The organism is Streptomyces sp. NPDC048192, from assembly GCF_043202415.1.
Lineage (GTDB): Bacteria > Actinomycetota > Actinomycetes > Streptomycetales > Streptomycetaceae > Streptomyces.
On record NZ_JBIDAL010000019.1, the window covers coordinates 110,613 to 159,142 of the forward strand.

At 71.2% G+C, this 48,530-nt stretch carries 44 protein-coding genes and 1 riboswitch (1 of these 45 only partly in view); of the genes, 27 read left to right on the forward strand and 17 right to left on the reverse strand.

What is annotated here, in order from left to right; genetic code table 11:
• Both ACGFZN_RS33425 and ACGFZN_RS33430 read left to right on the forward strand, forming a co-directional pair.
• A protein-coding gene (locus tag ACGFZN_RS33425; protein WP_393862208.1) for an acyltransferase crosses the window boundary here: on the forward strand, positions 1–30 show its end. Its footprint begins 1,065 nt before the window's first position; only the last 30 of its 1,095 coding nucleotides appear in the window; the start codon falls outside the window, past its left edge; it ends in the stop codon at positions 28–30.
• A 23-nt stretch (positions 31–53) separates the two neighbouring features.
• Positions 54–749 (forward strand): demethylmenaquinone methyltransferase, encoded by a 696-nt coding sequence (locus ACGFZN_RS33430; protein ID WP_330338415.1) that lies wholly within the window; start codon positions 54–56, stop codon positions 747–749.
• A 16-nt stretch (positions 750–765) separates the two neighbouring features.
• Here the strand turns inward: ACGFZN_RS33430 and ACGFZN_RS33435 are convergent, their stop codons facing one another.
• Positions 766–1,074, reverse strand: coding sequence for a PASTA domain-containing protein (locus tag ACGFZN_RS33435; RefSeq protein WP_393862209.1), 309 nt, complete (start codon positions 1,072–1,074; stop codon positions 766–768).
• A gap of 109 nt (positions 1,075–1,183) precedes the next feature.
• Positions 1,184–1,702: a GNAT family N-acetyltransferase gene (locus tag ACGFZN_RS33440; protein ID WP_393862210.1), complete on the reverse strand. Its 519-nt coding sequence runs from the start codon at positions 1,700–1,702 to the stop codon at positions 1,184–1,186.
• 97 nt (positions 1,703–1,799) lie between these two features.
• Here ACGFZN_RS33440 and ACGFZN_RS33445 point away from each other — a divergent pair, with 97 nt between their 5' ends.
• Positions 1,800–3,092 (forward strand): geranylgeranyl reductase family protein, encoded by a 1,293-nt coding sequence (locus ACGFZN_RS33445; RefSeq protein ID WP_393862211.1) that lies wholly within the window; start codon positions 1,800–1,802, stop codon positions 3,090–3,092.
• 57 nt (positions 3,093–3,149) lie between these two features.
• Here ACGFZN_RS33445 and def read toward each other — a convergent pair whose 3' ends face one another.
• Both def and ACGFZN_RS33455 read right to left on the reverse strand, forming a co-directional pair.
• The gene (gene def / locus ACGFZN_RS33450) at positions 3,150–3,773 is read right to left on the reverse strand and encodes a peptide deformylase (RefSeq protein ID WP_393862212.1); all 624 of its coding nucleotides are present in this window, start codon (positions 3,771–3,773) and stop codon (positions 3,150–3,152) included.
• 151 nt (positions 3,774–3,924) lie between these two features.
• Positions 3,925–4,731 carry a C40 family peptidase gene (locus tag ACGFZN_RS33455; RefSeq protein ID WP_393862213.1) on the reverse strand — a complete coding sequence of 269 codons (807 nt, stop codon included), beginning with the start codon at positions 4,729–4,731 and terminating at the stop codon, positions 3,925–3,927.
• Between the two features lie 754 nt (positions 4,732–5,485).
• Here ACGFZN_RS33455 and ACGFZN_RS33460 point away from each other — a divergent pair.
• The 15 genes from ACGFZN_RS33460 to recQ all read left to right on the forward strand — a co-directional run bounded on the left by ACGFZN_RS33460 (position 5,486) and on the right by recQ (position 23,676).
• The gene (locus ACGFZN_RS33460) at positions 5,486–5,845 is read left to right on the forward strand and encodes an NADH-quinone oxidoreductase subunit A (protein ID WP_003992243.1); all 360 of its coding nucleotides are present in this window, start codon (positions 5,486–5,488) and stop codon (positions 5,843–5,845) included.
• 13 nt (positions 5,846–5,858) lie between these two features.
• A complete protein-coding gene (locus ACGFZN_RS33465) occupies positions 5,859–6,413 on the forward strand; it encodes an NADH-quinone oxidoreductase subunit B family protein (RefSeq protein WP_007383964.1) in 555 nt (184 codons plus the stop codon).
• Positions 6,410–7,180, forward strand: coding sequence for an NADH-quinone oxidoreductase subunit C (locus ACGFZN_RS33470; protein ID WP_393862214.1), 771 nt, complete (start codon positions 6,410–6,412; stop codon positions 7,178–7,180). The genes ACGFZN_RS33465 and ACGFZN_RS33470 overlap by 4 nt, the downstream gene beginning before the upstream one ends.
• Positions 7,177–8,502, forward strand: a complete 1,326-nt coding sequence (locus tag ACGFZN_RS33475) for an NADH-quinone oxidoreductase subunit D (RefSeq protein WP_330338408.1) — start codon at positions 7,177–7,179, stop codon at positions 8,500–8,502. Before ACGFZN_RS33470 ends, ACGFZN_RS33475 begins: the two co-directional genes overlap by 4 nt.
• Positions 8,499–9,365, forward strand: a complete 867-nt coding sequence (nuoE, locus tag ACGFZN_RS33480) for an NADH-quinone oxidoreductase subunit NuoE (RefSeq protein ID WP_393862215.1) — start codon at positions 8,499–8,501, stop codon at positions 9,363–9,365. The genes ACGFZN_RS33475 and nuoE overlap by 4 nt, the downstream gene beginning before the upstream one ends.
• On the forward strand, positions 9,365–10,711 hold the full coding sequence (gene nuoF, locus ACGFZN_RS33485; protein ID WP_393862216.1) for an NADH-quinone oxidoreductase subunit NuoF: 1,347 nt from the start codon (positions 9,365–9,367) through the stop codon (positions 10,709–10,711). Before nuoE ends, nuoF begins: the two co-directional genes overlap by 1 nt.
• Positions 10,708–13,212, forward strand: a complete 2,505-nt coding sequence (locus tag ACGFZN_RS33490) for an NADH-quinone oxidoreductase subunit G (RefSeq protein WP_393862217.1) — start codon at positions 10,708–10,710, stop codon at positions 13,210–13,212. Before nuoF ends, ACGFZN_RS33490 begins: the two co-directional genes overlap by 4 nt.
• Entirely contained in the window at positions 13,209–14,573 is a 1,365-nt protein-coding gene (nuoH, locus tag ACGFZN_RS33495) for an NADH-quinone oxidoreductase subunit NuoH (RefSeq protein WP_393862218.1), read from the forward strand. The genes ACGFZN_RS33490 and nuoH overlap by 4 nt, the downstream gene beginning before the upstream one ends.
• Complete coding sequence (nuoI, locus tag ACGFZN_RS33500) at positions 14,566–15,207, forward strand: NADH-quinone oxidoreductase subunit NuoI (protein ID WP_393862219.1); 642 nt, start codon at positions 14,566–14,568, stop codon at positions 15,205–15,207. The genes nuoH and nuoI overlap by 8 nt, the downstream gene beginning before the upstream one ends.
• Positions 15,204–16,046: an NADH-quinone oxidoreductase subunit J gene (locus ACGFZN_RS33505; protein WP_393862220.1), complete on the forward strand. Its 843-nt coding sequence runs from the start codon at positions 15,204–15,206 to the stop codon at positions 16,044–16,046. Before nuoI ends, ACGFZN_RS33505 begins: the two co-directional genes overlap by 4 nt.
• Positions 16,043–16,342, forward strand: coding sequence for an NADH-quinone oxidoreductase subunit NuoK (nuoK, locus tag ACGFZN_RS33510; RefSeq protein WP_023547474.1), 300 nt, complete (start codon positions 16,043–16,045; stop codon positions 16,340–16,342). The genes ACGFZN_RS33505 and nuoK overlap by 4 nt, the downstream gene beginning before the upstream one ends.
• A 15-nt stretch (positions 16,343–16,357) precedes the next feature.
• Complete coding sequence (gene nuoL, locus ACGFZN_RS33515; protein WP_393862221.1) at positions 16,358–18,304, forward strand: NADH-quinone oxidoreductase subunit L; 1,947 nt, start codon at positions 16,358–16,360, stop codon at positions 18,302–18,304.
• 5 nt (positions 18,305–18,309) lie between these two features.
• Complete coding sequence (locus ACGFZN_RS33520; protein ID WP_393862222.1) at positions 18,310–19,881, forward strand: NADH-quinone oxidoreductase subunit M; 1,572 nt, start codon at positions 18,310–18,312, stop codon at positions 19,879–19,881.
• Positions 19,878–21,527, forward strand: coding sequence for an NADH-quinone oxidoreductase subunit NuoN (nuoN, locus tag ACGFZN_RS33525; protein WP_393862223.1), 1,650 nt, complete (start codon positions 19,878–19,880; stop codon positions 21,525–21,527). Before ACGFZN_RS33520 ends, nuoN begins: the two co-directional genes overlap by 4 nt.
• 169 nt (positions 21,528–21,696) lie before the next feature.
• On the forward strand, positions 21,697–23,676 hold the full coding sequence (gene recQ, locus ACGFZN_RS33530; protein ID WP_393862224.1) for a DNA helicase RecQ: 1,980 nt from the start codon (positions 21,697–21,699) through the stop codon (positions 23,674–23,676).
• A 30-nt stretch (positions 23,677–23,706) separates the two neighbouring features.
• Here recQ and ACGFZN_RS33535 read toward each other — a convergent pair whose 3' ends face one another.
• The 8 genes from ACGFZN_RS33535 to fahA all read right to left on the reverse strand — a co-directional run bounded on the left by ACGFZN_RS33535 (position 23,707) and on the right by fahA (position 33,104).
• Positions 23,707–26,472 carry a fumarate reductase/succinate dehydrogenase flavoprotein subunit gene (locus ACGFZN_RS33535; protein WP_393862225.1) on the reverse strand — a complete coding sequence of 922 codons (2,766 nt, stop codon included), beginning with the start codon at positions 26,470–26,472 and terminating at the stop codon, positions 23,707–23,709.
• Between the two features lie 11 nt (positions 26,473–26,483).
• A complete protein-coding gene (locus ACGFZN_RS33540) occupies positions 26,484–27,275 on the reverse strand; it encodes an ABC transporter ATP-binding protein (protein WP_393862226.1) in 792 nt (263 codons plus the stop codon).
• Positions 27,259–28,179, reverse strand: coding sequence for an ABC transporter permease (locus tag ACGFZN_RS33545; RefSeq protein WP_393862227.1), 921 nt, complete (start codon positions 28,177–28,179; stop codon positions 27,259–27,261). Before ACGFZN_RS33545 ends, ACGFZN_RS33540 begins: the two co-directional genes overlap by 17 nt.
• On the reverse strand, positions 28,176–29,519 hold the full coding sequence (locus ACGFZN_RS33550; RefSeq protein ID WP_393862228.1) for an ABC transporter substrate-binding protein: 1,344 nt from the start codon (positions 29,517–29,519) through the stop codon (positions 28,176–28,178). The genes ACGFZN_RS33545 and ACGFZN_RS33550 overlap by 4 nt, the downstream gene beginning before the upstream one ends.
• Before the next feature lie 14 nt (positions 29,520–29,533).
• Positions 29,534–29,761: a ferredoxin family protein gene (locus ACGFZN_RS33555; RefSeq protein ID WP_067119265.1), complete on the reverse strand. Its 228-nt coding sequence runs from the start codon at positions 29,759–29,761 to the stop codon at positions 29,534–29,536.
• A 47-nt stretch (positions 29,762–29,808) separates the two neighbouring features.
• Positions 29,809–30,597: a GntR family transcriptional regulator gene (locus ACGFZN_RS33560; protein WP_393862229.1), complete on the reverse strand. Its 789-nt coding sequence runs from the start codon at positions 30,595–30,597 to the stop codon at positions 29,809–29,811.
• A 133-nt stretch (positions 30,598–30,730) separates the two neighbouring features.
• Positions 30,731–31,669: a M56 family metallopeptidase gene (locus ACGFZN_RS33565; RefSeq protein WP_393862230.1), complete on the reverse strand. Its 939-nt coding sequence runs from the start codon at positions 31,667–31,669 to the stop codon at positions 30,731–30,733.
• Between the two features lie 217 nt (positions 31,670–31,886).
• On the reverse strand, positions 31,887–33,104 hold the full coding sequence (gene fahA / locus ACGFZN_RS33570) for a fumarylacetoacetase (protein ID WP_393862231.1): 1,218 nt from the start codon (positions 33,102–33,104) through the stop codon (positions 31,887–31,889).
• Between the two features lie 316 nt (positions 33,105–33,420).
• On the opposite strand from fahA, the gene ACGFZN_RS33575 reads away from it, so the two are divergent.
• From ACGFZN_RS33575 to ACGFZN_RS33585, 3 genes are all read left to right on the forward strand, one after another.
• Positions 33,421–34,665: an ATP-grasp domain-containing protein gene (locus ACGFZN_RS33575; RefSeq protein ID WP_393862251.1), complete on the forward strand. Its 1,245-nt coding sequence runs from the start codon at positions 33,421–33,423 to the stop codon at positions 34,663–34,665.
• Positions 34,666–34,710: 45 nt separating this feature from the next.
• A complete protein-coding gene (locus ACGFZN_RS33580) occupies positions 34,711–35,913 on the forward strand; it encodes an FAD-dependent oxidoreductase (RefSeq protein ID WP_393862232.1) in 1,203 nt (400 codons plus the stop codon).
• Positions 35,914–36,082: 169 nt separating this feature from the next.
• Positions 36,083–36,895 (forward strand): HAD family hydrolase, encoded by an 813-nt coding sequence (locus ACGFZN_RS33585; RefSeq protein ID WP_393862233.1) that lies wholly within the window; start codon positions 36,083–36,085, stop codon positions 36,893–36,895.
• Positions 36,896–37,167: 272 nt separating this feature from the next.
• Here the strand turns inward: ACGFZN_RS33585 and ACGFZN_RS33590 are convergent, their stop codons facing one another.
• Positions 37,168–37,656, reverse strand: coding sequence for a transglycosylase SLT domain-containing protein (locus tag ACGFZN_RS33590; protein ID WP_393862234.1), 489 nt, complete (start codon positions 37,654–37,656; stop codon positions 37,168–37,170).
• A 2-nt stretch (positions 37,657–37,658) separates the two neighbouring features.
• A riboswitch (cyclic di-AMP (ydaO/yuaA leader) is annotated at positions 37,659–37,865 on the reverse strand.
• A 581-nt stretch (positions 37,866–38,446) separates the two neighbouring features.
• Between ACGFZN_RS33590 and ACGFZN_RS33595 the strand changes: the two genes are divergently transcribed.
• The 4 genes from ACGFZN_RS33595 (at position 38,447) to ACGFZN_RS33610 (ending at position 43,179) form a co-directional block, all read left to right on the forward strand.
• Positions 38,447–39,457: a polyprenyl synthetase family protein gene (locus ACGFZN_RS33595; RefSeq protein ID WP_393862235.1), complete on the forward strand. Its 1,011-nt coding sequence runs from the start codon at positions 38,447–38,449 to the stop codon at positions 39,455–39,457.
• Between the two features lie 366 nt (positions 39,458–39,823).
• Positions 39,824–41,038, forward strand: coding sequence for an outer membrane lipoprotein carrier protein LolA (locus ACGFZN_RS33600; protein WP_393862236.1), 1,215 nt, complete (start codon positions 39,824–39,826; stop codon positions 41,036–41,038).
• Positions 41,039–41,108: 70 nt separating this feature from the next.
• Positions 41,109–42,131, forward strand: coding sequence for an ABC transporter ATP-binding protein (locus ACGFZN_RS33605; protein WP_393862237.1), 1,023 nt, complete (start codon positions 41,109–41,111; stop codon positions 42,129–42,131).
• Positions 42,132–42,297: 166 nt separating this feature from the next.
• Positions 42,298–43,179, forward strand: a complete 882-nt coding sequence (locus ACGFZN_RS33610) for an ABC transporter permease (RefSeq protein ID WP_393862252.1) — start codon at positions 42,298–42,300, stop codon at positions 43,177–43,179.
• A gap of 24 nt (positions 43,180–43,203) precedes the next feature.
• Here ACGFZN_RS33610 and ACGFZN_RS33615 read toward each other — a convergent pair whose 3' ends face one another.
• Complete coding sequence (locus tag ACGFZN_RS33615) at positions 43,204–43,791, reverse strand: flavodoxin family protein (RefSeq protein WP_393862238.1); 588 nt, start codon at positions 43,789–43,791, stop codon at positions 43,204–43,206.
• 316 nt (positions 43,792–44,107) lie between these two features.
• On the opposite strand from ACGFZN_RS33615, the gene ACGFZN_RS33620 reads away from it, so the two are divergent.
• Positions 44,108–45,190, forward strand: a complete 1,083-nt coding sequence (locus tag ACGFZN_RS33620; protein ID WP_393862253.1) for a hypothetical protein — start codon at positions 44,108–44,110, stop codon at positions 45,188–45,190.
• A gap of 43 nt (positions 45,191–45,233) precedes the next feature.
• Here the strand turns inward: ACGFZN_RS33620 and ACGFZN_RS33625 are convergent, their stop codons facing one another.
• From ACGFZN_RS33625 to ACGFZN_RS33635, 3 genes are all read right to left on the reverse strand, one after another.
• The gene (locus ACGFZN_RS33625) at positions 45,234–45,719 is read right to left on the reverse strand and encodes a VOC family protein (RefSeq protein ID WP_393862239.1); all 486 of its coding nucleotides are present in this window, start codon (positions 45,717–45,719) and stop codon (positions 45,234–45,236) included.
• Between the two features lie 158 nt (positions 45,720–45,877).
• Positions 45,878–46,936 carry an EamA family transporter RarD gene (gene rarD / locus ACGFZN_RS33630; protein WP_393862240.1) on the reverse strand — a complete coding sequence of 353 codons (1,059 nt, stop codon included), beginning with the start codon at positions 46,934–46,936 and terminating at the stop codon, positions 45,878–45,880.
• Between the two features lie 132 nt (positions 46,937–47,068).
• On the reverse strand, positions 47,069–47,923 hold the full coding sequence (locus ACGFZN_RS33635; protein ID WP_393862241.1) for an SDR family oxidoreductase: 855 nt from the start codon (positions 47,921–47,923) through the stop codon (positions 47,069–47,071).
• 91 nt (positions 47,924–48,014) lie between these two features.
• Here ACGFZN_RS33635 and ACGFZN_RS33640 point away from each other — a divergent pair, with 91 nt between their 5' ends.
• On the forward strand, positions 48,015–48,419 hold the full coding sequence (locus tag ACGFZN_RS33640) for a winged helix-turn-helix transcriptional regulator (protein WP_393862242.1): 405 nt from the start codon (positions 48,015–48,017) through the stop codon (positions 48,417–48,419).
• The last annotated feature ends 111 nt before the right edge of the window (positions 48,420–48,530 follow it).

Here is a 48,530-nt window from a genome sequence, read left to right on the forward strand (position 1 = left end):
GCACGCAGGAAGCCGAGGCTCCTGCCGTGACGGGGGGCTGCAACAATGGGCGGGTGACCCGCGCTTCCCTGAACAAGCAGCCGCACGAAGTCGCCTCGATGTTCGACGACGTGGCGGAACGGTACGACCTGACGAACGACGTGCTGTCGCTCGGCCAGGACCGGCGCTGGCGCAAGGAGGTGGCGAAGGCGGTCGACGCACGCCCCGCGCAGAAGGTCCTCGACCTCGCCGCCGGCACGGCGACCTCGTCGCTGCCCTTCGCGCGCACGGGCGCCTACGTGGTCCCCTGCGACTTCTCGCTGGGGATGCTCCAGGTCGGCAAGAAGCGGCACACCTGGCTGCCCTTCACGGCCGGCGACGCCACGCGGCTGCCGTTCAAGGACGACACCTTCGACGCCGTGACGATCTCCTTCGGGCTGCGCAACGTGCAGGACACGGACGCGGCCCTCGCGGAGATGCACCGGGTGACCCGGCCCGGCGGACGCGTGGTGATCTGCGAGTTCTCGCACCCCACCTGGGCGCCCTTCCGCACCGTCTACACCGAGTACCTGATGCGGGCCCTGCCGCCGGTCGCGCGCGCCGTCTCCTCCAACCCGGACGCCTACGTCTACCTCGCCGAGTCCATCCGCGCCTGGCCCGACCAGCCCGCCCTCGCCGAGCGGCTGCGGAAGGCGGGCTGGTCGAAGGTGGCATGGCGCAACCTCACCGGCGGTGTGGTCGCGCTGCACCGGGGGTTCAAGGAGAGCTGAGGCCCGCCGCCGGGTCTCAGCGGTCGATCATCTCGAAGGCGTCTCCGGGCTCGCCGAGTTCGCGTTGCAGCCCTCCGGCCGGCGGCCGCGGAACGCGCGGCTCGCGCACACCCCCGCCGCCCTCGCCCTCACCGAAGTCGAACCACACGTACACCATCGAGTCCCGCGGCACCTCGGCGCCGGGCTGCGGGTACTGGCGTACGACGTAGTCGACGACCGCGCGGTGGAAGTCCGGGCGGTCCGGCGCATTGATGAACAGGCCCTGCGCCTGGGCCGTCTCGCGCGCGTCCACGGCCATCAGTCCGACCAGCCGCGGCACGCGCACTTCGGGTGTTTTGGGTGTTATGCGCACAGATGTCACCCCCAGCGGTACTCGAAGGGTAACTCCCGCGCGGCCCACCCGGAAGGGATCGGTGTCTTTCCGTAACAGACGACTACTGTCCGTCATGGAGACGGAGCCGGAAGCAGAGGGCGTCCTCGTCCAGCGTGGGATGCGGATAGGTCCCGGCCGGCTTCATGCCGAGCCGGCGGGTCACCGCGATCGACCGCTCGTTGCCCGGCCGGACCATCGCCACCACCTCCGGCACCCCGGCCGCCCGCAGCCGCCGCAGCGTCTCCTGCGCGGCCGCGGTGACGTACCCCTTGCCCCAGTGCGCGCGCCCGAGCCGCCAGCCGATCTCTATGTCGCCGACCGGTCCCCAGTCGGGCCGCCAGGGCTGCGCTCCGGTGAACCCGACGACCTCGCCGGAGGCGTCCAGCACAGTCCACAGGCAGAAGCCGAGTTCGGCGTCGTGCCGCCGCTGCCGCGCGGTGAGTTCCTCGTAGACCGACAGGGCCGCCGGCTTGCCGCCGTAGAACTCCATGACCTCGGGGTCGCCGAAGACCCGGTGCCAGGCGATCGCGTCCTCGTGGGTGGGAACACGCAGCCGTACCGCGGGGAGAGGTCGGTTCACAGGGCAGCCCTTCAGCCGGGTGATCAATTCTGCTGAATAGACTGCCCCTGTCCAGTGCCGGTCGGCACGCAGATTTCGAACTTGGGGAGATCCCGCCGTGACCGTCGTGAAGGAGCCCCTCTCCGAGAACACCGCCGACGTCATCGTCGTCGGCGCGGGGCCGGCCGGCTCCACGACCGCGTACCACCTCGCCAGGGCCGGTCTCGACGTCCTGCTGCTGGAGAAGACCGAGTTCCCGCGCGAGAAGGTGTGCGGCGACGGCCTCACCCCGCGCGCGGTCAAGCAGCTCGTCGCCATGGGCATCGACATCTCCGAGGAGGCCGGCTGGCTGCGCAACAAGGGCCTGCGCATCATCGGCGGCGGCTCCCGCCTCCAGCTGGACTGGCCGGAACTCGCCGCCTACCCGAACTACGGACTGGTCCGCAAGCGCGACGACTTCGACGAGCAGCTCGCCCGCAACGCCCAGAAGGCGGGCGCCCGCCTCTTCGAGCGCTGCAACGTCTCCGGTCCGGTCGTCGACGACCGCACCGGCCGCATCACCGGCGTCACCGCCCGGCTCGGCGAGGAGAAGCGCGAGGTCACCTTCCACGCGCCGCTCGTCGTCGCCGCCGACGGCAACTCCACCCGGCTGTCCCTCGCGATGGGCCTGCACCGCCGTGAGGACCGCCCCATGGGCGTCGCGGTGCGCACCTACTTCACCTCGCCCCGCCACGACGACGACTACCTGGAGTCCTGGCTGGAGCTGTGGGACCGCCGCGGACCCCAGGACCGGCTGCTGCCCGGCTACGGCTGGATCTTCGGCATGGGCGACGGCACGTCCAACGTCGGCCTCGGCGTGCTGAACACCTCCGCCTCCTTCAAGGAGCTGGACTGGCGCGAGATCCTCAAGGCCTGGTGCGCCTCCATGCCCGAGGACTGGGGCTACACGCCGGAGAACATGACCGGCCCCATCCGCGGCGCCGCCCTCCCCATGGCCTTCAACCGCCAGCCGCACTACACGCGCGGCCTGCTGCTCGTCGGCGACGCCGGCGGCCTGGTGAACCCCTTCAACGGCGAGGGCATCGCCTACGCCATGGAGTCCGGCCAGATCGCCGCCGACGTCATCGTGCAGGCACACGCGCGTGCCACCCCCGCCCAGCGCGAGATCGCCCTGCAGCGCTACCCGCGCGTGCTGAAGGACACCTACGGCGGCTACTACACCCTCGGCCGCGCCTTCGTGAAGCTCATCGGCAACCCGAAGGTCATGCAGATCGCCGCCCAGCGCGGCCTGACGCACCCGCTGCTGATGAAGTTCACCCTCAAGCTGCTGGCGAACCTCACCGACCCCACGGGCGGCGACGCCATGGACCGCATCATCAACGGCCTGAGCAAGGTGGCTCCGAAGGCCTGACCGGGGGCCGGGAGCCGCACCAGGAGGCGAGAGCCGCACTACGAGGCGAGAGCCGCACTACGAGGCGAGAGCCACCGCGTTGGCGGCCCGGCGGGCAAGGACCTCCTCCCGCCGGGCCGCCATCTGCCGCAGCGCGTCCTTCTTCTCCCGCTTGGAGAGCCGGTCCAGGTAGAGGAAGCCGTTGGTGTGGTCGGTCTCGTGGGCGAGACAGCGTGCGAAGTACCCGGTGCCCTCGACGACGAGCGGGTTGCCGTCCCTGTCCAGCCCGCGCACCACGGCCCGGTCCGGCCGCGGTACGGCCATCACCGCACCCGGCACCGACAGGCAGCCCTCGCCCTCGTCCAGCAGCCGTCGCCCGAGCGTGGGCGTTTCGAGCACCGGATTGACGATGTGTCCGACATGCCGGATTTCGTCGTCATCGGGGCAGTCGTACACGAACAGCCGCAGATCGACCCCGACCTGATTCGCCGCCAGGCCCGCTCCTTCGGCGGCGTACAGGGTCAGGAACATGTCGTCGACGAGTGCGGCGAGGTCGGGCCCGAACTCCGTGACGTCCCGGCACGGCTTGTGCAGGATCTCCTCGCCCACCTCGGTGATCCGGCGCACCGCACCGCGCCCGGCCTCGGGGGCGTGGCGCGGGTAGTGGTCGGCGGGCCTTCCCTGGACGAACACGCGTGGCATCGCACGGTCTCCTTCGCTCGTGGAGGACCGCCGGACGGGCGGTCCGAGCCCGAGCATGTCAGGAACACCGCCGGCGCGCGCCGGGAACGGCGCAAGGGCCGCTGCCCCCGAGCGGCTGCGGCCCTACGCGCGTGAGAGGTGCCAGGTGCCCTCAGAGCACCCGCACGGCCCCGCTCGGCGGGTCGTACGACAGCGGGTGCTCCCCGACGCCGCTGGAGGGGTTCTGCGCGCCGACGAACATGCCGTCGCCCACGTACACCGCGACGTGGTACGCGCTGCCCGCGCCGCCCCAGTACAGGATGTCGCCCGGCTGCAGGTTGCTCAGCGACACCTGGGTGCCGGCCGTGGACTGGTCCTGGGAGACGCGCGGCAGGCTGATGCCCACCTGCTTGAAGGCGGTCTGCACCAGGCCGGAGCAGTCGTACGCCGACGGGCCGGTGGCGCCGGAGACGTACGCCTTGCCGATCTGCGCCTTGACGAAGGCGACGACGGCGGCGGCCGAACCGGTGGCCGTCGAGCTGCTCGTGGAGGCGGCGTCCGTCGTGGCGGCGAGCGTGGTCCGCTCGGCGTTGCGGGAGGCGCGCTCGGCGGCGGCCTTGCGGGCGGCCTCCTCGGCCTTCTTCTTGGCCTCGGCGGCCTTCTGCTTCGCCTCGGCGAGGTCCGCCTTGGCCTGCTTCGCGGCCTTCGCGGCGGCCGCGTCACGCTCGGCCTGCAGCTGGTAGTTCGCGGCGGCCTGCTGGGTGGCGTCCGCGGACTGGGCGGCCTGTGCGGCCAGGTCGGCCGTCAAGGTGGGCAGTTCGAGGGTCTGCGTCACCGGCTCGGCCGCGTTCGCCGAGCCGGACGCCCCGGCGACTGCCAGGGTGCTGAGGACGCCACCGGCAACTCCGGCCCGCATCGCGAGGGACGACGCGCTGCGGCGGGGCTTCCGGTGGCTGCGTATGTGAGCGGTGTGGGACATGGGAACAACCGGTACCAGGGGCTCCTTCATATCTTCAAGAAACGTGTGCTCCGCCACAGTTGCTCAATCGAGACCGAGAATCCCGAGCGCGTCGCTCTTTATTGACGCCGTAACGGACATTGCGGACGTCGGCGATCAAGGGCTTGATCACGGTCTTTGATCATTACGTCCGAATTGCTCCCCGCCTACCACCGGTTGGGTTGATTGGCCAAGCCCGGTTCTCAGGGATCTCTCATCGATGTGGCGGAGGTCACGGAACGGTTACCCGAAGCGCGGCGTCCTGTATGCGCACGGCTCGTGAACGCGTGCACGCGTCGGGGCCTCCGTCCACATCGCGCACCGCACCTCCCCCTGATGTGTGAAGGCGCCCCTCTAGCAGCCGTCTGCGTCCAGCGCCAATTTGCATGCACCGGAACACTCTTGATATGGAGACGCGCCCTCCTGCCTGCGGCGACGAGCAAAATAGTCACTTCTGGTGATCAACTGAACGCTTCGCGTATGAAGATCACTCATCATCCGACTTCATGATCCTTCGTCAGGTGGTGGAGATCACAAAGGTCGTGCAATACCCCGTGTCGCAGATCACAGAGCGACGGGCATAAGATGCGTGGCAACTGGGCTTGTGACCTGCTTCACATGTTCTCGATCTTCGTCCGGGACGACGGGGGTTCCAAGGGACTTGTGAGGCGGAAGTGAGCGCAGTGCACCAGTGCAACCGCCAGCAGTCAGTGCCGACTGAGAGGAGCGAGGAGCGGTGAACGCGTATGCGCCCATCCTCGTACTGGGAGCCCTCGGGGCAGGCTTTGCGATCTTCTCCGTGGTCATGGCCACGCTGATCGGTCCGAAGCGGTACAACCGCGCCAAGCTCGAGGCCTACGAGTGCGGTATCGAGCCGACCCCCACGCCGGCCGGCGGCGGGCGCTTCCCCATCAAGTACTACCTGACGGCGATGCTCTTCATCGTCTTCGACATCGAGATCGTCTTCCTCTACCCCTGGGCCGTCACCTTCGACGCCCTGGGGATTTTCGGGCTCGTGGAGATGCTGCTCTTCGTGCTCACCGTCTTCGTCGCGTACGCGTACGTATGGCGGCGCGGCGGCCTGGAATGGGACTGAGGGGCCTTTAGACATGGGACTCGAAGAAAAGCTGCCGAGCGGCTTCCTGCTGACCACCGTCGAGCAGGCCGCGGGCTGGGTGCGCAAGGCGTCCGTCTTCCCCGCGACCTTCGGCCTCGCCTGCTGCGCCATCGAGATGATGACCACCGGCGCCGGCCGGTACGACCTGGCGCGCTTCGGCATGGAGGTCTTCCGCGGCTCACCGCGCCAGGCCGACCTGATGATCGTCGCCGGCCGGGTCAGCCAGAAGATGGCGCCGGTGCTCAGGCAGGTCTACGACCAGATGCCCAATCCCAAGTGGGTGATCTCCATGGGCGTCTGCGCCTCCTCGGGCGGCATGTTCAACAACTACGCGATCGTCCAGGGCGTCGACCACATCGTCCCGGTCGACATCTACCTGCCGGGCTGCCCGCCCCGCCCCGAGATGCTGATGGACGCCATCCTCAAGCTCCACCAGAAGATCCAGTCCTCCAAGCTCGGCGTCAACGCCGAGGAGGCGGCCCGCGAGGCGGAGGAGGCGGCGCTCAAGGCCCTGCCCACGATCGAGATGAAGGGGCTGCTGCGGTGAGCGACGCGAACGGCAACGGCACGCACGGCGTGAACGGGTCCGCGAACGGGGTGAACCCCGAGAAGGACCTCTCCGCCTCCAACCTCCCCGGCCAGCGCGGCCAGGGCGGCGAGGAGATCCGCGTCCAGCGCGGCATGTTCGGCGCCAACAACGGCGGCGACACCTCCGGCTACGGCGGCCTGGTCCGCTCGGTCCGACTCCCGGGACCGGCGAGCCGCCCCTACGGCGGCTGGTTCGACGAGGTCGCCGACGAGCTGGAAGGCGCCCTGGAGGAACAGGGACTCCTCCCCGGCAACGCCATCGAGAAGACGGTCGTCGACCGCGGCGAGATCACCTTCCACATCGAGCGCGAGCACCTGGTCCGCGTCGCCCGCACCCTGCGCGACGACCCGGCCCTGCGCTTCGAGCTGTGCACCGGCGTCAGCGGCGTCCACTACCCGCACGACAAGGGGCGCGAGCTGCACGCCGTCTACCACCTGCGCTCGATCACCCACAACCGGCAGATCCGCCTCGAAGTCAGCGCCCCCGACGCCGACCCGCGCATCCCGTCCCTCGTCTCCGTCTACCCGACGAACGACTGGCACGAGCGCGAGACGTACGACTTCTTCGGAATCGTCTTCGACGGTCACCCGGCCCTGACGCGGATCATGATGCCGGACGACTGGCAGGGCCACCCGCAGCGCAAGGACTACCCCCTCGGCGGCATCCCCGTCGAGTACAAGGGCGCCCAGATCCCGGCTCCGGACCAGCGGAGGTCGTACTCGTGAGCAGCACCCAGTCAGCAGCCGCCCGGGAAACCACCGAGGGCACCGTCTACACGGTCACCGGTGGCGACTGGGACGAGGTCGTCCAGTCCGCGACCCGCGCCGACGACGAACGCATCGTCGTCAACATGGGTCCCCAGCACCCCTCCACCCACGGAGTGCTCCGCCTGATCCTCGAGATCGAGGGCGAGACGGTCACCGAGGCCCGCTGCGGCATCGGCTACCTGCACACCGGCATCGAGAAGAACCTCGAGTACCGCACGTGGACGCAGGGCACCACCTTCGTCACGCGCATGGACTACCTGACGTCCTTCTTCAACGAGACCGCCTACTGCCTCGCCGTCGAGAAACTCCTCGGCATCGAGGACGACATCACCGAACGCGCCAAGATCATCCGAGTGCTCCTGATGGAGCTGAACCGGATGTCCTCCCACCTGGTGTGCATCGCCACCGGCGGCATGGAGCTCGGCGCCACCACGATCATGATCTACGGCTTCCGTGATCGTGAAATGATTCTCGACCTCTACGAGCTCATCACGGGCCTCAGGATGAACCACGCGTACATCCGCCCCGGCGGACTCGCCCAGGACCTGCCGCCCGGCGCGGTGGACCAGATCCGCGAGTTCGTGAAGAAGATGAAGAAGAACCTCCCGGAGTACGACAAGCTCGCCACCGGGAACCCCATCTTCAAGGCCCGCATGCAGGACATCGGCTACCTCGACCTGGCCGGCTGCATGGCCCTCGGCGCCACCGGCCCGATCCTGCGCTCCACCGGCCTGCCGCACGACCTGCGCAAGGCACAGCCGTACTGCGACTACGAGACGTACGACTTCGAGATCCCGACCGCCGACACCTGCGACGCCTACGGCCGCTTCCTGGTCCGCCTGGAGGAGATGCGCCAGTCGCTCAGGATCATCGAGCAGTGCCTGGACCGGCTCCAGCCCGGCCCCGTCATGGTCGCCGACAAGAAGATCGCCTGGCCCGCCCAGCTCGCCCTGGGCCCGGACGGACTCGGCAACTCCCTCGACCACATCAAGAAGATCATGGGCACCTCCATGGAGGCCCTGATCCACCACTTCAAACTCGTCACCGAGGGCTTCCGCGTCCCGCCGGGACAGGCGTACGCGGCCGTCGAGTCCCCCAAGGGCGAGCTCGGCGTGCACGCCGTCTCCGACGGCGGCACCCGCCCCTACCGGGTCCACTTCCGCGACCCGTCCTTCACCAACCTGCAGGCCATGGCGGCGATGTGCGAAGGCGGCCAGGTCGCCGACGTCATCGTCGCCGTCGCGTCCATCGACCCCGTGATGGGAGGCGTCGACCGGTGACCACCTCTTCTTCGGAGCGGGGCGTCAGCCTGGGCATGCCCGAACTGCCCGCACCCGCGTATCCGGACGACGTCCGGGCCCGGCTGGAGGCGGACGCGCGCGAGATCATCGCGCGCTACCCGGACTCCCGGTCCGCCCTGCTCCCGCTGCTCCACCTCGTGCAGTCGGAGGAGGGCCACGTCACGCGCACCGGAATGCAGTTCTGCGCGGACATGCTGAACCTCACCACGGCCGAGGTCACCGCCGTCGCCACCTTCTACACCATGTACCGGCGCAAGCCGTCCGGCGACTACCAGGTCGGCGTGTGCACCAACACGCTGTGCGCGGTGATGGGCGGCGACGCGATCTTCGAAACCCTCCAGGAGCACCTGGGCGTCGGCAACGGCGAGACCACCGACGACGGCAAGGTCACCCTGGAGCACATCGAGTGCAACGCGGCCTGCGACTACGCACCGGTCGTGATGGTCAACTGGGAGTTCTTCGACAACCAGACGCCGGGCAGCGCCAAGCGCCTGGTCGACGACCTGCGTGCGGGACGGCCCGTACAGCCCACGCGCGGGGCGCGGCTGTGCACGTTCAAGGAGACCGCGCGGATCCTGGCCGGCTTCCCCGACGAGCGGCCCGGGGCCGTCGAGGAGGGCGGCAGTGCGGGGCCCGCGTCGCTGGTGGGCCTTCGCCTGGCGAAGGGAGAGGCCGCACCCGCGCGCGTGGTCCATCCGCGCGGAGGTCCGCATGAGGAGCCGCACGACAGGGTGCACGAACCGTCGCCGTCCGAGCACCTCAGCTCCCATGACGCGCCGCAGGAGACATCGGCCTCCGACCCCGCCCACCCGGCAGGGCCTACCGCCGAGGAGGGGGAGTGATGACCGTGGTACCCGAGGTCAAGGACACGAGCCCCGAGAAGCTGCTCGCACCCGTGCTGTCGGCCTTCTGGGACGAGGACCGGTCCTGGACCCTGGACGTCTACCGGAGGCACGAGGGGTACGAGGGGCTCCGCAAGGCGCTCGCCATGTCACCGGACGACGTGATCGCGTACGTCAAGGACTCAGGTCTGCGCGGCCGCGGCGGCGCCGGATTCCCGACCGGAATGAAGTGGCAGTTCATTCCGCAGGGAGATGGAAAACCGCACTATCTAGTTGTCAACGCCGACGAGTCGGAGCCCGGGACGTGCAAGGACATCCCGCTCCTCTTCGCGAACCCGCACAGCCTCATCGAGGGCATTGTGATCGCGTGCTATGCCATCAGGTCGTCGCATGCCTTCATCTATCTGCGTGGTGAAGTCGTCCCCGTTCTGCGGCGGTTGCACGAGGCCGTGCGCGAGGCCTGCGCGGCGGGCTACCTCGGCGGGAACATCCTGGGCAGCGGACTCGACCTGACCCTCACCGTGCACGCCGGCGCCGGCGCGTACATCTGCGGTGAGGAGACCGCACTGCTGGACTCGCTCGAAGGCCGCCGTGGTCAACCGCGGCTGCGTCCCCCCTTCCCTGCGGTGGAAGGCCTCTACGCCTGTCCGACTGTTGTGAACAACGTCGAGTCGATCGCGTCGGTTCCCGCCATCCTGAAAAACGGCAAGGACTGGTTCAGGTCGATGGGCAGCGAGAAGTCCCCGGGCTTCACGCTCTACTCCCTCAGCGGCCACGTCGCCGCCCCCGGCCAGTACGAGGCCCCGCTCGGCATCACGCTGCGCCAGCTGCTCGACATGAGCGGCGGCATGCGGCCCGGCCACCGGCTGAAGTTCTGGACGCCGGGCGGCTCCTCGACGCCGATGTTCACCGACGAACACCTCGACGTCCCCCTCGACTACGAAGGAGTGGGCGCCGCGGGCTCCATGCTCGGCACCAAGGCCCTGCAGTGCTTCGACGAGACGACCTGCGTCGTGCGCGCCGTGACCCGCTGGACCGAGTTCTACGCCCACGAGTCCTGCGGCAAGTGCACGCCCTGCCGCGAAGGGACGTACTGGCTGGTGCAGTTGCTGCGGGACGTCGAGGCCGGCAAGGGCACCATGGCCGACCTCGACAAGCTCGCCGACATCGCCGACAACATCAACGGCAAGTCCTTCTGCGCCCTCGGCGACGGCGCCGCGTCCCCGATCTTCTCCTCGCTGAAGTACTTCCGCGAGGAGTACGAGCAGCACATCACGGGCCGGGGCTGCCCCTTCGACCCGGCCAAGTCGACGGCCTGGGCGGACCGCCCGGAGGTGAACGCATGACCGTGACCACCAGTGCTCCCACAGGTGGGGGAGAGGCGGCGGTCCCGCCGGAAGACCTCGTCACGCTGACGATCGACGGCATCGAGATCAGCGTGCCCAAGGGCACCCTGGTCATCCGTGCCGCCGAACAGCTCGGCATCGAGGTCCCCCGGTTCTGCGACCACCCCCTGCTCGACCCCGCCGGCGCCTGCCGTCAGTGCATCGTCGAGGTCGAGGGCCAGCGCAAGCCGATGGCGTCCTGCACCATCACCTGCACCGACGGCATGGTGGTGAGGACACAGCTCACCTCCCCGGTCGCGGAGAAGGCCCAGAAGGGTGTGATGGAGCTGCTGCTCATCAACCACCCGCTGGACTGCCCGGTCTGCGACAAGGGCGGCGAGTGCCCGCTGCAGAACCAGGCCATGTCGCACGGCAACGCCGAGTCCCGCTTCGACGGCAAGAAGCGCACCTACGAAAAGCCGGTGCCGATCTCCACCCAGGTGCTGCTCGACCGCGAGCGGTGCGTGCTGTGCGCCCGCTGCACCCGGTTCTCCAACCAGATCGCGGGCGACCCGATGATCGAGCTGATCGAGCGGGGCGCCCTCCAACAGGTCGGCACCGGCGAGGGCGACCCCTTCGAGTCGTACTTCTCCGGCAACACCATCCAGATCTGCCCCGTCGGCGCGCTCACCTCCGCGGCCTACCGCTTCCGCTCCCGCCCCTTCGACCTCATCTCCTCGCCGTCGGTGTGCGAGCACTGCTCCGGCGGCTGCGCCGTCCGCACCGACCACCGGCGCGGCAAGGTCATGCGGCGCCTCGCCGAGAACGACCCCGAGGTCAACGAGGAGTGGATCTGCGACAAGGGACGCTTCGCGTTCCGGTACGCGCAGCTCAAGGACCGCCTCGACACCCCGCTCGTCCGCAGCGCCGACGGCGTCCTGGAGCCCGCCTCCTGGCCGGAGGCCCTGGAGGCGGCCGCGCGCGGACTCGCCGCCGCACGCTCCCGGGCCGGCGTCCTCATCGGCGGCCGGCTGACCGTCGAGGACGCCTACGCCTACAGCAAGTTCGCGCGCGTGGCGCTCGACACCAACGACATCGACTTCCGCGCGCGCGTGCACAGCGGCGAGGAGGCCGACTTCCTCGCCTCCCGGGTGGCCGGCCGCGGCCGCGACCTCGACGGTACGGGCGTCACCTACACCTCCCTGGAGAAGGCGCCCGCCGTCCTGCTGGTCGGCTTCGAGTCGGAGGAGGAGGCCCCCGGCGTCTTCCTGCGGCTGCGCAAGGCCTGGCGCAAGCGCAAGCAGAAGGTGTTCGCGCTGGCCACGCACGCCACCCGGGGCCTGGAGAAAGCGGGCGGCACCCTGCTGCCGGCCGCGCCCGGCACCGAGACCGAGTGGCTGGACGCCCTCGCGAGCGGCGTCGGCCTGGAAGAGCCCGGCACGCGGGCCGCGGAAGCGCTGCGCACCGAGGGCGCGGTCATCGTCGTCGGCGAGCGGCTCGCCGCGGTCGCCGGCGGCCTCACCGCCGCCGTACGCGCCGCCACCGCCACCGGCGCCCGGCTGGTGTGGATCCCGCGCCGGGCCGGTGAGCGCGGCGCCGTCGAGGCCGGCGCGCTGCCGTCGCTGCTGCCGGGCGGCCGCCCGGCGACCGACCCGCGCGCGCGGGAGGAGGTCGCCGCCGTCTGGGGGCTCGCCGAACTCCCTGCGCGCTACGGCCGCGACACCCACCACATCATCGAAGCCGCCGCCACCGGCGAACTGTCGGCCCTCCTGGTCGCCGGGGTCGAGATCGCCGACCTGCCCGACCCGGCACGCGCGCGTGAAGCGCTCGACAGCGTCGGCTTCCTGGTGTCGCTGGAGCTGCGGCCCAGCGAGGTCACCGAGCACGCCGACGTCGTCCTGCCGGTCGCCGCGGTCCCCGAGAAGGCGGGCACGTTCCTCAACTGGGAGGGCAGGGTGCGGTTCTTCGAGGCCGCCCTCAAGCCCGACCAGATGACCCGCCGTCTCGCACCGACCGACGCGCGCGTGCTGCAGATGCTCGCCGACGCCATGGACGTCCACCTGGGCCTGCCCGATCTGCGCACCACGCGCGCGGAGATCGACCGGCTCGCCCTCTGGGACGGCGGGCGCGCCCTCGACCCCCAGGAGACCGCGGGCCCGCTGCCCCGCCCCGCCGCCGGGGAGGCCGTGCTCGCCGGGCACCGGCTCCTTCTCGACCAGGGCGTCCTCCAGGAGGGCGACGAGGCGCTCGCCGGCACCCGGCACGCCGCGCACGCGCGCGTGTCCGCCGCGACGGCGGCCGAGGCGGGGGTCCAGGACGGCGAGGTCCTCGCCGTCACCGGCCCGGCCGGCGTCGTGGAACTGCCGCTGCAGATCACCGAGATGCCCGACCGGGTGGTCTGGCTCCCGCTGAACTCGGCCGGCGCGGGCGTCGCCTCCGACACCGGGGCACGACCCGGCTCACTCGTCCGCATCGGCCCGGCGGCATCTGCCGAACAGGCCCCCAAGGAGGTGGAGGCATGAGCCCGTACCTCGCAGCTGAAGACCTCTCGATGTTCGGCCGCGACCCCTGGTGGCTGGTCGTCGTCAAGGCCGTCTTCTGCTTCGCCTTCCTGATGGTGACCGTGCTGTTCTCCATCGTCTGGGAGCGCAAGGTCGTCGCCTGGATGCAGCTGCGCATCGGCCCGAACCGGCACGGCCCCTGGGGCATGCTCCAGTCGCTCGCCGACGGCGTGAAGCTGATGCTCAAGGAAGACATCATCGTCAAACGCGCGGACAAGGCGGTCTACGTCCTCGCACCGATCGTCGCGGCCATTCCGGCCTTCATGGCGATCGCGGTGATCCCCTTCGGCCCGGCGGACAACGAGATCTCGATCTTCGGCACGCGCACCGCGATGCAGCTCACCGACCTGCCGATCGCGATGCTCTACATCCTCGCCATCGCCTCCGTGGGCATCTACGGCATCGTCCTGGCGGGCTGGAGCTCCGGATCCACCTACCCGCTGCTCGGCGGCCTGCGTTCCTGCGCGCAGATGATCTCCTACGAGATCGCCATGGGCGCCGCGTTCGCCTCGGTGTTCCTGTACTCGGGGTCGATGTCGACGTCCACGATCGTGGCGCAGCAGCACGACCGCTGGTACATCCTGCTGCTGCCGGTCTCGTTCCTCCTCTACATCGTCACGATGGTCGGCGAGACCAACCGCGCCCCCTTCGACATGCCGGAGTCCGAGGGCGACCTCGTCGGCGGCTTCAACACCGAGTACTCGTCCATCAAGTTCGCGATGTTCATGCTGGCCGAGTACGTGAACATGGTGACGGTCTCCTCGGTGTCGACCACCCTGTTCCTCGGCGGCTGGCGCGCACCCTGGCCGATCAGCACCTTCTGGGAGGGCGCGAACCACGGCTGGTGGCCGCTGCTCTGGTTCGTGATCAAGGTCCAGCTGCTGCTGTTCTTCTTCATCTGGCTGCGGGGCACGCTCCCCCGGGTGCGCTACGACCAGCTGATGAAGCTCGGCTGGAAGGTCCTGATCCCGGTCTCCGTGACCTGGCTGATGCTGGTGGCGACCGTACGGGCCCTGCGCAACGAGCACTACGACTTCGCCGACATCGCCCTGCCCGTCGGCGGCGCGGTCCTCGCCCTGGTGGTGATCTCCTACCTCGTCGACATGTTCCGCGAGAAGGCCAAGGCGGCCGAGGAGCCCGCCGCCGAACAGGCCGGATTCGACCCGATGGCGGGCGGATTCCCCGTGCCGCCGCTGCCCGGACAGGAGCTGCCGCCGGTGCCGAGGCGCCGGTCGCGCCGCGAGCGCGAGCTGATTGTCAGTGGCGGGTCGGACACTGTCAGTGACGGATCTTCGGAGGGAAAGGAGGCGTCCGATGGCTGAGGAGCCCAAGGAGACCAGGCCCGGTTTCCTGAACCCCGTGGCCGGCTTCGGCGTGACCTTCAAGGCCATGTTCAAGAAGCGGCTGACCGAGCAGTACCCGGAGCAGAAAAAGACCACGGCTCCGCGGTTCCACGGACGGCACCAGCTCAACCGCCATCCGGACGGCCTGGAGAAGTGCGTCGGCTGCGAGCTGTGCGCCTGGGCCTGCCCCGCCGACGCCATCTACGTGGAAGGCGCCGACAACACCGACGAGGAGCGCTACTCGCCGGGCGAGCGGTACGGCCGCGTCTACCAGATCAACTACGCCCGCTGCATCCTGTGCGGCCTGTGCATCGAGGCGTGCCCCACGCGCGCGCTGACGATGACCAACGAGTTCGAACTGGCCGACTCCAGCCGCGCCAATCTCATCTACACCAAGGAACAGCTGCTCGCCGGCCTCGAAGAGGGCATGGTCGACACTCCCCACGCGATCTTCCCGGGGACGGACGAACAGGACTACTACCGGGGCCTGGTGACCCAGGCCGCGCCCGGCACGGTCCGCCAGGTCGCCGTGTCCAAGGGCGAGGTCCCGCAGGAGGCCGCGTCCACCTTCGGCGAGGACGAGCCGGCCTCCGAGAAGGTGATCGGCCGATGACCGCACAACTCGCCGCCTACACCACCTCCACCGGTGAGGCCTTCCAGTTCTGGGTCCTCGGCACGGTCGCGGTGATCGGCGCCCTGTGCACCGTCTTCATGAAGAAGGCCGTGCACAGCGCCCTCTGCCTCGCCGGAACCATGATCGTCCTGGCGGTGTTCTACCTCGCCAACGGCGCCTACTTCCTGGGCATCGTGCAGATCGTCGTCTACACCGGCGCGATCATGATGCTGTTCCTGTTCGTGGTGATGCTCGTCGGCGTCACGGCCGCGGACTCCCTGAAGGAGACCATCAAGGGCCAGCGCTGGCTGGCCCTGGTGTGCGGAATCGGCTTCGGCGTCCTGCTGTTCGCCGGCATCGGCAACGCCTCCCTGAAGGAGTTCGCCGGCACCGGCCGGGCGAACGCGGGCGGCAATGTGGAGGGCCTCGCCTCCCTCATCTTCACCAAGTACGTCTTTGCCTTCGAAATCACCGGCGCCCTGCTCATCACGGCCGCCGTCGGCGCCATGGTGCTCACCCACCGCGAGCGCACCGAGCGCGCCAGGACCCAGCGCGAGCTGTCCGAACAGCGCGTGCGGGACGGCAAGTACGTACCGCCGCTGCCCGCCCCCGGCGTCTACGCCCGGCACAACGCGGTCGACATCGCGGGTCTGCTCCCCGACGGCACCCCGTCCGAGCTGACCGTCAGCAAGACGCTGCGCGAACGCGGCCAGATCCGTGACGTGTCGGCGGAGGCGCTCAACGACCTGCGGGCGCTGGAGCAGCGCGCGGAGGAACGCCTGGCGCGCAGGGCGATCGAACCGGCGACGTTCAAGCGGCCCGAGGAGGCGTCGAAGTGAACCCGGTCAACTACCTCTACCTCGCCGCCCTGCTGTTCACGATCGGCGCGACCGGCGTTCTGATCCGGCGCAACGCCATCGTGGTCTTCATGTGCATCGAGCTGATGCTGAACGCCTGCAACCTCGCGTTCGTCACCTTCTCCCGGATGCACGGCAACCTCGACGGCCAGATCATCGCCTTCTTCACGATGGTCGTCGCCGCCGCGGAGGTCGTGGTGGGCCTCGCGATCATCGTGTCGCTGTTCCGTACCCGCCACTCGGCCTCGGTCGACGACGCCAGCCTGATGAAGCTGTAAGGGGTCGGAAGAATCGTGGAGAACCTGATCGCGCTGCTCATCGCGGCGCCCCTGCTCGGAGCGGCCGTCCTCCTGGTCGGCGGCCGGCGGCTGGACGCCGTCGGCCACTGGATCGGCACGCTGCTGTCGTTCGTCTCCTTCGCCTTCGGCATCGCCCTCTTCGCCGATCTGCTGGGCAAGGCGGCCGACAACCGGACGCTGACGCAGCACCTGTTCAGCTGGGTCCCGGTGGCCGGCTTCCAGGCGGACGTCACCTTCCGCCTGGACCAGCTGTCGATGACGTTCGTCCTGCTCATCACGGGCGTCGGCTCGCTGATCCACCTGTACTCGGTCGGGTACATGGAGCACGACGAGCGGCGCCGCCGCTTCTTCGGCTACCTGAACCTGTTCCTCGCGGCGATGCTGCTGCTCGTCCTCGCCGACAACTACCTGCTGCTGTACGTCGGCTGGGAGGGCGTCGGTCTCGCCTCCTACCTGCTGATCGGCTTCTGGCAGCACAAGCCCAGCGCGGCGACGGCCGCGAAGAAGGCCTTCCTGGTCAACCGCGTCGGCGACATGGGCCTGTCGATCGCGGTCATGCTGATGTTCACCACCTTCGGCAGCTTCGCCTTCGGCCCGGTCCTCAGCCACACCGGTGACACCTCCGAGGGCAGGCTCACCGCCATCGGCCTGATGCTGCTGCTCGCCGCCTGCGGCAAGTCCGCCCAGGTGCCGCTGCAGTCCTGGCTCGGCGACGCCATGGAGGGCCCGACCCCCGTCTCGGCCCTGATCCACGCCGCGACGATGGTGACCGCGGGCGTGTACCTGATCGTCCGCTCCGGAGCCATCTTCAACGCCGCCCCCGACGCACAGCTCGCCGTCACCGTGGTCGGCGCGGTCACGCTCCTGTTCGGTGCGATCGTCGGTTGCGCCAAGGACGACATCAAGAAGGCGCTGGCCGGTTCGACCATGTCGCAGATCGGCTACATGGTGCTCGCCGCGGGCCTCGGCCCCATCGGCTACGTCTTCGCGATCATGCACCTGGTGACGCACGGCTTCTTCAAGGCCGGCCTGTTCCTCGGCGCCGGCTCCGTCATGCACGGCATGAACGACGAGGTCGACATGCGCAAGTACGGCGGCCTGCGCAAGTACATGCCGGTCACCTTCATCACCTTCGGCCTCGGCTACCTCGCCATCATCGGCTTCCCGGGCCTGTCCGGCTTCTTCTCCAAGGACAAGATCATCGAGGCGGCCTTCGCCAAGGGCGGCACCGAGGGCTGGATCCTCGGCGGCGCGGCCCTGCTGGGCGCGGCCATCACCGCCTTCTACATGACGCGCGTGATGCTGATGACGTTCTTCGGAGAGGAGCGCTGGAAGAACCAGCCCACCCGCTCCCCTGAGGCCCCGAGCGCGGAGCCCGCCGCCGAGCACCACGGCGAGCACGCCGAGCCGCACCCGCACGAGTCCCCGAAGGTCATGACGATCCCGATGATCGTGCTGGCCGTCGGCTCGGTCTTCGGCGGTGGCTTCTTCAGCATCGGCGACCGCTTCCTCAAGTGGCTGGAACCGGTCACCGGACACAGCGAGGGCCACTCCCCGGTCGGCGCCGCGACGGTCACCGCCGCGACCATGGTCTGCCTGGTCATCGGCGTCGGCATCGCCTGGGCCCAGTACGGCCGCAAGCCGGTGCCCGCCGTCGCCCCGCGCGGCTCGCTCCTCACCCGGGCGGCCCGCCGCGACCTGCTCCAGGACGACTTCAACCACGTGGTCCTGGTGCGCGGCGGCGAACACCTCACGCGCTCCCTGGTGTACGTCGACCACTCCCTGGTCGACGGCGTCGTCAACGGCACGGCGGCCGGCTTCGGCGGCCTGTCCGGCCGGCTGCGCCGGATCCAGAACGGCTTCGCCCGCTCCTACGCGGTCTCGATGTTCGGCGGTGCGGCACTCCTGGTCGCCGCCACCCTGCTGATGAGGGCGGTCTGATACCGATGTCCTTTCCTCTGCTGACAGCGACGGCGGCGCTCCCGGCCGTAGGGGCCGTCGCCACGGCCGCCGTACCGGCCGCGCGGCGCACCGCCGCGAAGTGGCTGGCGCTGCTCGTCTCGCTCGCCACGCTCGCCCTGGCGATCGTCGTCCTGGTCCGTTTCGACCCGGGCGGCTCCCGCTACCAGCTCACCGAGTCCCACGCCTGGATCAAGAACTTCGGCGTGCGCTACGAACTGGGCGTCGACGGCATCGCGGTGGCGTTGATCGCCCTGACGGCCGTGCTGATCCCGTTCATCATCCTCGCGGGCTGGCATGACGCCGACCCGCTGGAGACGGGCAGCCGCCGCTGGCGGCCCACCCAGGGCTTCTTCGCCCTGATCCTCGCCGTCGAGGCGATGGTGCTCATCTCCTTCGAGTCCACCGACGTCTTCCTGTTCTACATCTTCTTCGAAGCCATGCTCATCCCGATGTACTTCCTCATCGGCGGCTTCGGAGACCGCGCCCACGCGCAGGGCGAGGCAGCGGCCTCGACCCAGCGGTCGTACGCGGCGGTGAAGTTCCTCCTCTACAACCTGGTCGGCGGACTGATCATGCTGGCCGCGGTGATCGGCCTCTACGTGGTCGCCGGGAACTTCAGCCTCCAGGAGATCGCGCAGGCCCGCGCCAACGGCTCGCTGCACATGGCCACGAACACCGAACGCTGGCTGTTCCTCGGCTTCTTCTTCGCGTTCGCGGTGAAGGCGCCGCTGTGGCCGCTGCACACCTGGCTGCCCAACGCCATGCAGGAGTCCACCGCCCCGGTCGCCGTCCTCATCACCGCGGTCGTCGACAAGGTGGGCACCTTCGCGATGCTCCGCTTCTGCCTCCAGCTGTTCCCGCAGGCCAGCAAGTGGGCGACGCCAGTCATCCTCGTCCTCGCCCTGATCAGCATCGTCTACGGCGCACTGCTCGCCGTCGGCCAGCGGGACATCAAGCGCCTGGTCGCCTACGCGTCGATCTCGCACTTCGGCTTCATCATCATGGGCATCTTCGCGATGACCAGCCAGGGCCAGTCCGGCGCGACCCTCTACATGGTCAACCACGGCATCTCCACGGCCGCGCTGATGCTGGTCGCCGGCTTCCTGATCTCCCGGCGCGGCTCGCGGCTCATCGCCGACTACGGAGGCGTGCAGAAGGTCGCCCCGGTGCTCGCCGGCACCTTCCTGATCGGCGGCCTCGCGACCCTCTCGCTGCCCGGACTCGCCCCGTTCGTGAGCGAGTTCCTGGTCCTGGTCGGCACCTTCACGCGCCACCCGGTGATCGGCATCATCGCCACCTTCGGCATCGTTCTCGCCGCCCTCTACACCCTCGTGCTGTACCAGCGGACGATGACGGGCCCGGTGAAACCCGAGGTGTCGGCGATGCCCGACCTGCGGGTGCGGGAACTGTTGGTCGTCGCCCCGCTGATCGTCCTGCTGATCTTCCTGGGCGTCTATCCGAAGCCCGTCACGGACATCGTCAACCCGGCGGTCAAGCAGACCATGTCCGACGTACACAAGACCGACCCCAAGCCCTCGGTGGAGGCGGCCAAGTGAGCGCAACAGCCGTCCACAGCCTGTGGACAACCGCGGCCGACCCGATCACGAAGATCCCGGCACCCAAGATCGAATACGGACAGTTGTCGCCGACCTTGATCGTCGTCGGCGCGGCCCTGGTCGGGGTGCTGATCGAGGCGTTCGTCCCGCGCAGGTCCCGCTACTACGCCCAGGTGTTCGTGTCCGTCGTCGCGCTGTGCGCCGCGTTCGCCGCGGTGGTCGCGCTGGCCGCCGACGGCTACGGCACCACCAAGGCGCACATCGCGGCCATGGGGGCGATCGCGGTCGACGGCCCGTCCCTGTTCCTGCAGGGCACGATCCTGCTGGCCGGACTCGTCGGCCTGTTCACCTTCGCCGAGCGCCGCCTGGACCCGGCCGCGCACGGCAATCGCGTCGACTCCTTCGCCGCGCAGGCCGCCTCCGTGCCCGGCAGCGACAGCGAGAAGGCCGCGGTGAAGGCCGGTTTCACCACCACCGAGGCCTTCCCGCTGCTCCTCTTCGCCATCTCCGGCATGCTGGTGTTCCCCTCGGCAAACGACCTGCTGACCCTGTTCGTGGCCCTGGAGGTCTTCTCCCTGCCGCTGTACCTGCTGTGCGCGCTGGCCCGCCGCAAGCGGCTGATGTCGCAGGAAGCCGCAGTCAAGTACTTCCTGCTCGGCGCCTTCGCCTCCGCTTTCACCCTGTTCGGCATCGCCCTGCTGTACGGCTACGCGGGCTCCGTGTCGTACGCGCGCATCGCCCAGGTCGTCGACGGCACGGTCACCAACGTCGACCCGGCGCTCGCGGGCACCATGGGCAACGACGCGCTGCTGCTGCTCGGCAGCGCCCTGATCGTGATGGGCCTGCTGTTCAAGGTGGGCGCCGTGCCGTTCCACATGTGGACGCCGGACGTCTACCAGGGCGCGCCGACGCCCGTCACCGGCTTCATGGCGGCGGCGACGAAGGTGGCCGCGTTCGGTGCGCTGCTGCGCCTGCTGTACGTCGTCCTGCCCGGGATGCGCTGGGACTGGCGGCCGGTCATGTGGGCGGTGGCGATCATCACCATGCTCGGCGGCGCGATCGTCGCGATCACTCAGACCGACATCAAGCGGCTGCTGGCGTACTCGTCCATCGCGCACGCCGGATTCATCCTCGCGGGTGTCATCGCCACCTCGAAGGACGGCGTCTCCTCGGTCCTCTTCTACCTGGCCGGCTACTCCTTCGTGACGATCGGCGCGTTCGCCGTGGTCACGCTGGTGCGCGACGCGGGCGGCGAGGCCACCCACCTGTCGAAGTGGGCCGGCCTGGGCCGCCGCTCCCCGCTGGTCGCGGCGGTCTTCGCCGTGTTCCTCCTCGCCTTCGCCGGCATCCCGCTGACCTCCGGTTTCGCGGGGAAGTTCGCCGTGTTCAAGGCGGCGGCGGACGGCGGCGCGGCCCCGCTGGTCGTGATCGGTGTGATCTCCTCGGCGATCGCCGCGTTCTTCTACATCCGTGTGATCGTGCTGATGTTCTTCAGTGAGCCCAGGCCGGAAGGCCCGACCGTCGCCGTCCCGTCCCCGCTGACCATGATGGCGATCGCCGTCGGCGTCGCGGTGACACTGGTGCTCGGCGTGGCCCCGCAGTACTTCCTGGACCTGGCGAGCCAGGCGGGAGTGTTCGTGCGCTGACACTTCCCGGCGGCACGACGGCCCGGCACTTTCGGGGGGTGCCGGGCCGTCGCGCTGCCCGCAGCGGATCCGTGAGCCTGTGGATAACTGCGGGGCTGTCGGTCCGGGCCCCTATGGTGGAGGCAGCGGTCGAGATACGACACACGGGGGACCGGCGGGGGACAGGACGATGGGTGCGACGGGCGGGATCAGCGAGATGCCACAGGTGACCGAGGGGCCGGACACGGCCGGCAGCGAGACGCTGGCCACGCTGCACCGGGTCTTCGGATACGACGCCTTCCGGGGCGAGCAGGAAGCCGTCATCGAGCATGTGGTGGCGGGCGGCGACGCCGTCGTCCTCATGCCCACCGGCGGCGGCAAGTCGCTGTGCTACCAGATCCCGGCCCTGGTCAGACCCGGCACCGGCGTGGTGATCTCCCCGCTGATCGCTCTCATGCAGGACCAGGTGGACGCCCTGCGCGCCCTCGGCGTGCGCGCCGGCTTCATCAACTCGACGCAGGACTTCGACGAGCGGCGCATGGTCGAGGCCGAGTTCCTCGCCGGCGAGCTGGACCTGCTGTACCTGGCGCCCGAGCGGCTGCGCCTGGACGCCACGCGCGACCTGCTCTCGCGCGGCAAGATCTCCGTCTTCGCGATCGACGAGGCGCACTGCGTGTCCCAGTGGGGCCACGACTTCCGCCCCGACTACCTGACCCTGTCCCTCCTCGGCGAGCGCTGGCCGGACGTTCCGCGGATCGCCCTCACGGCCACGGCCACCCGCGCCACCCACCAGGAGATCACCCAGCGGCTCAACCTGCCGACGGCCCGCCACTTCGTCGCCAGCTTCGACCGGCCCAACATCCAGTACCGGATCGTGCCCAAGGCCGACCCCAGGAAGCAGCTCCTGGCCTTCCTCCGCCAGGAGCATCCCGGCGACGCCGGCATCGTCTACTGCCTGTCACGCAATTCGGTCGAGCGCACGGCGGAGTTCCTGACAGCCAACGGCATCGAGGCCGTGCCCTATCACGCGGGCCTGGACGCGGGCACGCGCGCCGCGCACCAGTCCCGGTTCCTGCGCGAGGACGGCCTGGTCGTGGTGGCGACCATCGCCTTCGGCATGGGCATCGACAAGCCGGACGTCCGCTTCGTCGCCCACCTGGACCTGCCCAAGTCGATCGAGGGCTACTACCAGGAGACCGGCCGCGCCGGCCGCGACGGACTGCCGTCCACGGCCTGGATGGCGTACGGCCTGAACGACGTCGTACAGCAGCGCAAGCTGATCCAGTCCGGTGATGGTGACGAGGCGTTCCGCCGCCGGGCCTCCGCCCACCTCGACGCCATGCTCGCCCTGTGCGAGACGGCCCAGTGCCGCCGCGGCCAGCTGCTCGCCTACTTCGGTCAGGACCCCGACGCGGCGGCCTGCGGCAACTGCGACACCTGCCTCACCCCGCCGGAGACCTGGGACGGCACGGTCGCCGCGCAGAAAGTGCTGTCGACCGTGGTGCGGCTCCAGCGCGAGCGCGGGCAGAAGTTCGGCGCCGGGCAGATCGTCGACATCCTGCTCGGCAAGCGCACCGGCAAGGTCATCCAGTTCGACCACGACCAGCTGTCCGTCTTCGGCATCGGCCAGGACCTCACCGAGGCCGAGTGGCGCGGCGCGATCCGGCAGTTGCTCGCCCAGGGCCTGCTCGCCGTCGAGGGGGAGTACGGCACCCTGGTCCTCACCGAGGCGAGCGGCTCGGTGCTGCGCGGCGAGCGCGAGGTGCCGCTGCGCAAGGAGCCGGAGAAACCGGCCGCCTCCCGGTCGCGGCAGGCCGGCGCGTCCGGCGACCGCAAGGCCAAGGCGGCCGCAGCGGACCTGCCCGAGGAACTGCTGCCCGCCTTCGAGGCGCTGCGCGCCTGGCGCGCCGAACAGGCCCGCGAGCAGGGCGTACCGGCGTACGTCATCTTCCACGACGCCACCCTGCGCGAGATCGTCAGCCGCCGGCCCGCCTCGGTGCGCGAGCTGGGCACGGTCAGCGGTGTCGGCGAGAAGAAGCTGGCGACCTACGGAGAAGGCCTGCTGGCCGTGCTGGCCTCCCTGGACGACCCCGCCCCATCCGCCGCCGACGCCCCGGCCGCCGGCTGGCCGGAGCCCGACCAGGAGCCGGAGCCGGACGACTGGATATAGCCGACCCGTCCGAGGAGATGCGGGGAGCGGTCACACACCCCGCGCCGCGTAGGCCCTGACGTCCGCGTCCGAGTCGGCCGTGGCCGTGGCGAGCGCCGCACGCGCCTCCTCGGCGGCCCGGTGCCGGGTCAGCGCCAGCACCGCCGCCTTGCGGACGTCGGCGTTCGAGTCGGCCAGAGCCTTGGCGAGGGCGGGGACCGCGGTCTCGGCGGAGGCGACCGACAAGGCGGTGGCGGCGCCCGCGCGGACCTGCCACGCAGGGTCGGACAGCGCGGCCACGGCACGCTCGGCGAGCGGCGCCGGGCAGCCGGTACCGGCCAGCGCGGCGAACGCGGCGCCGCGCACCAGCGGATCACCGTCCGCGGCGAGCCGGCCCAGGGTGGCCGCCGGCAGGTCACGGTCCGCAGGGGCCAGGGACCCGGTGCCGACGGCAGCCAGGGCCTTGGCCACCGCGACCCGGACCTCCCGGGCGGGATCGTCCGCGGCACGCGCGAGGAGCCGTACCGCATCGACCGAGACCAGCGCCCGTACGGCCTCGGTGCGGACAGCGACGTCGGGGTCGTCCAGCGCCGCCGCGAACACCCCGGCCCCGCCGAGCCGCAGCGCGCGCAGCACATCGAGGGCGGCGGCCCGGACCACGGGGTCGGCCGCAGGGAGGGCCTCGGTCAGGGCGGTGCCCAGGGCGGGTTCCGGCGGCAGGGTCTCGACCAGCTCCCGCAACGCGGCCGCGGCGGTCGCGCGAACCTCGGCGTCGGAGTCGAGGAGGGCACCGGCCAGGGCCTGTCCGGTGCCCGGCGGCACGGTCTCGGTGAGGACCGAGACCGCCGTACGGCGGACGGCCGGATCGGCGTCGGCCAAGTACGGCTCCACCAAGGTGAGTTCGGGTTCCGCCTCGGCCAGCTCCAGCAGTTCCAGGAGCCGGGGCGAGGCGGTGCCCGGCGTACCGGCCCGGCCGGCCGCTGCGGTGGCGCGCACGGACACCGGCCCGCCGGCGACCGGCGCCGCCTCGCGCGGCCCGGCCGTGGCCACGTCCTCGGCACGGACCTCGCCCAGCCGCCGGGAAGGACCGCCGACCGGCGTGAACTCCTCGACCGGGACCAGATACGGAGCCACGGGACGAGCCGTGAACTCCATCGCACCAGAGGGGGACTTGTGCAGATCGAGATGGTGGAACCAGGACACGTCGTCCCGGCCGGGATGGTCGAGACGGTCGTGGTAGAGGCCCCAGCGGGACTCGGTGCGGGCGAGAGAGGCACGGGCGGCCATCTCGGCGCAATCCCGGATGAACGTCACCTCGGCGCAGCGCATCAGCTCGTGCGGGGTGCGGGCGCCCATGGCGGCGATGTCGGCACGCATCCGCTCGAAGGCCTCCAGGGCGTGCGAGAGCCGGGCGCCGGACTTCGGCGGTGCCACGTAGTCGTTCACGAAACGGCGCAGCTTGTACTCGACCTGGGGCTGCGGCGGGCCGTCCGGGTTGCGCAGCGGGCGGTAGATCAGCTCGTGCGCCTCGGCCACCTGGTCGGCGGGAAGCTCCCCCTCGTACGCGGTGTACTGCGCGGCGTCCGCGCCCGCGAGGTCGCCGAAGACGAAGGCGCCGATCATGTAGTTGTGCGGGACGCAGGCGAGGTCGCCGGCGGCGTACAGACGGGGGACGGTCGTACGGGCATGGTCGTCGACGCGGACACCGGAGGCGGAGTGGCCGCCGCACAGACCGATCTCGGAGATGTGCATCTCGACGTCATGGGTGCGGTAGTCGTACCCGCGGCCGGCGTGGAAGGTGCCGCGGGTGGGCCGCTCGGTGGAGTGCAGGATCGACTCCAGCGCGGAGATCGACTCCTCGGGGAGGTGGCTGAGCTTGAGGTAGACCGGGCCGCGGTCACTGGCGACCTCGGCGGCGAACTCGGCCATCATCTGCCCCGACCAGTAGTCGGAGTCGACGAAACGCTCACCGCGCCGGTTGACCTGGTAGCCGCCGAAAGGGTTGGCGACGTACGCGCAGGCCGGGCCGTTGTAGTCCTTGATCAGCGGGTTGATCTGGAAGCACTCGATGCCGGTCAGCTCGGCGCCCGCGTGGTAGGCCATCGCGTACCCGTCACCGGCGTTGGTGGGGTTCTCGTAGGTGCCGTAGAGGTAGCCGGAGGCGGGCAGACCGAGCCGGCCGCAGGCGCCGGTCGCGAGGATCACGGCGCCCGCGCGGACGGTGACGAAGGCGCCGGTCCGGGTGTGGAAGCCGGCGACGCCCACGGCCCGTCCCCCGGCGGTCAGGACCCGGACCGGCATCACCCGGTTCTCGATCCGGATCCGCTCCCGCATCTCGCGCCGCCGCAGCTGCCGGTACAGGACCTTTTTGACGTCCTTGCCCTCTGGCATCGGCAGTACGTACGAGCCGGAGCGATGCACCTGGCGCACCGCGTACTCTCCGTGCTCGTCCTTCTCGAACTTGATCCCGTACGACTCCAGCCGCTGGACCATCGCGAACCCGCGGGTCGCGGTCTGCCGGACCGTGGACTGGTCGACGATGCCATCGTTGGCGCGGGTGATCTCGGCGACGTAGTCGTCGGGTTCGGCGCGGCCGGGAACGACCGCGTTGTTGACGCCGTCCATGCCCATGGCGAGCGCGCCGGAGTGGCGGACGTGGGCTTTCTCCAGCAGCAGGACGCTCGCGCCGCGCTCGGCGGCGGTCAGCGCGGCCATGGTGCCGGCGGTGCCGCCGCCGACGACGAGGACGTCACAGGTCAGCTCCTCGGCGTCGGTGACGGCGGGAATCTCCAGGGAAGCGGACGCGGGGGTGGTCACCGGGGTGCCTTTCAGGAGCCGAGCGAGGAAAGGATGTCGCGACGCAGGGCCGCGCGGGCCGGATCGTCCACGGCGCCGCGGTCGCGCGGCCCGGGGACGTCCCGTACGGCGGCCACCCGGCCGGAGCCGAGCAGGGCCACACGGTCACCGAGGAAGAGGGCCTCGTCCACGTCGTGCGTGACGAAGACGACGGTCGCACCGGTGCCGCGCAACACCTCGACCAGCAGGTCCTGCATGCCCGAACGGGTCTGGGCGTCCAGGGCGCCGAAAGGCTCGTCCATCAGGAGGGCACGCGGACTGTCCGCCAGAGCGCGGGCCAACTGGGCGCGCTGGCGCTGCCCGCCGGACACCCGGTGTGGCAACTGCCCCGCGTGCAGGCTGAGTCCGACCCGCTCGAGCCACGACTCGGCGCGCGAACGCCGTTCCGCGCGCGACACGCCGCTGATGGCGAGCGGCAGTTCGACGTTCCCGCGCAAGGTACGCCAGGGCAGCAGCGCGTCCTCCTGGAAGACCAGCGCCCGGTCGGCCGACGGCCCGGCCAACGGGACGCCGTCCGCCTCCACCGTGCCGCCCAGCGGAGACAGCAGCCCGGCGAGCGTGCGCAACAGCGTGGACTTGCCGCAGCCGGAAGGGCCGACGACCGTGAGGATCTCGCCGGGGGCGACGTCCAGGCCGACGTCGTACAGCACCGGCGCGCCCGGGCGGCCGAGCACGGCGCCCCGGAAGGTGAGCCGGGTGCCGCGCACGGCCGGTCCGGAAACCGGCGCGACGGGAGCGGTCACGGTCTCAGACGAGGTGCTCATCACGGGCCTCCTCGGTGTCCTTCTCGCCCTGCTGCTCGCGCTGGGTCTGGTGCTCGGGATCGGGCTCGCGGCCGGTGGGGACGGGGGCTGTGACGGGGCGGGGCGCGCGGCTGCGGCCTGCGGGAACGTACGAGGCGCGGGGCAGCCAGTGGGTCAGGCGCCGTCCGAGGAGTTCCACGGCCGTGGAGGTGACCCAGCCGAGGACGCCGATGGTGACCATGCCGACGAAGACGCCCGGGTAGTCCACCACCGTGTAGTCCTGCCAGGTGCGGTAGCCGACCCCGTACTGGCCGGAGATCATCTCGGCGGAGATCACGCAGATCCACGACACGCCGATGCCGACCGACAGCCCGCCGAAGATGCCGGGCAGCGCACCCGGCAGCACGACCGCACCCAGGATCCGCAGCCGGCCGCCGCCCATGGTGCGCACCGCTTCCTCCCAGACGGGCGGCAGCGCGCGGACCGCGTGCCGGGTGGAGACCAGGACGGGGAAGAAGGCGGCGGTGCAGGTGATGAAGACGATGCCCTGCTCGTTCGAGGGGAACAGCAGGATCGCGACGGGGACGAGGGCGATCGCCGGGATCGGGCGGATCACCTCCAGGACCGGTCCGAGCAGATCCTCGGCCAGGCGCGAGCGGGCCACCAGCACGCCGGTGGTCACGCCGAGGACGGCGGCCAGCGCGAAGCCCGTGAGGATCCGGGTGAGGCTGTCCGTGAGATCGGTCCAGTAGTCGCCGCCGGAGAGCCGGCCGGCGAAGGCGCGGGCCACGTCGGCGACCGTCGGGAACTGCGAGAAGCGCAGCCACAGGTCGACGTTCAGACTGGTCAGCACCTGCCACAGCCCGAGAAGAGCGGCGAGGGAGACCGTGCGGAGCGCGTACCGCGCCAAGGGGTGCCGGATCATGAGGCACGCTCCAGGGCCTCGCGGTACGACACCGTGCGGGCACCGCCGTGGGTGGTGACGTACGCCTGAGCCGTGGACGGGGCGACGAACGGCAGCAGCCGGTCGCCGTCGGCCACCCACACCGCCTTGTCGGCGAACCAGAGGGTGCCGGTCGTGGCGTCCGGGACGTAGGCGGCGCGGATGCCGCTCTGGTGGGCGGCCACGTAGGTCAGCAGTTCGCCGGGCGACTTGAAGGAGACGGTCCTCTCACTGCCTTTGGGCCACACCTCGCCGGCGGCCGGCGAGGGTCCGGCGGCGAGCCGCCGGGAGTAGGAAGCGCCGAGGGCCTTCTTGACGTACTGGTCGTCGACGAAGGAGTCCACGTCGATGTCGCCGGTCAGCTTGGCGGCCTTCAGCACGGACACGTCCTGCTTCAGCGCGGAGACGAGCTGCGGTTTGACGGCCGGGTCGAAGGTGGCGATGCCGTGGGCGCCGTTGTAGAGGTAGACGACCTCGGCGGGCAGCCCGGTGGCCTTGGCGACCTTCTCGGCGGCGGCCACGGGATGGGCGTTGAGGTAGTCCGTCGCCTCCGCCTGTGCCTTCAGGAAGGCTTCCAGGACCGCCGGATGGTGCTGGGCGAAGTCCTCGCGGGCGGTGACACCGTGGAAGGTGGGCAGGTTCAGCTCGGCGCCGTCGTACAGGGCCTTCGCCTTGCCCTGGTAGGCGAGCAGGCCCGGCCACGCCACGAACTGCGACAGGGCGTCCACGCCGCCCGAGGAGAGCGCCGAGGCGCCCACGGCGGGCTGCTGGTTGAGCTTGGAGATGCCCCTGTCCGGGTCGATGCCGGCGCGCTGCAGGGCCCGTACGAGAGTGCCGTCGGCGGCGGATCCGACGCTCGTGGAGACCTTCTTGCCCTTCAGGTCCTGCAGGGTGGTGAGCTTGGAGCCCGGCGCGGTGACGACCGTGTTGAGACCGCCGCGCAGGTTGTAGCCGGAGACCGACACCAGGCGGGTGGGCCGTCCGAGCTGCTTTCCGCGGGCCGCGTTGAGCAGCAACGGGAAGTCGCCCATCGAACCGATGTCGATCTTTCCGGCGGTCATCTGGGCGGTGATCGGGGCGCCGGTGGCGTAGTCCTGCCAGTCGACCTTGTAGGTGTGCCCGTCGTGCAGGGAGTCGAGCTGCTTCTCGAAGGAGCCGAGGCTGCGCAGCAGGGTGCCTGCGGTCACGGTGTTGATCGTCTTGGACTGGTAGCCGACGGTCACGGTGACCGTGGAGCCACTGCCCGCCTCGGCGCTACCACCGCAGGCGGAGAGGGGAAGCAGAAGTGCGACGGCGGATGCGGCAACTGCCGTTCGTTTCATGGTGGTTGTACCTCTCACCGGAGCAGGTAGGGCATGTTGACGGTGACGGCTCCGGTGGGGCAGCGGGCCGCGCACGGGCCGCAGTACCAGCACTCGTCGACGTGCATGTACGCCTTGCCGCTGGTCTCGTCGATGGCGAGGGAGTCCAGCGGGCACATGTCCACGCAGAGGGTGCAGCCGTCGATGCACTTCGACTCGTCGATGGTCACGGGCACGTCGGCCCGCTGGGGCGCCAAGGGCATGGCTGTCTCCAGGAAACGTGCAGGCAGGGGTGAGTGCGGCGGGTGTGCTACGACCGGTGGAGCAGGCCGCTCATGGTGATGCGGTCGCCGCGGAAGCGGATGAACTCCAGGTCGACGGGGCGGCCGTCGGCGAGGTGGGTGAGGCGTTCCAGCATGAGTACGGCGGCGCCGCGCGGGGCCTGGAGCACGGCGGCGGAGTGCGCGTCCGCCGTCACCGCCTCCAGGGTGATCTCGGCGTGGCCGAGAGGCCGGCCGGTGATGGCTTCCAGGAGGCGGAAGACATCGGTGTTCTCCAGGTCGGCGCCGAGCAGGGCGGTGCCGAGGTCGAGCGGGATGTAGGTGAGGTCGAGGGAGAGGGGCAGGCCGTTCAGGCGGCGCAGGCGTTCGATGTAGAGGACGTCGGCGCCGGCGGGGACGCGGAGGCGGTCGGCCACCGGGGCGGGTGCGGGGGCGGGGCCCATGGTGCGGACCTCGTTGGTGACGCGGCCGTGTTCGCGGAGGGTTTCCGCGAGGCCCATCAGACGGTCGAGCCCGTGCGGGTATTTGCGGGCGACGACCACGGTGCCGACGCCGGGCAGCCGTTCCACGAGGCCTTCGGCCCGCAGCAGGTCCAGGGATTGGCGGACGGTGTTGCGGGAGGCGCGGTAGTCGGCGGCGAGGGTCGACTCGTGGGGGAGGGGGCCGCCGTGGAAGGCGCCGGTGAGGATCTGGTGGCGCAGCAGATCGGCGAGTTGCCGGGCCCGGTCCGCACGCAGCCGGCGACGCGTGCGGTGGGCGGCGACGGTGGTCGCTGCGCCCTGACCGGCATGGTCGCGGGGACGGTCGGTGGCTGGCATGGCTGGAACCATACCGACGCGGTAGGGAAAGTGGTGTTGCTGCTGTGTTGCGCCGCCTGAGGGACCGTGGGATATGGCGCTGAGCTGCGCGTCCTTCCGTTCCGTCGGGGAGATGCGCCACCCGGCGGGCCGGTCAGGACAGTGCCGTCAGGCCCGGGGCGAACGTGATCAGCAGGGGCAGCAGGGGCACCAGCGCGGCCACCGTCGTCGTCAGGGCCCGGTGCCGGCGCAGCAGCCGGGGCGGCGGCTCCAGCAGGCGGTCCACGCGTTCGCCGAGGAGGCGCCGGCTGGAGGCGCAGGACAGCACGCCCCGGTGCTGGTTCAGCTCGATCAGGGCGAGGGCCGTGGTGAGGTGCCCGCAGCGCCGGGACGCGGTGTCGTCGGCGGCCAGCTCGACCAGGCGGTGCGTCTGGTCGCAGAAGTGCGCGAACAGCGGCACGCGCGGGAAGCCCGTGGCGAGCGCGGTGGACAGGTGCAGCAGCCAGTCGTGATGGGCACGCGCGTGCCCGCGTTCGTGGGTGAGGACGGCATCCAGCTGGTGATCGGTGAGGCGTTGGAGCGCTCCGGTCGTCACCACCAGCTGCGGCGGGTGCCCCGGCATCCACCAGGCGTCCGGGTACTCGTCCTCCAGCACCAGCATCGGGCCGCGCGCCGCCGGAAGCCCGGCCGGCAGATCGGGGGCGCGCTCCCGGAGCTGCGCACGGGCCTGGCCGCGGCTGCGGCGGGCCTCCACCAGTTCCCGGGCCAGCATCGCCGTCGTCCAGGCTGCCCCGCACGCCAGCAGCATGGTGAGGGCGGTGGCCCACACCGGGGTGGAGGAGAGGTCGTAGGCAGCGGTGACGGAGGGCGGCGCGGGGGCGAACACCCGGTCGCGGACGGTGTGGAAGACGGCCGCCGTGCCCAGCACCAGTGCGGCCAGGCAGCACAGCAGGACGGTGGCGACCAGGCACTGCCACACCCACAACGCGACCACCGGTTCCCGCTCGGGCCATGCGGCGCGAGTCAGCGCGCGCGGCGCCGGCAGGGCGGCCGTGAGGGCGACGACGCTCAGCAGGAGCAGGCAGACGGTCATGCCGGGGCTCCGGTTCCTGATCGGAGAGTTGTCGGGTGTCGGGTGGTGCGGAGCGATGCGCGCGAGGGCGCGTCGCGTGGTGCGTGCCCGCCCAGTATGACGGTGAGGGGCGGCCGGAGTCAGGTCTCGGAAACGATCCGTTCTGTGCCACCGGCCACCCTGCCGTGACGGGATCACCAGGACGCCGGCGCCCGTGCTCAGGCCGCGCCGCCGGCCGTCAGCCCGCCACGATCCGCCCGCTGACCTCTCCCAGGCCGACACGGAGACCGTTGGCGCCAGGGGCCCAGGCCGAGAGGGTCACCACGTCGCCGTCCTCCAGGAAGGCGCGTTTGCCGCCCGGGAGATCGAGCGGGTCCCGGCCGTTCCAGGTCAGTTCCAGCAGCGAGCCGCGCTGGCGCTCCTCGGGGCCGCTGACCGTGCCGGAGCCGTACAGGTCGCCGGTGCGCAGCGAGGCGCCGTTCACGGTCATGTGGGCGAGTTGCTGGGCGGCGGTCCAGTACATGGTGGAGAACGGCGGCTCGGAGACCACGTGCCCGTTGACGGCGATGGAGATCCGCAGGTCGTAGCCGCCGGGTTCGACGCCGGGCGCGGAGTCGTCCAGGTAGGGCAGCAGTGGGTGCGTGCGCTGCGGGGGCGCCACGCGCGCGTGCTCCAGCGCTTCCAGCGGGGTGATCCACGCCGACACGGAGGTCGCGAAGGACTTGCCGAGGAAGGGGCCGAGGGGGACGTACTCCCAGGCCTGGATGTCGCGTGCGGACCAGTCGTTGAGCAGGCACAGCCCGAAGACGTGGTCGCGGAAGCGGTCCAGTGGCACCGGGTCGCCCAGCGCGGAGGGCACGCCCACGACGAAGCCGACCTCGGCCTCGATGTCCAGCCGGATGGACGGGCCGAAGACGGGTGCCGGGTCGGTGGGGGCCTTGCGCTGCCCGGAGGGCCGTACGACGTCCGTGCCCGACACGACGACCGTGCCGGAGCGGCCGTGGTAACCGATCGGGAGGTGCTTCCAGTTGGGGGTGAGGGAGTCCTCGGCGTCGGGGCGGAAGATGCGGCCGACGTTGCGGGCGTGGTTCTCCGAGGCGTAGAAGTCGACGTAGTCCGCCACCTCGAAGGGCAGGTGCAGGGTCACCTCGGACAGGGGGTGGAACAGCGGCTCGACGGCCTCGCGGTGCGCGGGGTCGGTGACCCAGTCCGTGATCGCGCGCCGTACCTCGGACCAGGCCGGGCGGCCGGCGGCCAGCAGCGCGTTGAGAGTGGGCCGCGCCAGCAGCGAGTGGTGCGGGGAGCCGAGGGCGGCTGCTGCGGCGCCCGCGTCGAGGACCTGGTCCCCGAGCCGGACACCGACCCTGCGCTCCGTGCTGCCGGAGGGCGAGAACACGCCATAGGGAAGGTTGTGCGGGCCGAAGGGGTCGCCCTCGGGGACGTCGAAGGGGGGCATGGGGTGCTGCCTCACTCTCATCCGGGCCGTGCATGGCGATCGTTCCATGTGGTCGGGCCACACGTTACGGCTGTGATGCGTGTCTTGGGCAGAGCCCCATGCCGTGCTCCGAGGAGTGTCCGGGAAGTGCCCGAAAGGTACGGGTCGAGGGGCCTTCGAAAGGTTGCCCGCACCCCGCCTAAAGAGTTCGCAATGTCCGAATAGGCCTTGTCGGAGGCGGCAATTCCGGCTTAGCGTCCTTTGGGGACACGGACGGGGTGGGTCCGTTCCATTGGGGGGACACGTGGGGGGACCCGTGGCCGGAGACACCGTCGGTGTGCCATTCGAGGCGGACCGGGACGTGCCGGGACTGATCGTCAAGTTCGGCGACTATCCGCTGCACCACGGCGGCGTCGGCGCCATCCGCAGCCTGGGCCGGCTCGGTGTGCCCATGTACGCCATCACAGAGGACGCGTACACGCCCGCGGCCTCATCGCGCTATCTGAAGAAGGCCTTCGTGTGGCCGACGACCGGCGCGGAGGACCCCGCACACCTGGTCGAGGGGCTGCTGCGCATCGGCCGCCGCATCGGCCGCCCCGCCGTCCTCGTCCCCACGGACGAGGAGGCCGCCGTACTGATCGCCGAGCACCAGGACGAGCTGGCCGGTTCCTTTCTGTTCTCGCGCGTCGATCCCGGGCTGCCGCGCCGGCTCGCCAGCAAGCAGGGCCTGCACGAACTGTGCGTGGAGCACGGCCTGGCCAGCCCCGCGTCGGCGTTCCCGGAGTCCTACGAGGACATCGTCGCCTTCGCCGACACGGCCCGCTTCCCGGTGGTGGCCAAGAACCGGGAGGCGTTCGTCCGGCGCAGCAGGCCCGCCGTCAACGGCACCACGAAGATCGCCACACGCGCGGGGCTGCTCTCCCTCGCGCGCGACTGGGGCGACAGCCCCGGCGTGATCCTCCAGGAGTACCTGCCGCGCGAGGAGGCCGAGGACTGGATCGTGCACGCCTGCTTCGGCCAGGACTCCAGCCCGCTCGCGCTGTTCACCGGCGTCAAGGTGCGCTCGTGGCCACCGCACGCGGGCATGACGGCCAACGCGTACGTCGTCGACAACCCGGAACTCGCCGACCTCGCCGCGCGTTTCATCAAACAGATCGGCTACAGCGGCATCATCGACCTCGACCTGCGCTTCGACCGGCGCGACGGACAGTACAAGCTCCTCGACTTCAACCCGCGCATGGGCGCCCAGTTCCGGCTGTTCGAGAACGGGTCGGGCGTGGACGTCGTACGTGCGATGCATCTGAACCTGACCGGCCGCCCCGTTCCGGAGGGGGAACAGCGGGCCGGCCACCGCTACGTCGTGGAGAACATCGACCTGCCCGCCCTCCTCGCCTACCGCCGCAGCGGCTATACGACGCCGCACGCGCCGGCGAGGGCGAGCGGGACGGAGCTGGCCTGGTTCGCGGGTGACGACCCGCTGCCGTTCCTCACGATGCTCGCCCGCTTCGTGCGCCCGGGCGCGAAGCACCTGTACCAGCTGTGGCGGACCAACCGCCGCGGCAGCGGCACCTCCACGAAGTAGGCAACGCCACCGCGCGTGGCACACCGTGTCCTGGGGAGGGACTTCGTGACTCGACCGGTTGCAGTGATCGGGGCCGGGCCGTTCGGCCTGTCCACCGCCGCCCATCTGCGGGCGCGCGGCATTCCCGTCCGTGTCTTCGGCGACCCCATGGTCAGCTGGCGCGACCACATGCCCGAGGGCATGCTCCTGAAGTCCACGCCCGCCGCCTCCGACTTCGACTGCCCGCAGCCCGGACACGCCCTCGCCGACTACTGCGGCGCGGCCGGGATCCGCCGCCTGGTCACCGACGAGGACATCATCCCGGTGGAGACGTTCATCGGCTACGGCGAGTGGTTCCAGCAGAAGCTGGTGCCCGGCCTGGAACGGGTGCGGGTCGTCTCGGTGGACCGCGACAACAGCGGCGGCTTCGAACTGAAACTGGACTCGGGTGAGATGTTCACCGCGCGCGCGGTCGTCGTCGCCACCGGGCTGTCGGGCCTGGCACATCTGCCGGCGGAGCTCGTGGGTGCCGCGGCCGAGGGACCGGCGCCCACCGCTGCGGTCTCCCACAGTTCCCAGCATCACGACCTGGGCCGTTTCGCCCGCAAGGAGCTGATCGTGATCGGCGCCGGCCAGTCCGCGCTGGAGACGGCGGCGCTCGCGGCCGAAGCGGGGGCACGCGTGCGTGTCGTCGCGCGCGGCCGTGGCCGGGTCGCCTTCGGCGCCCCACCCTGGAAGCAGCCGAAGCTGCGGCCCGAGTCCCCGTTCGGCCGCGCCTGGTCGCTGTGGGCGCTCAGCTACTACCCGCACCCCTACCGCTATCTGCCCGAGCCCGCCCGGCACTTCCTGGTCCGCCGGGTTCTCGGCCCGCTCGGCGCCTGGTGGCTGCGCGAGCGCTTCGAGAGCGCCGTACAGGTGCAGGAGGTGGCGCGGGTCGTGGCCGCGGAGGCGTCGGACGGCAGGCCGGTCCTGACCGTCCGCACCCACGGCGGCCGCACCGAGCGGCTCACCGCCGACCACGTCATCGCCGCCACCGGCTACCGCGTCGACATCGCGGCGATGGACTTCCTCGGCCACGGACTGCGCACCCGGCTCGCGGTGAGCCGCGGCGCCCCCAGGCTCGGCGCCGGCTTCGTGTCGTCCGTCCCCGGCCTGTACTTCACCGGCCTGCCGGCGGCGTCGTCGTACGGCCCGGTGATGCGTTTCGTCTGCGGCACGGAGTTCGCCTCCCCGCGCCTGGCGAAACACCTCGCGGCGGCCCACGGCTGACACGGGCGCGGCACCCGGAACCGGACGCGTCACGCCACCGGCCCGCGTCCGGTTCCCGCGGGGGCCCGGTCATCGGGAAGCCGGCGGGCGGCACTTGGGGCCGATCAGCACGTAAGTGCGCAGGACGGCATGGTGAGTCGAGGAGGCGCGGTATCCGTATTCTCTGATCATGGCAGCCTCCCCCGCATATGCACTGATCGCCACCGACCTGGACGGGACGCTGCTGCGCGGCGACGACACCGTCTCCGACCGGTCGTTCGCCGCGCTCGCGCGGGTGGCGCGGGCCGGCGCCCGGCACCTGGTGGTCACGGGCCGCCCGGCCCCGCGGGTACGGCCCCTGCTCGCGCGCCTCGGCTGCACGGGGCTCGCGGTGTGCGGGCAGGGCGCACAGGTCTACGACGCCGGGAGCGGCCGGCTGCTGTGGTCGGTCCGGCTGGACCGGGAGCTCGCCGAGACGGCGCTCGGCAAGATCGAGGCCGAGGTGGGGCAGGTCTTCGCGGCCGTCGACCAGGACGGCGTGGAGGGGCTCACGCTCATCGAGCCCGGGTACCGGATGCCGCACCCGACCCTGCCGGCGGTGCGGGTCGGCCGGCGCGACGACCTGTGGTGCGCGCCGATCAGCAAGGTGCTGCTGCGCCACGCCGCCCTGTCGGACGACGAGTTGGCGGCGGTGGCGCGCGCGGTGGTGGGCTCGCTCGCCACGGTCACCATGTCGGGGCCGGGGACCGTGGAGCTGCAGCCGTCCGGGGTGACCAAGGCGACCGGTCTCGCGCTGGCCGCCGAGCGGCTCGGGATCGCTGCGGGGGAGGCGCTGGCGTTCGGCGACATGCCCAACGACATCCCGATGTTCGACTGGGCGGGGCGCGGGATCGCCATGGCCAACGCGCATCCCGAACTCAAGGCCGTGGCCGACGAGATCACCCTGTCGAACGAGGACGACGGCGTCGCCGTCGCCCTCGAACGGCTGTTTCCGGACCCCTGACCCTCGCGTGCCGGACCGGCCGGCCGGCACAACGGGACGCGGCCGTCCTGAGGAGGCCGGCACCGGTTGGGTGCGGCTCCCGTGCACGCGCGCGCACGCGCGTGGACGTGCGCACGCCCGCCGGATGCCCTGCGGCCGCCCGGCAGGCTCCCGTCCGTCAGGTGCGGGAAACGTGCCGGGCGGCCGGGGCCGGGGCGGCCCGCGGCACCGGCGGCGGCCGGGTCGCGGGACCGTTCAGGGGGCGGCCCATGGCTGTGGATTGGGAGGGGGCGTCAGTAGGCGCTGTTGACGTTGTCGATCGACCCGTAGCGCGCGGCTGCGTAGTTGCAGGCCGCGGTGATGTTGGCGACCGGGTCGTAGGGGCTGAAGGAGGTGCCGGCCACGTGGTACGCCTTGAACGTGGGGTCGATCACCTGGAGCAGACCCTTGGACGGGATGCCCGCGGCGGCGTTGGAGTCCCACAGGTTGACGGCGTTCGGGTTGCCGGAGGACTCCCGCATGACGTTGCGGTAAATCCCGTCGTAGGTGCCGGGGATGCCCTTCTGGGACATGATCGCGAGCGACTGGCGGATCCAGCCGTCCAGGTTGCCCTGGAACCCGCCGGGGGTGGCGGGGGTCGTGGTGCCGCTCGTGGTGGCCGCGGAGGCGCTGGTGGCGCCGATGAGCGGCAGGGCGAGTACGGCGGCGCCGGTGCCCACGGCGGCGAGGACGCGGGCGAGGCGGCTGTTGCGGGGTCGGCGGTGCCGAGCGGCTGCAGGCATGGGACGTTCCTCTCCTACGCCTGCGAGGTGAGCTGTCGGGTTCGGGCGGGGAGGTGCCCGGCCGTGCCCGGAAGAGACACGGCTTCACCCCTAGCCGTACCGGTGCGGTGCCGACCGGTCCGGCGACTTACCTGGGTCCCCCGCTCCTGCCGTACGAATGGTCCGTGGATGGGTGAGCGGGCGGCGGCAGGATTCGGCGTCCGCCCGACGGCCGGGAAGGTATGCGAGAGCACACGCCGGGAACAAGTATCTGCGTCACACAACGCCCCATTTGACCTTGGTCAATGCCATATGTGGCACTTGATCCTTTGCGGCCGCCAAGCCTCAACTGCCCTGCCGGGCAAGGCGAGAGAAGGGCGCGGCGGGTTCCTGCGGGAGAGACGGCGCGTGACCCAACTCACGTAATAACAAAGTATGTCAAATACGATATGGGGGATTTGCGTGCATCGGCTGAGCGGCGGAACCCGTGGCATGGTGCCCGTCGTTGTCGTGGTGATCGCGGTGGCCGCCGAGGGCGTGGGTGATCGCCGCGGCGTGGAGGAGGGTGCACGGGGTCGCTCCGTCCGCCTGTCGTTCGCGACAAAGCGGGTGGGTTCCTGTTAAGTCGATGAATGTCCGTTTTTACCACTTGATCGAAAACATACCGGTCATGATCCGATAGCACCCGGGCTGGACCGGTGGGCGCTATCGGTGATCGAACAGGGACCGGATACGCTGACTTGAGTGATGGCAGCGACCTATCGACAAACCGTGTAATCGCCAGCAGACACCAGCAGACAGGAGACCCCTCGTGACCGTCGTCGGGCCGTTCGGGCTGAGCGTGCGGGACCAGGCTCTCGAAGCCGATGTCCAGGCCGGATTGGCGGCTGTCGAGGAAGGCTTGCTCGAGGCCACCAAGAGCGAGGTCCCGTTCATCACGGAGGCCGCGCAGCACCTCGTACGGGCCGGCGGGAAGCGGTTCCGGCCGCTGCTCGTGATGCTCGCGGCCCAGTTCGGCGACCCCTACGCGCCGGGCGTCGTGCCGTCGGCCGTGGTCGTGGAGCTGACCCACCTGGCCACGCTGTACCACGACGACGTCATGGACGAGGCGGCCGTCCGGCGCGGCGTCGACAGCGCCAACACCCGCTGGGGCAACTCCGTCGCGGTCCTCACCGGCGACTTCCTCTTCGCCCGCGCCTCCCAGATCCTCGCCGACCTCGGCCCCGAGGCGGTCCGCGTGCAGGCCCTGGCGTTCGAACGGCTGGTCACCGGCCAGATCCTGGAGACCGCCGGCCCCTCCGACGGCCGCGACCCGGTCGAGCACTACCTGGACGTGCTCGCCGGCAAGACGGGCTCGCTGGTGGCCGTGTCCTGCCGGTTCGGCGCGATGATGTCGGGCGCCGACGAGACGGTGGTCGACGTGCTCACCCAGTACGGCGAGCGGCTCGGGGTCGCCTTCCAGCTCGCCGACGACGTCCTGGACATCGCCTCCGACTCGCACGAGTCCGGCAAGACCCCGGGCACCGACCTGCGCGAGGGCATCCCCACGCTGCCCGTGCTCCGGCTGCGCGAGCGCGCCGCCCGCCTGCGGCTGCCCGAGGACGTCGCCCTGTGCGAGCTGCTGGACTCCGACCTCAGCGACGACGCCCGGCACGCCGAGGCGCTGGCCGCGCTGCGCGCCCACCCGGCGCTGGAGCAGGCCCGCCGGGACACCGTCCGGTACGCGGAGGAGGCCCGCTCCGCGCTCGCCCCGCTGCGGGAGTGCGACGCCAAGGCGGCGCTGCTGGAGCTGTGCGACGCGGTCGTCCACCGCGCCGGCTGACCCGGACCGCCCACACCCCTCCGCCGACGCGCACCACGCAGGCCGTCGGCGGCCATGCACCCTCGTGTACGGCCGTGCCCCTCGTACGGCCACGCGCGCGTGCGTGCACGGCATCGCGTACGGCCCTCCCGCCCGTACGGCCCCCTCCGTTCCGGTGAGACCCCTACGGGTCGGCGGATCCGGGTGCCCTGCGTGTCATACCGCAGGAGTACGCGGAGTTGGCTCCGAGGTCTGACGCTTCCTCAAGGCCGATTTGGTGAGATGGAAACCACGGAAATCACCACTCCTCACCGATTCGGGTGAGAATGGCGGCTCAGGTGGACCAGCGTGAGGACAGCCGCCGCCGACGACGGAGGTAAGGCAGAGATGGCACCGTACGAATCCGACGACGCAGTGGACGCCGCACGAGTGGACGCCACGCGGGACGAGGAAGCGCACGCCGGCCGCCGCAAGGCCGCCCGCTACGCGGTCCCGGTCGCGGTGGTGGGCGTGGCTGCGGCCACGATCGGTCTGGTCCCGGCGCTCGCCGCCTCCGGTGACCCCGACCTGCCCAGGATCACCGCCCAGCAGCTCATCGAGAAGATCGCCAAGTCGGACGTCCAGCAGATGTCCGGGACCGTGCGGATCGACACCGACCTCGGACTGCCCGACCTCGGCGGCCTGGAGAACAGCCTGGCCTCCGGCGCCGCCAAGGGCTCCGGCGACGGCTCCTCCGCCGACCCGCAGTCCAAGCTCACCGAACTGGTCTCCGGCACGCACACCCTGCGCGTCGCCGCCGACGGCCCGGAGAAGCAGAAGCTGTCGCTGCTGGAGAGCGGCTCCGAGTACAGCCTCATCCACAACGGCAAGAACGTGTGGGGCTACGACAGCAAGAGCAACGAGGTCTACCACGGCACCTCGGCCGGCTCCGGCAAGGAGCACCGGGCCGAGCCCCCGGCCACCCCGAAGGACTTCGCCGACCAGGCGCTGAAGTCGGTGGACGACACCACGTCCGTCACCGTCGACGGCACCGAGCGGGTCGCCGGCCGCGACGCCTACAAGCTGCTGGTCAAGCCCCGCCAGTCCGGCACCACGGTCGGCGCGATCAGTATCGCCGTGGACGCGAAGACGGGCATGCCGCTGAAGTTCACGCTGACCCCGAAGAGCGGCGGCGCCGCCGTCCTCGACGTGGGCTTCGCGCAGGTCTCCTTCGCCGAGCCGGCCGCCTCCACCTTCGACTTCACCCCGCCCAAGGGCGCGAAGGTGACGGAGCAGAAGCAGGACTCGGCGCCGGGCAAGCACGAGCGGGCGACCGGCGAGGGCTTCGGCAAGGGCATGAACGGCTCCGACGTCCTCGGCAAGGGCTGGACGTCCATCGCCACCTTCGACACCGGCGCCAAGGGCGGTCTGCCGACCGGCTCCAAGGCCGGTGACCTCGGCGGCTTCCTCGGCTCGCTGGGCGACAAGGTGTCGGGCAAGTTCGGCAAGGGCACCTTCTTCTCCACCCGTCTGGTCAACGCCCTGATCACCGACGACGGCAAGGTGTACGTCGGCGCGGTGACCAAGGACGCCCTGGTGAAGGCGGCCGACGCGGGAAAGTGACCCGCTGCGGGCACTACGGACCGTGATCGTGCGTTGACCCTTCAGAGGAGCACGCACCGAGGGGGAGCCGATGGACGGACCGTCCGCCACGCAGCGGGAGGCGGGGGACGCGGAAGAGCGTGCCCCGGGGCAGCCGGAGCAGCGTGCCCCGGGGGACGCGGAGGCGAGCGTCATCGCCACCCGTGGCCTGACCAAGCGCTACCGCGGCGGACAGCTCGCCGTGGACGGCCTCGACCTCACCGTCCCGGCGGGCAGCGTCTTCGGCTTCCTCGGTCCGAACGGTTCGGGCAAGACCACCACCATCCGCATGCTGATGGGCCTGATCGAGCCGACCGCGGGCACGGCCCGCGTGCTGGGCCGCCCGATGCCCCGGGCGGCCCGGTCCGTCCTCCCCCAGGTCGGCGCGCTCATCGAGGGGCCGGCGCTGTACGGCTTCCTCTCCGGCCGGGACAACCTGCTGCGCTACGACGCCGCCGACCCGACCGCCGACCCCCGCACGCGGCGTGCCCGCGTCGCCGCCGCCCTGGACCGGGTGGGCCTCGCGGCGGCCGCCGGCAAGAAGGCGAAGGCGTACTCGCTCGGCATGAAACAGCGCCTCGGCCTCGCCGCCGCGCTGCTCCAGCCACGCCGGCTGCTCGTGCTCGACGAGCCCACCAACGGCCTCGACCCGCAGGGCATGCGCGAGATCCGCACCCTGATCCGGGAGCTCGCCGCCGACGGCACGACGGTGTTCCTCTCCTCCCATCTCCTCGACGAGATCGAGCAGGTCTGCACCCATGCCGCGGTCATGGCACGCGGCCGGCTCATCACCCAGGGAGCGGTGGCCGACCTGGCGGCCGGGGCGCGCGGCCGGCTGGTGGTGACGACCCCGGACCCGGCCGAGGCGGCCAGGGTGCTGAAGGAACAGGGCGCCGGGGACGTCACCGCCGAAGGCGACCGGGTCTCGGGCGAGCCGCCGCCGCGGGACCTGGCCGAGGTGAACGCGGCCCTGGTCGCGGCGGGGGTACGGGTCCGGGGCTTCACGGTCGAGCGGGCCTCGCTGGAGGACGCCTTCGTGGCACTGACGGGGGAGGGCTTCGATGTCGCGGGCTGAGACGTTCCCGGGAGGGGAGCCGGTCCCCTCGTCCGGACTCACCCCGGAGGCAGGACCGGGTCCGGCGTCCGGGCCGACCTCGGAGGCAAGACCGGTCCCCGTGTCCGGGCCGACTGAGGAGACCGAGCCGACGCCCGCGTCCGCGCCGACCCCCGGGCCCAGACCGATCCCCGTAGCCGACCTGGCCCCCGTGCCGCCCGTACGGCGGCCCAGCCCCCTGTGGGCGTTCGGGCTGCTGGGCAGTGAGCTGGTCACGACCCTGCGCCGTTGGCGCACGCTCGCGTTGCTCGGGGTGCTGGCCGCGGTGCCGGTGCTGGTGGGGATCGCGGTGAAGATCCAGACGCGGGGCGGCGGGGCCGCGGACCACAGTGGCCAGGGCCCGGCGTTCATCACGCAGATCACCAACAACGGCCTGTTCCTGGTGTTCACGGCACTCGCCGCGACGCTGCCGTTCTTCCTGCCGATGGCCGTCGGGGTCGTCGCGGGCGACGCGATAGCGGGCGAGGCCGGCGCGGGCACCCTGCGCTATCTGCTGGTCGCACCGGCCGGCCGTACCCGGCTGCTGCTCACCAAGTACACGACCGTGCTGGCCTTCTGTGTGCTGGCCACGCTGGTCGTCGCCGTCTCGGCGCTGATCGTCGGTGCGCTGCTGTTCCCGCTCGGCGAGCTGACGACGATCTCCGGTACGCGGATCAGCTTCGCCGAAGGCCTTGCCCGGGCCCTGCTGATCGCCCTCGTGGTCGCCGCTTCACTGGTCGGCGTGGCGGCGCTCGGGCTGTTCGTGTCGACGCTCACGAGCAGCGGCATCGCGGCGATGGCCACCACCGTCGGGCTCCTGATCACCGTTCAGATCCTCGACCAGATACCCCAGCTGCACGCCCTGCGGCCGTACTTCTTCTCGCACTACTGGCTGTCCTTCGCCGACCTGATGCGCGACCCCGTCTACTGGGACGACCTGACGAAGAACCTCGGCCTGCAGGCGCTGTACGCGGCCGTGTTCGGCTCGGCGGCCTGGGCGCGGTTCACGGCGAAGGACATCAGCGCGTAGGCGTCACCCGCCTTCCGGAGCGTGCTAGGCGGTCTGGTGGGGGAACCGCGCGAGGGGCGCGTCCTGTGCGAAGAACGTCTTCGCGCGGGCCAGCGCGTCGGTGTCCTTCAGCACGTCACCGGGCGCGCTGCCGTTGCCGAGCAGTACCCCGCCGAAGCGCATCCCCAGGTAGGCGGCCGAGTTGTTGAGTGTGCCCGCGTAAGGGTCGGCGACGGACGGCTCGGAGTCGGCGAGCGCGGCGACGCCCCAGAGCGTGCGCCCGGCGAGGGTCGCCCTGAAGTCGACGCCGGGGGTGCGCAGCCAGGCCGACCAGTAGTCCAGGTAGCGCTTGGTGAGGCCGGACACCGAGTACCAGTACAGCGGCGAGGCGATCACGATGTCCGTGGCCGCGAGGGTGGCGTCCAGCAGCAGACCGGTGGTGCTGTCGGACGGCGGCCGCACGTGGTCGCTGTCGTGGCGCAGGTCCACGAAGTCGGGCAGGGGATGCTCGGCCAGACGGATCCAGCGCTGCTCGACGCCGGCGGGCAGTTGCTCGGCCGCCGCGCGGGCCAGCAGCTCGGTGTTGCCTTCGGTGCGGGCGCTGCCCAGGACGAAGAGGAAACGACGGCTCATGGGTCCCCCAGGGAGTGCTGTCATACGGCGGATAAAGGCGCATGCATTTTATGCATACGCAAGCAACTCGCGCCAGGGGCGGCGGCCCGCGCCGGGTGCAGGGGCGCGGCTGGTGCGAGGCTGTGACGCTGCGGTGACGCGGAAGCCGAAGCGGGCCGACACACTGGTTGGCAGGACGCGTACGACCGGATCGCGACGCCGGGGGAGTGAGGGAAAACCGATGTCTCGAATCAGCTTCGAGAAGAAGCGGGCGCAGCAGCCCGCGCCGCATCCGGCGGTGATACCGGTCCGGGTGTTCGGCGCGGGAGACGCGTCGGTGGGCGGGACGTCGGTGATGGCGGCGCCGGGCGAGGAGATCCAGCAGGCCGTCCTCGACCATCTCCAGCGCCTCGCCATCAGCGTCGGCGCCCCCGTGCGCGCCACGATCCACGACGACCGTGAGGGCTGCGTGGTTCCCCTGGAGGTCTCGGCGGACGGCTCCAGCCGGGTCACGGGGGAGGCGGTACGGGTGGCTGCGCCGGTGAAACCGAGCGCGGCGGACGCGGTGGCAGCGGGGCCGTCGGGCACGGCGGCCGGGATGCCGCGGCAGAAGCCGGTCACGGTGCCGAGGCCGACGAGCGCGCCGCCCTGCTCCCCGGCGCTGTCGCAGGAACAGCCCGCCGCCGTGGACGCCGTCGCGCCGAAGGGCGTGCAGGACGCGCCCTCCGTGACGCGGCCGCAGCCCGGTCCGGCCGGGACCTCGCAGGCGCCGACGGGACAGTTCGGCCCCGCGCCGGTCATGCCGGCCGCGCAGGCCCTGGCACCCGTCGTCGCCGTGCCGGAGCCCGACCTTGCCTCCATGGCCCCGACCACGGCCGCCCCCACTCCTCCCCGGGGCTTCGACGCCGTGGCGGAGGAGGTGCTCGGGGACGGACCCGTGACCGAAACCGCGGAGGGCGCCGAGCTGCTCGCCGGGCCCATGACCCGGATCAACGAGGCCGTGCGGTCCGGCCGTATCGAGGCGGCGGCGGAACTCGCCGACCGTACCGTCGCCGAGGCGGCCACCGCGCTGGGCGCCGGCCACGCCGAGGTGCTGCACCTGCGCGAACTGTCCGCCTACATCGCCTACTTGGGAGGGGACCCGGTCCGCGCCTGCCGGCAGTCCCTGGACCTCGCCCGGCTGCGCCGGCAGGCGCGGGACGCGGAGGCCGCCTACGGGAACGTGCAGAGCGCGGCGACCGCGTGGCGCGCGGTGCGCGACCCCGAGGAGGGCCTGCGGCTCGGCCACGACCTGATCGAGCTGTGGACGGACCTCACCGCCGAGCCGGGCCCCGCCGCCGACGACCCGCGTCCGCTGGAGTCGGCCCGCGCCCGCATGGTCCGCCTCACCGACCGGGCGGCCCGCGCCGCGCGGCCGTGACCGGCGGCACCCGCACAGTCCCGCCCGCCGCCGATCGGACTTCCTACTGCAGGCAGAATTCGTTGCCCTCCGGGTCCGTCATCAGCAGCCACTGCCCGGCGGGCTCCTTCACCTCGCGCACCACGCGCGCGCCCAGTGCCTCCAGTCGCGCCGCCTCCGCCGCGCGCTGCTCCGCGCCGACGTGCAGGTCGAGGTGGAGCCGGTTCTTGACGGTCTTCGCCTCCGGCACGCGCTGGAACAGCAGCCGCCGCCCGAGCCCGGTGCCGGTCTCCGGGTCGTACGGGTCCTCGGGATGCCGTACGGCGATCAGATCGCGGAAGGCGGGCCGGCCGCGGTACTCGACCGTGGCCTCGACGGGCAGTGCGCCGAAGGACAGCAGCCGTTCGACCAGGGCGCTGTTGTCCTCGGCCGCGTAGTGCAGCGCGGCGGCCCAGAAGTCGGCCTGGGCGTGCGGGTCGGCCGCGTCGACGACGAGCTTCCAGTGCAGCGGTGCGGGCGTGGGCGTGGCACCGGGTGTCGCGGTGGTCATGGTGACCACTTATAGCCGCGCCCGCCCGCCGGAAGAGGCGGTTCCGCGCAGGCTCCCGGTCGCCCCTCCGGTCAGGCCTCGGTCATCCCGGCTCGACCTCCGGTCGCCTGCTCGGGCACGCCCGGTCGACTCCGCCCACTGCCCCGTGACGACGCCGGCTACGGCATCGCGGCCTCTGCCTCCGGATCGGGATCGGATCCGGGGGTCGCGCTCTCCCTGTCCGGGCCGGGCCCGGAGGTCACGGTCGCCGTGGTGCCCGCCGTCCCGGCCGTGGCGGCCGGCAGGCCGTCGCCCGCGGCCGCGGCCGCCCTGGCGAGCTCACGCGCGCCCCGGCGCGCCGAGCGCAGAGCGTCGCCCGTGAGGAGCATCAGCGCCAGCCAGACCAGCGCGAACCCGGCCCAGCGCTCGGGCGGCATGGCCTCGTGGAAGTAGAGGATGCCGAGCAGGAACTGGAAGACGGGCGCCAGGTACTGCAGCAGGCCCAGCGTGGACAGCGGCACGCGGATCGCCGCCGCGCCGAAGCAGACCAGCGGTATGGCGGTGACGAGACCGGTGGAGGCGAGCAGGGCGGCGTGCCCGGCGCCCTCGTTCACGAAGCTCGCCCTGCCGTGTGCGCCGAGCCACAGCAGATAGCCGAGCGCGGGCAGGAACTGGATCGCGGTCTCGGCGGCCAGCGACTCGACGCCGCCGAGGTTCACCTTCTTCTTCACCAGGCCGTAGGTGGCGAAGGAAAAGGCGAGGACCAGGGAGATCCACGGCGGACGGCCGTAGCCGATGGTCAGGACGACGACGGCGGCGAGGCCGGTGGCGACCGCCGCCCACTGCACGGGCCGCAGCCGCTCCTTCAGCAGCAGCACGCCCATCGCGATGGTCACCAGCGGGTTGATGAAGTACCCGAGGGAGGCCTCGACCACATGGCCGGCGTTCACGGCCCAGATGTAGACGCCCCAGTTCACGGTGATGACGGCGGCCGCCACGGTCACCAGCGCGAGCCGGCGCGGCTGGCGCAGCAGCTGCCCCGCCCAGGCCCAGCGCCGCACGAAGAGCAGGGCGACGGCGACGACGAGCAGGGACCACACCATGCGGTGGGCGAGGATCTCCATCGCCCCGGCGGGTTTCAGCAGGGGCCAGAACAGGGGCACCAGGCCCCACATGCCGTAGGCGGCGAAACCGTTCAGCAGGCCTATCCGGTGCTCACCCTTGGACTTCTCGGCCACCGGCCCCTCCTCTCGCAGTCAGACACGCGAGAACGAAGGTAGCGCCGGGGACCCCCCGCTGTCATGTGCGTATCGATATACGGTCATGACAGCGGGGGTGGTCGAGGTGACGGCCGGTCAGGGGGTCAGGGGTCAGCCCTTGAGGGCGGCGGTGACCGCCTCCGCCAGAGGGGTGGTGGGGCGTCCGATCAGCCGCGACAGGTCGCCGGAGGCGACCACCAGCTCGCCCTTCTCGATCGAGGCGTCCACGCCGGCCAGGATCGCGGCGAGCGGCCCGGGCACCCCCGCGCCGGTCAGGATGCCGGTGAGGGCCTCGACCGAGACCGGGGCGTACGCGATCTCCCTGCCGGTCTGCCGGCTCAGCTCGGCCGCGTACTCGGCGAAGCTCCATGCCTCGTCGCCGCCCAGCTCGTACGTCGTGTTCTCGTGGCCCTCGCCGGTGAGCACGGCGACCGCCGCGGCGGCGTAGTCGGCGCGGGCCGCCGAGGAGACCCGGCCGTCGCCGGCGGCCTGGACGACCGCGCCGTGCTCCAGCACCGGGGAGAGGTTCTCGGTGTAGTTCTCGTGGTACCAGCCGTTGCGCAGCAGGCTGTACGGCAGGCCGGAGCCGAGCAGCGCCTCCTCCGTGGCCCGGTGGTCGTCGGCGAGCGCGGCGGTCAGGCTCCCCGGCGCGCTGGTGTACGCGAGCAGCGCCACGCCGGCCGCCTTCGCCGCGTCGATGACGACCTGGTGCTGCCCCACCCGGCCCTTGTCGAACTCGTTGCCGGAGATCAGCAGCACCTTGTCGCCGGCGGCGAACAGGCCGTCGAAGGTCTCGGGCGCGTTGTAGTCGGCGACGGCCAGCGTGACCCCGCGGGCGGCGAAGTCGGCGGCCTTCGCCGTGTCGCGCACGACGGCGGTGATCTGCTCCGCCGGAACCTTCTCCAGCAGCTGCTCCACGACATGGCGGCCGAGGTGGCCGGTGGCTCCGGTGACGACGATGCTCATGGTTCACGACTCCTTGTGCGGTGGGTATGCCACTCACCCTAGGCAGTGCGCTAACTTCTGGAAAGTACCCACTTTGAAGTAAGGTACTGGCATGTCGGTAAGTGATCGGACGGGCGACGCTGAGGCCCTGTGCCCCTACCGCCTGGTCCTGGAGCACGTCACCAGCCGCTGGGGGGTGCTGGTCCTGATCCAGCTCCTCGACCGCCCCTACCGGTTCAGCGAGCTGCGCCGGGCGATCAGCGGCCTAGGCGGGCGCGGCGTCAGCGAGAAGATGCTCACGCAGACCCTCCAGACCCTGGAGCGCGACGGTCTCGTGCACCGGGACGCCCAGCACGTCATCCCGCCGCGCGTCGACTACTCGCTCACCGGCCTAGGCCGCGAGGCGGCGGAACAGGTACGGGAGCTGGCCCGCTGGACCGAGCGGCGCATGGACGACGTGCTCAGCGCCCGCCGGGCATACGACGAGGCCCGGGACGCACGGTCCCGGGCCTCGTGACGGACAGCCTCGTCAGCCGGTGACGGTCCAGGTGTCGCCGCCGGCGAGGAGGGCGGCGAGGTCGCCCTTGCCCTTCTGCTCGATGGCGGTCTCCAGCTGGTCGGCCATGGC

What these genes read in the sequence shown, in the direction of transcription:
- ACGFZN_RS33465 (WP_007383964.1), top strand. Translation starts at nt 5,859, where the DNA reads ATGGGACTCGAAGAAAAGCTGCCGAGCGGCTTCCTGCTGACCACCGTC.
- ACGFZN_RS33490 (WP_393862217.1), top strand. Translation starts at nt 10,708, where the DNA reads ATGACCGTGACCACCAGTGCTCCCACAGGTGGGGGAGAGGCGGCGGTC.
- ACGFZN_RS33590 (WP_393862234.1), bottom strand. Translation starts at nt 37,656, where the DNA reads ATGCCTGCAGCCGCTCGGCACCGCCGACCCCGCAACAGCCGCCTCGCC.
- ACGFZN_RS33520 (WP_393862222.1), top strand. Translation starts at nt 18,310, where the DNA reads ATGTCCTTTCCTCTGCTGACAGCGACGGCGGCGCTCCCGGCCGTAGGG.
- ACGFZN_RS33545 (WP_393862227.1), bottom strand. Translation starts at nt 28,179, where the DNA reads ATGATCCGGCACCCCTTGGCGCGGTACGCGCTCCGCACGGTCTCCCTC.
- ACGFZN_RS33540 (WP_393862226.1), bottom strand. Translation starts at nt 27,275, where the DNA reads ATGAGCACCTCGTCTGAGACCGTGACCGCTCCCGTCGCGCCGGTTTCC.
- ACGFZN_RS33640 (WP_393862242.1), top strand. Translation starts at nt 48,015, where the DNA reads ATGTCGGTAAGTGATCGGACGGGCGACGCTGAGGCCCTGTGCCCCTAC.
- nuoI (WP_393862219.1), top strand. Translation starts at nt 14,566, where the DNA reads ATGGCTGAGGAGCCCAAGGAGACCAGGCCCGGTTTCCTGAACCCCGTG.
- ACGFZN_RS33560 (WP_393862229.1), bottom strand. Translation starts at nt 30,597, where the DNA reads ATGCCAGCCACCGACCGTCCCCGCGACCATGCCGGTCAGGGCGCAGCG.
- recQ (WP_393862224.1), top strand. Translation starts at nt 21,697, where the DNA reads ATGGGTGCGACGGGCGGGATCAGCGAGATGCCACAGGTGACCGAGGGG.
- fahA (WP_393862231.1), bottom strand. Translation starts at nt 33,104, where the DNA reads ATGCCCCCCTTCGACGTCCCCGAGGGCGACCCCTTCGGCCCGCACAAC.
- ACGFZN_RS33625 (WP_393862239.1), bottom strand. Translation starts at nt 45,719, where the DNA reads ATGACCACCGCGACACCCGGTGCCACGCCCACGCCCGCACCGCTGCAC.
- ACGFZN_RS33565 (WP_393862230.1), bottom strand. Translation starts at nt 31,669, where the DNA reads ATGACCGTCTGCCTGCTCCTGCTGAGCGTCGTCGCCCTCACGGCCGCC.
- def (WP_393862212.1), bottom strand. Translation starts at nt 3,773, where the DNA reads ATGCCACGCGTGTTCGTCCAGGGAAGGCCCGCCGACCACTACCCGCGC.
- ACGFZN_RS33455 (WP_393862213.1), bottom strand. Translation starts at nt 4,731, where the DNA reads ATGTCCCACACCGCTCACATACGCAGCCACCGGAAGCCCCGCCGCAGC.
- ACGFZN_RS33555 (WP_067119265.1), bottom strand. Translation starts at nt 29,761, where the DNA reads ATGCCCTTGGCGCCCCAGCGGGCCGACGTGCCCGTGACCATCGACGAG.
- ACGFZN_RS33605 (WP_393862237.1), top strand. Translation starts at nt 41,109, where the DNA reads ATGGACGGACCGTCCGCCACGCAGCGGGAGGCGGGGGACGCGGAAGAG.
- ACGFZN_RS33615 (WP_393862238.1), bottom strand. Translation starts at nt 43,791, where the DNA reads ATGAGCCGTCGTTTCCTCTTCGTCCTGGGCAGCGCCCGCACCGAAGGC.
- ACGFZN_RS33600 (WP_393862236.1), top strand. Translation starts at nt 39,824, where the DNA reads ATGGCACCGTACGAATCCGACGACGCAGTGGACGCCGCACGAGTGGAC.
- nuoH (WP_393862218.1), top strand. Translation starts at nt 13,209, where the DNA reads ATGAGCCCGTACCTCGCAGCTGAAGACCTCTCGATGTTCGGCCGCGAC.
- nuoF (WP_393862216.1), top strand. Translation starts at nt 9,365, where the DNA reads ATGACCGTGGTACCCGAGGTCAAGGACACGAGCCCCGAGAAGCTGCTC.
- ACGFZN_RS33635 (WP_393862241.1), bottom strand. Translation starts at nt 47,923, where the DNA reads ATGAGCATCGTCGTCACCGGAGCCACCGGCCACCTCGGCCGCCATGTC.
- ACGFZN_RS33585 (WP_393862233.1), top strand. Translation starts at nt 36,083, where the DNA reads ATGGCAGCCTCCCCCGCATATGCACTGATCGCCACCGACCTGGACGGG.
- ACGFZN_RS33505 (WP_393862220.1), top strand. Translation starts at nt 15,204, where the DNA reads ATGACCGCACAACTCGCCGCCTACACCACCTCCACCGGTGAGGCCTTC.
- ACGFZN_RS33550 (WP_393862228.1), bottom strand. Translation starts at nt 29,519, where the DNA reads ATGAAACGAACGGCAGTTGCCGCATCCGCCGTCGCACTTCTGCTTCCC.